General features: G+C 68.0%; 44 protein-coding genes (1 of these 44 running past the window's edge). 25 read left to right on the top strand and 19 right to left on the bottom strand.

All coding sequences use genetic code 11. The features are described 5' to 3' along the window. Positions 1–505: 505 nt before the first annotated feature. The 9 genes from ABS88_RS08665 to tatC all read left to right on the top strand — a co-directional run bounded on the left by ABS88_RS08665 (position 506) and on the right by tatC (position 7,790). Positions 506–1,111 (top strand): hypothetical protein, encoded by a 606-nt coding sequence (locus ABS88_RS08665; RefSeq protein ID WP_237234017.1) that lies wholly within the window; start codon positions 506–508, stop codon positions 1,109–1,111. A 150-nt stretch (positions 1,112–1,261) separates the two neighbouring features. Then, positions 1,262–2,989 carry an arginine--tRNA ligase gene (argS, locus tag ABS88_RS08660; RefSeq protein WP_076074932.1) on the top strand — a complete coding sequence of 576 codons (1,728 nt, stop codon included), beginning with the start codon at positions 1,262–1,264 and terminating at the stop codon, positions 2,987–2,989. Next, positions 2,989–3,765, top strand: a complete 777-nt coding sequence (locus tag ABS88_RS08655) for an SPOR domain-containing protein (protein ID WP_076074935.1) — start codon at positions 2,989–2,991, stop codon at positions 3,763–3,765. Before argS ends, ABS88_RS08655 begins: the two co-directional genes overlap by 1 nt. A gap of 108 nt (positions 3,766–3,873) precedes the next feature. Next, a complete protein-coding gene (gene nagZ, locus ABS88_RS08650) occupies positions 3,874–4,881 on the top strand; it encodes a beta-N-acetylhexosaminidase (protein WP_076074937.1) in 1,008 nt (335 codons plus the stop codon). 7 nt (positions 4,882–4,888) lie between these two features. Further along, positions 4,889–5,662, top strand: a complete 774-nt coding sequence (locus ABS88_RS08645; RefSeq protein ID WP_076077751.1) for a segregation and condensation protein A — start codon at positions 4,889–4,891, stop codon at positions 5,660–5,662. After that, the gene (scpB, locus tag ABS88_RS08640; RefSeq protein ID WP_286749620.1) at positions 5,659–6,252 is read left to right on the top strand and encodes an SMC-Scp complex subunit ScpB; all 594 of its coding nucleotides are present in this window, start codon (positions 5,659–5,661) and stop codon (positions 6,250–6,252) included. The genes ABS88_RS08645 and scpB overlap by 4 nt, the downstream gene beginning before the upstream one ends. Positions 6,253–6,277: 25 nt before the next feature. Then, entirely contained in the window at positions 6,278–6,505 is a 228-nt protein-coding gene (locus ABS88_RS08635; RefSeq protein ID WP_067106498.1) for a twin-arginine translocase TatA/TatE family subunit, read from the top strand. A gap of 38 nt (positions 6,506–6,543) precedes the next feature. After that, the gene (tatB, locus tag ABS88_RS08630) at positions 6,544–6,984 is read left to right on the top strand and encodes a Sec-independent protein translocase protein TatB (protein WP_104959728.1); all 441 of its coding nucleotides are present in this window, start codon (positions 6,544–6,546) and stop codon (positions 6,982–6,984) included. After that, on the top strand, positions 6,981–7,790 hold the full coding sequence (tatC, locus tag ABS88_RS08625) for a twin-arginine translocase subunit TatC (protein ID WP_076074942.1): 810 nt from the start codon (positions 6,981–6,983) through the stop codon (positions 7,788–7,790). Before tatB ends, tatC begins: the two co-directional genes overlap by 4 nt. Before the next feature lie 19 nt (positions 7,791–7,809). On the opposite strand, the gene ABS88_RS08620 is transcribed toward tatC, so the two are convergent. Further along, the gene (locus tag ABS88_RS08620) at positions 7,810–7,941 is read right to left on the bottom strand and encodes an entericidin A/B family lipoprotein (protein WP_076074945.1); all 132 of its coding nucleotides are present in this window, start codon (positions 7,939–7,941) and stop codon (positions 7,810–7,812) included. 229 nt (positions 7,942–8,170) lie between these two features. Continuing rightward, positions 8,171–9,634 (bottom strand): magnesium transporter, encoded by a 1,464-nt coding sequence (mgtE, locus tag ABS88_RS08615; RefSeq protein ID WP_082796976.1) that lies wholly within the window; start codon positions 9,632–9,634, stop codon positions 8,171–8,173. Positions 9,635–9,814: 180 nt separating this feature from the next. Between mgtE and ABS88_RS08610 the strand changes: the two genes are divergently transcribed. The 4 genes from ABS88_RS08610 (at position 9,815) to ABS88_RS08595 (ending at position 12,235) form a co-directional block, all read left to right on the top strand. Continuing rightward, entirely contained in the window at positions 9,815–10,264 is a 450-nt protein-coding gene (locus ABS88_RS08610; protein WP_076074947.1) for a peptidylprolyl isomerase, read from the top strand. Positions 10,265–10,360: 96 nt separating this feature from the next. Next, positions 10,361–11,209, top strand: a complete 849-nt coding sequence (gene nadC, locus ABS88_RS08605; protein ID WP_076074950.1) for a carboxylating nicotinate-nucleotide diphosphorylase — start codon at positions 10,361–10,363, stop codon at positions 11,207–11,209. After that, the gene (locus ABS88_RS08600; RefSeq protein WP_076074952.1) at positions 11,196–11,912 is read left to right on the top strand and encodes a ribonuclease T2 family protein; all 717 of its coding nucleotides are present in this window, start codon (positions 11,196–11,198) and stop codon (positions 11,910–11,912) included. The genes nadC and ABS88_RS08600 overlap by 14 nt, the downstream gene beginning before the upstream one ends. A gap of 86 nt (positions 11,913–11,998) precedes the next feature. After that, complete coding sequence (locus ABS88_RS08595; RefSeq protein ID WP_234002656.1) at positions 11,999–12,235, top strand: hypothetical protein; 237 nt, start codon at positions 11,999–12,001, stop codon at positions 12,233–12,235. Here the strand turns inward: ABS88_RS08595 and ABS88_RS08590 are convergent. Next, entirely contained in the window at positions 12,232–13,503 is a 1,272-nt protein-coding gene (locus ABS88_RS08590) for an MFS transporter (RefSeq protein ID WP_067106488.1), read from the bottom strand. The genes ABS88_RS08595 and ABS88_RS08590 overlap by 4 nt on opposite strands. A 147-nt stretch (positions 13,504–13,650) precedes the next feature. Here ABS88_RS08590 and pgsA point away from each other — a divergent pair, with 147 nt between their 5' ends. Then, on the top strand, positions 13,651–14,226 hold the full coding sequence (pgsA, locus tag ABS88_RS08585; protein WP_104959727.1) for a CDP-diacylglycerol--glycerol-3-phosphate 3-phosphatidyltransferase: 576 nt from the start codon (positions 13,651–13,653) through the stop codon (positions 14,224–14,226). A 17-nt stretch (positions 14,227–14,243) separates the two neighbouring features. Here the strand turns inward: pgsA and ABS88_RS08580 are convergent, their stop codons facing one another. Continuing rightward, positions 14,244–15,149 (bottom strand): hydrogen peroxide-inducible genes activator, encoded by a 906-nt coding sequence (locus tag ABS88_RS08580; RefSeq protein WP_067106484.1) that lies wholly within the window; start codon positions 15,147–15,149, stop codon positions 14,244–14,246. A gap of 222 nt (positions 15,150–15,371) precedes the next feature. Between ABS88_RS08580 and ABS88_RS08575 the strand changes: the two genes are divergently transcribed. Then, positions 15,372–15,833: an EF-hand domain-containing protein gene (locus tag ABS88_RS08575; protein WP_076074957.1), complete on the top strand. Its 462-nt coding sequence runs from the start codon at positions 15,372–15,374 to the stop codon at positions 15,831–15,833. 220 nt (positions 15,834–16,053) lie between these two features. On the opposite strand, the gene trmFO is transcribed toward ABS88_RS08575, so the two are convergent. Further along, positions 16,054–17,418 (bottom strand): methylenetetrahydrofolate--tRNA-(uracil(54)-C(5))-methyltransferase (FADH(2)-oxidizing) TrmFO, encoded by a 1,365-nt coding sequence (trmFO, locus tag ABS88_RS08570; RefSeq protein WP_104959726.1) that lies wholly within the window; start codon positions 17,416–17,418, stop codon positions 16,054–16,056. 109 nt (positions 17,419–17,527) lie between these two features. On the opposite strand from trmFO, the gene ABS88_RS08565 reads away from it, so the two are divergent. Then, on the top strand, positions 17,528–18,202 hold the full coding sequence (locus ABS88_RS08565) for a lysoplasmalogenase family protein (protein WP_286749619.1): 675 nt from the start codon (positions 17,528–17,530) through the stop codon (positions 18,200–18,202). Between the two features lie 48 nt (positions 18,203–18,250). On the opposite strand, the gene ABS88_RS08560 is transcribed toward ABS88_RS08565, so the two are convergent. The 5 genes from ABS88_RS08560 to ABS88_RS08540 form a co-directional block, all read right to left on the bottom strand. After that, positions 18,251–18,712, bottom strand: a complete 462-nt coding sequence (locus tag ABS88_RS08560) for a host attachment family protein (RefSeq protein WP_076074963.1) — start codon at positions 18,710–18,712, stop codon at positions 18,251–18,253. A 50-nt stretch (positions 18,713–18,762) separates the two neighbouring features. Then, the gene (locus tag ABS88_RS08555; protein ID WP_076077760.1) at positions 18,763–19,605 is read right to left on the bottom strand and encodes a TauD/TfdA dioxygenase family protein; all 843 of its coding nucleotides are present in this window, start codon (positions 19,603–19,605) and stop codon (positions 18,763–18,765) included. A 125-nt stretch (positions 19,606–19,730) separates the two neighbouring features. Further along, complete coding sequence (locus tag ABS88_RS08550) at positions 19,731–20,039, bottom strand: DUF952 domain-containing protein (RefSeq protein ID WP_076074966.1); 309 nt, start codon at positions 20,037–20,039, stop codon at positions 19,731–19,733. Then, positions 20,036–22,780, bottom strand: coding sequence for a DNA gyrase subunit A (gene gyrA, locus ABS88_RS08545; protein WP_286749618.1), 2,745 nt, complete (start codon positions 22,778–22,780; stop codon positions 20,036–20,038). The genes ABS88_RS08550 and gyrA overlap by 4 nt, the downstream gene beginning before the upstream one ends. A gap of 39 nt (positions 22,781–22,819) precedes the next feature. Further along, a complete protein-coding gene (locus ABS88_RS08540; protein ID WP_267894975.1) occupies positions 22,820–22,942 on the bottom strand; it encodes a hypothetical protein in 123 nt (40 codons plus the stop codon). Positions 22,943–23,332: 390 nt separating this feature from the next. Between ABS88_RS08540 and ABS88_RS08535 the strand changes: the two genes are divergently transcribed. The 3 genes from ABS88_RS08535 to ABS88_RS08525 are packed head-to-tail and all read left to right on the top strand — an operon-like array spanning position 23,333 to position 26,884. Continuing rightward, positions 23,333–24,547: a hypothetical protein gene (locus tag ABS88_RS08535; RefSeq protein WP_104959724.1), complete on the top strand. Its 1,215-nt coding sequence runs from the start codon at positions 23,333–23,335 to the stop codon at positions 24,545–24,547. Positions 24,548–24,605: 58 nt separating this feature from the next. Beyond that, a complete protein-coding gene (locus tag ABS88_RS08530; RefSeq protein WP_067106473.1) occupies positions 24,606–25,520 on the top strand; it encodes a hypothetical protein in 915 nt (304 codons plus the stop codon). Beyond that, positions 25,517–26,884 carry a sensor histidine kinase gene (locus tag ABS88_RS08525; RefSeq protein ID WP_076074976.1) on the top strand — a complete coding sequence of 456 codons (1,368 nt, stop codon included), beginning with the start codon at positions 25,517–25,519 and terminating at the stop codon, positions 26,882–26,884. Before ABS88_RS08530 ends, ABS88_RS08525 begins: the two co-directional genes overlap by 4 nt. 81 nt (positions 26,885–26,965) lie before the next feature. Here ABS88_RS08525 and ABS88_RS08520 read toward each other — a convergent pair whose 3' ends face one another. Both ABS88_RS08520 and gltX read right to left on the bottom strand, forming a co-directional pair. Continuing rightward, positions 26,966–28,249: a citrate synthase gene (locus tag ABS88_RS08520; RefSeq protein WP_067106471.1), complete on the bottom strand. Its 1,284-nt coding sequence runs from the start codon at positions 28,247–28,249 to the stop codon at positions 26,966–26,968. A 39-nt stretch (positions 28,250–28,288) separates the two neighbouring features. Then, complete coding sequence (gene gltX / locus ABS88_RS08515) at positions 28,289–29,758, bottom strand: glutamate--tRNA ligase (RefSeq protein WP_286749617.1); 1,470 nt, start codon at positions 29,756–29,758, stop codon at positions 28,289–28,291. Between the two features lie 119 nt (positions 29,759–29,877). Between gltX and ABS88_RS08510 the strand changes: the two genes are divergently transcribed. Further along, positions 29,878–31,986, top strand: coding sequence for a ComEC/Rec2 family competence protein (locus tag ABS88_RS08510; RefSeq protein WP_234002654.1), 2,109 nt, complete (start codon positions 29,878–29,880; stop codon positions 31,984–31,986). On the opposite strand, the gene lexA is transcribed toward ABS88_RS08510, so the two are convergent. The 7 genes from lexA to ABS88_RS08475 all read right to left on the bottom strand — a co-directional run bounded on the left by lexA (position 31,940) and on the right by ABS88_RS08475 (position 39,766). Continuing rightward, positions 31,940–32,614, bottom strand: coding sequence for a transcriptional repressor LexA (gene lexA / locus ABS88_RS08505; RefSeq protein ID WP_067106468.1), 675 nt, complete (start codon positions 32,612–32,614; stop codon positions 31,940–31,942). The genes ABS88_RS08510 and lexA overlap by 47 nt on opposite strands. Positions 32,615–32,713: 99 nt before the next feature. After that, positions 32,714–33,499, bottom strand: a complete 786-nt coding sequence (trpC, locus tag ABS88_RS08500) for an indole-3-glycerol phosphate synthase TrpC (protein ID WP_076074984.1) — start codon at positions 33,497–33,499, stop codon at positions 32,714–32,716. Positions 33,500–33,530: 31 nt separating this feature from the next. Next, complete coding sequence (gene trpD, locus ABS88_RS08495) at positions 33,531–34,529, bottom strand: anthranilate phosphoribosyltransferase (protein WP_076074986.1); 999 nt, start codon at positions 34,527–34,529, stop codon at positions 33,531–33,533. After that, positions 34,526–35,116 (bottom strand): anthranilate synthase component II, encoded by a 591-nt coding sequence (locus ABS88_RS08490; protein ID WP_076074989.1) that lies wholly within the window; start codon positions 35,114–35,116, stop codon positions 34,526–34,528. Before ABS88_RS08490 ends, trpD begins: the two co-directional genes overlap by 4 nt. 62 nt (positions 35,117–35,178) lie before the next feature. Beyond that, positions 35,179–36,243, bottom strand: a complete 1,065-nt coding sequence (locus tag ABS88_RS08485) for an alpha/beta fold hydrolase (RefSeq protein ID WP_076074991.1) — start codon at positions 36,241–36,243, stop codon at positions 35,179–35,181. Positions 36,244–36,300: 57 nt separating this feature from the next. Next, on the bottom strand, positions 36,301–37,818 hold the full coding sequence (gene trpE, locus ABS88_RS08480; RefSeq protein WP_076074993.1) for an anthranilate synthase component I: 1,518 nt from the start codon (positions 37,816–37,818) through the stop codon (positions 36,301–36,303). A gap of 4 nt (positions 37,819–37,822) precedes the next feature. Then, the gene (locus ABS88_RS08475) at positions 37,823–39,766 is read right to left on the bottom strand and encodes a peptidylprolyl isomerase (protein WP_076074994.1); all 1,944 of its coding nucleotides are present in this window, start codon (positions 39,764–39,766) and stop codon (positions 37,823–37,825) included. A 202-nt stretch (positions 39,767–39,968) separates the two neighbouring features. Between ABS88_RS08475 and tpiA the strand changes: the two genes are divergently transcribed. The 5 genes from tpiA to ABS88_RS08450 all read left to right on the top strand — a co-directional run. Then, positions 39,969–40,721 (top strand): triose-phosphate isomerase, encoded by a 753-nt coding sequence (tpiA, locus tag ABS88_RS08470; RefSeq protein WP_076074996.1) that lies wholly within the window; start codon positions 39,969–39,971, stop codon positions 40,719–40,721. Positions 40,722–40,841: 120 nt separating this feature from the next. Beyond that, on the top strand, positions 40,842–41,279 hold the full coding sequence (gene secG, locus ABS88_RS08465; protein ID WP_076077762.1) for a preprotein translocase subunit SecG: 438 nt from the start codon (positions 40,842–40,844) through the stop codon (positions 41,277–41,279). 102 nt (positions 41,280–41,381) lie between these two features. After that, a complete protein-coding gene (pyrG, locus tag ABS88_RS08460) occupies positions 41,382–43,016 on the top strand; it encodes a CTP synthase (RefSeq protein ID WP_076074998.1) in 1,635 nt (544 codons plus the stop codon). 37 nt (positions 43,017–43,053) lie between these two features. Then, on the top strand, positions 43,054–43,740 hold the full coding sequence (locus ABS88_RS08455) for a Crp/Fnr family transcriptional regulator (protein WP_067106455.1): 687 nt from the start codon (positions 43,054–43,056) through the stop codon (positions 43,738–43,740). 535 nt (positions 43,741–44,275) lie between these two features. After that, positions 44,276–44,643, top strand: partial view of a lipoprotein-releasing ABC transporter permease subunit gene (locus tag ABS88_RS08450; protein WP_076074999.1) — the beginning only. 883 nt of this gene lie beyond the right edge of the window; 368 of the gene's 1,251 nt are visible here — the first part of the coding sequence; it begins with the start codon at positions 44,276–44,278; its stop codon lies beyond the right edge, outside the window.

Raw genomic sequence — 44,643 nt, 5'->3', positions numbered from 1 at the left:
AATGGCTTCGATCTCAGGCTCGTGCGGCCTTGCGGGTAGCGATGCTACCCGCTGCGTCCGCCCAAGCCCGATATCTTCGCCATTTCGACGCCTCGAACGCGCAATTCATGGGTCCTGACCCTAGTCAGGTGGAATCACCTGACGACTCGGAGAATGCGGAAAACAATGAAGAAACTAAGGCTTGTGGGGATTCAGAGTCTATCGCCGCGATATTGTATGAAGCCGTGTTCCCCCGCGAAGGCGGGGGTCCATCTTCGGCCGGTTCCATCTCGAAACCACCGCAGATGGGTCCCCGCCTTCGCGGGGACACACGATAAAGGACAGTCGCAAGACGAATCCCCACACGCCTTAGAGCACTGAACGATTCAATCTAATCGTTCAGTGCTCTAGGGCGCGAGATTGTCCGTCCCGCCGCACCCGTTTGGAAAGCTCGATCATCATGACCCCCATTTCGCCTTCGCTCCGTAAGACAATGACGATGCTCTGCGGGGCGGCGGCCTTGACGATGGTGGCTGGCTGCGCCGGCGACAACGAGATCGACGTGTCGGCCGGCGTCGGCATCACCGCGACGCGCTCGACATGTCCGGCGGTGGCAGTGCCGCTCCATACCGGCGACATCACCCTGTTCGACCCGGCGACCAGCCGCGACGCCAGCGCGATCGACGTCGTCGCCTCGATCACCAATCTCGCGCCGCAGTGCAACGAGGGCGGCGAGAAGGTGTTCCAGCTCGCGTCGTTCGACGTCGTCGCGACGCGCCGCGACGCGGGGGCGGAACGCACGGTGACGCTCCCCTATTTCGCGACCGTCGTGCAGGGCGGCACCGCGATCGTCGCCAAGCGGCTGGGCCAGGTCAGCGTGACCTTCCCCGCCGGTCAGACGCGCGCGGTCGGCCACGGTCAGGCGTCGGCCTATGTCGACCGGGCCGCCGCGACGCTGCCCGCCGACATTCAGGAACGCATCACCCGCAAGCGCAAGGCGGGCGATCAGGACGCCGCGATCGATCCGCTCAGCCAGCCCGAGGTGCGCGCCGCCGTCCAGCGCTCCAGCTTCGAACTGCTCGTCGGCTTCCAGCTCACGCAGGACCAGCTCGAATACAACGTCCGACGATAGGGCGCGTGCCGCCGCCGCGGCGCCGTTCGCCGGCCTTCCGCGCCCCCGCCCGCGCCAGCGCCCCGGTCCGGGCGACGCGGGGCTTTTCGCGCCCGCCAAGCTGCGGTAGGGCGCGCTCCATTCCGTCCGACCCAAGATAGGCCCGATGCCGTGACCCTGTTCAGCCGTTTTTCCGACCATATCAACGCCGCGCTCGATGCGCTCGTCGCGCAGGGCGCGCTGCCCGCCGGGCTCGACCGCGGTGCGATCAGCGTCGAACCGCCGCGCGATCCGTCGCACGGCGACGTCGCGACCAACGCGGCGATGGTGCTCGCCAAGCCGGCCGGGACCAACCCGCGCGCGCTCGCCGAACAACTCGTGCAGCAACTGGGCGCGCTCGATGAGGTGGTCGAGGCGAGCGTCGCCGGTCCCGGCTTCATCAACCTGCGCCTCGCCGACGAAAGCTGGCGCGCCGAACTGGCGCTGGTCCACGCGCAGCGCGAAGATTACGGGCGGTCGGCGGTCGGCGCGGGGCGCCGCGTCAACGTCGAATATGTCTCGGCGAATCCCACCGGCCCGATGCACGTCGGCCATTGCCGCGGCGCGGTCGTCGGCGACGCGCTCGCCGCGCTGCTCGAATATGTCGGGCATCGGGTCACGCGCGAATATTATGTCAACGACGCCGGCGCGCAGGTCGACGTGCTCGCGCGCTCGGCGCACCTGCGCTACCGCGAAGCGCTTGGCGAGGCGATCGGGGCGATTCCCGAAGGGCTCTATCCGGGCGACTATCTGAAGCCGGTCGGCGAAAGCCTCGCCGCCGAATATGGCGACCGCTTCGTGACGGCGCCCGAAAGCGAATGGCTGGTGCCGTTCCGCAAGGTCGCCGTGGCGGCGATGATGGACATGATCCGCGCCGACCTCGCCAAGCTGGGCATCCATCACGACCTTTTCGCGTCGGAGGCCGAATTGCAGGCCGCGGGCAAGCCCGCCGCGGCCGAGGCGTGGCTGCGCGAGCACGACCTCGTCTACGATGGCCTGCTCGAAGCCCCGAAGGGCGAGACGCCCGAGGATTGGGAAGCGGTCGAACTGCCGCTGTTCCGCTCGACGCGTTTCGGCGACGATCAGGACCGGCCGATCCGGAAATCGGACGGAAGCTGGACCTATTTCGGCGCCGACCTCGCCTATCATTACCAGAAGGCGCAGAATGCCGACGAACTGATCGACATCTGGGGCGCCGACCATGCCGGAACGGTCAAGCGCATCAAGGCCGCGGTCGCGGCGCTGACCGGCGGCAAGACGCGCTTCGACGTCAAGCTCGTCCAGATGGTCCGCCTGCTCAAGAATGGCGAGCCGTTCAAGATGTCGAAGCGCGCGGGCAATTTCGTGACGCTCGCCGACATCGTCGACGAGGTCGGCAAGGACGCGGTGCGCTTCACCATGCTGACGCGCAAGGCCGACGCGCAGATGGATTTCGATTTCGCGAAGGTGGTCGAGGCGTCGCGCGACAATCCGGTCTTCTATGTCCAATATGCGCATGCGCGGATCGCGTCGCTCAAGCGCAAGCTCGCGGAGGCGGGGATCGCCCCCGCGGCGCCGAACCCGGCGCGGCTCGACGATCATGAACTCGGCCTCGTCAAGCTGCTCGCGCAGTTCCCGCGCATCGTCGAATCGGCGGCGGCGGCGCGCGAGCCCCACCGCATCGCCTTTTATCTGGGGGAGGTCGCCGCCGCCTTCCACGCGTGGTGGAACATGGGCAACGACCGGCCCGAGGCGCGTATCATATTGACGCAGGACGCCGAACTGACCGCGACGCGGCTTTATTTGGCCGACGGAATCGGGCAGGTTATCCGCAACGGGCTGCACCTGATGGGGGTCGAGGCGCTCGAGGAGATGCTGTGATGGCCGAAGAGACGGACGCTGGGCTGGGTCTGGAGGGCGAAGATCGCCTGCCCTGGCTGGAGGCTGCGGAGGATTTCGAGGATGACGGCGAGGTGTCGCCGGTGCGCCTGCTCGTCATGGTGCTCGGCGGGCTGCTGCTAATCGGCGCCGTGCTCGGCGGCCTGTGGTGGATCCAGAACGGCGGCGCGCGCGGCAAGGGCGAACTGATCGCTGCGCAGGACGGCGATTACAAGGTCGTGCCGAGCAACGATGCCGCCCGGACCTTCGAGGGCGAAGGCGACGCCAGCTTCGCCGCGAGCGAGGGCGCCGAACCCGCGGGCCGTGTCGATCCCAGCCGCATGCCCGAAGAACCCGCGGTGACCCCAGCCGAGCGCGAAGCGGCGGCCAGGGCGGTCGCCGCAAAGGCCAGCGCCGACAAGGCGACGGCCGCGAAGGCGGAGGCGGCGCGCATCGCGGCCGCCGACAAGGGCAAGCCGAAGCCCGCCGCCATGTCGGTCAAGACCGCCGAAGACACGGCGAAAGAGGCGCCCGCGCCCGGCGGCACGACGATGATCCAGCTCGGCGCCTTCAGCAGCGAGGCGGCGGCGACCAAGGCGTGGACGAACCTGTCGAAGCGTTTCGCCTATCTTGCGGAGCTCAATCGCTCGGTCTCCCCGGCGAAGGTCGGCGACAGCACCGTCTATCGCCTGCGCGTTTCGGCGGGAACGGCGGCCAATGCGGCGGGCCTGTGCGGAAAATTGCGCGTTGCCGGCGAAAATTGCGTCATCGTCCGCTGAATCGACCCGCCCCGCCGCACGCGGCATTGGTTCGGCGGCGCGGCTATGGCATGATGCTCGACTTGGTTGCCGCATGAGGGGGCGCCGACCGATGGAGGTTGACGCACGATGATACCCGCTATTTTCGGCCTGTCGGGCCTGACCCTGACCGAAGACGAGCGCGCCTTCTTCCGCGACAGCCAGCCCGCGGGCTACATCCTGTTCGGACGCAATATCGCGAATCGCGACCAGCTGCGGCGCCTCACCGACGATCTGCGCAGCCTCGACGGCCGCGACCCGCTGCCGATCCTGATCGATCAGGAGGGCGGGCGCGTCGCGCGCATGAAGGCGCCCGAATGGCCCGATTTCCCCAGCGGCGCGGCCTTCGACGCGCTGTACGAGCGCGCGCCGGCGAGCGCGATCGAGGCGGCGCGGCTCAATGCGATGGCGCTCGCGGTGATGCTGGCGGAGGTCGGCATCACGGTCGACTGCCTGCCGCTGCTCGACGTGCGCCAGCCGGGCGCGAGCGACGTCATCGGCGACCGCGCGCTGGGCAGCGAGCCGATGCGCGTCGCCGCGCTCGGCCGCGCGATCCTCGGCGGATTGCAGGCGGGCGGCGTGCTCGGCGTCGTCAAGCATATCCCCGGCCACGGCCGCGCCCGGTTCGATTCGCACGAGGCGCTTTCGGTCGTCACCGCGTCCGATCACGATCTCCAGACCGATCTCGCGCCCTTCGCGGCGCTGCGCGATGCCGCGATGGCGATGACCTGCCACGTCGTCTTCGACGCCTGGGACGCCGATCGGCCCGCGACGCTGTCGCCTTTCGTCATCGACCATGTGATCCGCCAGCGTATCGGTTTCCACGGCCTGCTGATGACCGACGACCTCGACATGAAGGCCTTGTCGGGCGGCGTGCCGCAGCGCGCGGCGGCGGCGATCGCGGCGGGGTGCGACATCGCGCTCAACTGCTGGGCGAAGATGGACGACATGGTCGGCATCGCGCACGCGCTCGATCCGATGGGCCCGGCGTCGCTCGCGCGGCTCGAAGGTGCGATGGACCGGATCGCCGGCGCGCACGACCCGCGCGCGTTCGACCTGCTCGTCGACCAGCGCGACGCGCTGCTCGCGGTGGCCTGAGGCGCCGGTGGACGAACTGCCGCTCGCCTATGACGTCGTGCCGGCGGCAACGGAGCGCGAGGATGCGCTCCAGCTTTCGCTCGACAGCTGGGAAGGGCCGCTCGACCTGTTGCTGACGCTGGCGCGCAGCCAGAAGGTCGATCTGCGGCAGATCTCGATCCTCGCGCTGGTCGAGCAATATCTCGCCTTCATCGCCGAGATGCGCGCGCTGAAGCTGGAGGTCGCGGCCGATTATCTGGTGATGGCGGCGTGGCTCGCCTATCTCAAGTCGGCGCTGCTGCTGCCGAAGGACCCGGCGGAGGACCCGTCGCCCGACGAACTGGCGCTGCGCCTGCAATTGCGGCTCCAGCGGCTCGCGGCGATGCGCGAGGCGGCGGCGCGGCTGCTCGCGCGCGACCGCGTCGGCCGCGACGTCTTTCTGCGCCCGCATCCGGAGGGGCTGCACGACGTCCGCAAGCGGCGCTGGGACGCCAGCCTCTACGACCTGCTCGCGGCCTACGGCCAGGTGAAGCTGCGGACCGAGCCGGTCGTGCACATGGTCGCGCGCCGGCCGGTGGTGACGCTCGACGCGGCGCTCCAGCATCTCGAACGCATGATCGGCGTCCGGCTCGACTGGGCCGAACTGTCCGATTTCCTGCCGGCCGATTATGACGGACCCCTGCGCCGCTCGGCGATCGCGTCGAGCTTCCTCGCCGCGCTCGAACTGGCGCGGCAGGGGCGCATCGACCTGCGGCAGGACGGCGCGTTCGAACCGCTCTATCTGAAGGCAGCAGACGCATGATCGACGACCTCGAACGCGCGATAGAAGCGATGCTGTTCGCCAGCGACGAGGCGCTCGACGCGCGGCAGGTCGCGGCGCGCCTCGGCGGCGAGACGACGCCCGGCGCGGTGCGCGCGATCGTCGCGGCGATCGCGGAGCGCCACGCCGGCAGCGGCATCGAACTGGTCGAGCGCGGCGGCCACTGGCATTTCCAGACCCCGGCCGACCTCGCCCACCTGCTCCGCCGCGAACGCGACGACCCGCGCAAGCTGTCGCGCGCCGCGGCCGAGGTCCTCGCGATCGTCGCCTATCACGAGCCGGTCAGCCGCGCGGAGATCGAGGCGATCCGCGGCGTCCAGACGTCGAAAGGCACGCTCGACGTGCTGATGGAGGCCGAATGGGTCGCCCCCGCGGGGCGGCGCGAAGTGCCCGGCCGGCCGCTGATCTACAGGACCACCGACGCCTTCCTCCAGCATTTCGGGCTGGCGAGCCGGAAGGACCTGCCGGGGATCGAGGATTTGCGCGCCGCGGGCCTGCTCGACCCCGTCGACCTCGCTTTCGAAGCGGCGATGGACGAGCTGGACCTAGTCAAAGACGGCGAAGATGCCTAGATGAGGCACCTCAAGGAGACGATAGATGGGTAGCTTCAGCATCTGGCACTGGCTGGTGGTCGGGATTCTCGTCCTGCTGCTGTTCGGCAAGGGCCGTTTTTCCGACATGATGGGCGATGTTGCCAAGGGCATAAAGAGCTTCAAGAAGGGCATGGCCGACGACGACGAGGCGCGCCCCGCGCCGCGGCAGATCGACGGACAGCGGTCGCCCGACGCGACGCCGACCCCGACAGCCGAAACCGAAAACCGCTGACCCCGGCCGTTACCACCGGCGCGGGATTGGGTTGAGCCATGTTTGACGTTGCACCGACCGAGTTGCTGCTCGTCGTGGTGGTGGCCTTGGTCGTCATCGGCCCGAAGGACCTGCCCAAGGCGATGCGCTTCGTCGGCAAGTGGGTCGGCAAGGCGCGCGGCATGGCGCGCCATTTTCGCGCCGGGCTCGACACGATGATGCGCGAGGCCGAGCTCGAGGAACTCGAAAAGCAGTGGCGCGCGCAGAATGAAGCGATCATGCGCGAATTTCCGAATATCGACGGCGTCGACGCGCCGACGATGCTGCCGGCGACGACGCTGCCTCCGGAGGCGAAGGGCGACGACGCGGGCGCCCGACCCGATAGCCCCGGACCCGATAGCCCCGCTCCCGAAAATCCCGATCACGCCGCGGCAACCACAAAGCCCGAAACGCCGCGCGAAACGCACGAAGTGCCGCCGCCGGGCGGACCGCTGCCATGACCGTCGAGACCCCCGTGACCGCCGATGATGAGGATGGTGCCGGCGGCAAGATGCCGCTGCTCGACCATCTGATCGAATTGCGTTCGCGCCTGCTCAAATCCCTGGTGGCGATTGCGCTCGCTTTCGGGGTGTGCCTCTATTTCGCGCGCCCGATCTTCGGCGTCCTCGTCCATCCGCTCGTCGCGGCGGGGCAGGGCAAGCTGATCTATACCCAGCTTTTCGAGGCCTTCTTCGTCGAGATCAAGGTCGCGCTGTTCGCGGCGATGATGATCGCCTTCCCGGTGATCGCCAACCAGCTCTGGAAATTCGTCGCACCCGGCCTCTACCGCAAGGAAAAGCGCGCGCTGCTGCCCTTTCTGTTCGCGACCCCGGTGCTGTTCGCGGTCGGCGCCTGCTTCGCCTATTTCATCACCGTGCCGATCGCGCTCAAATTCCTGCTCGGCTATCAGGGAGAGATCGGCGGCGTGATGCAGGAGGCGCTGCCATCGGTCGGCAATTACCTCAGCTTCATCATGCAGTTCATCATGGCGTTCGGCATCGCTTTCCTGCTGCCGATCCTGCTGATGCTGCTCGAACGGTCGGGGCTGGTGACGCGCGAGCAACTCGTCTCGGCGCGCCGCTACATGATCGTCGCGGCGTTCGCGGTCGCGGCGGTCTTCACGCCGCCCGACATATTGAGCCAGCTGCTGCTCGCGGTGCCGCTGGTCTTTCTCTACGAACTGTCGCTGTTCGCGATCTGGTTCACCCAGCGCCGACGCAAGACAGGCGCCGAAACGGCGCCTGTCGAACCTCTCGAAGAGGCATAGGGGGTAAGCTTCCCGCCGATCAGTGGATGGCGTCGCTGCCGGCCTGGCCGACCGACTCGATGTCGCGGCCGACCCCTTTCACCGTATTGCAGGCAGCGACCAGAAAGCTGGCAAGCAGGGTAAGAAGGATAGCACGGTTACGCGTCGTCATTTTCCACCTCTACGGGTCTTGATGCAAAATGGCCCGGCACGCTTCGAGGGGGGGAGGGAATGCGGGCCGGGCCAATGTTGCTGAGCAGCGCTGCGGGGGGGCGTTGACCGCTGCTCGAAAGGGAAACCCGTGAATGGGGCGGGAGTTCCCGAAAAAAGTTCCGGGATGAAAATTTTTCCGGAAATCCCGGAATCGCGCCGTTTCGCCGCGTGGATTCGGGATGCCGATGTCAGAGGGTGGTGAGCCCGCTTGCCACCGCGAGCCCCAGGAATGCCAGAAACCCCATCGAATCCGTGGTCATGGTGACGAAGATCGAACTGGCGACCGCCGGGTCCTGATCGAGCCGGTCGAGCAGCAGCGGGATTGCGACCCCGGCGACCCCGGCGACGAAGATGTTGACGATCATCGCCGCGGCGATCACCCCGCCGAGCCCCGGATTGGCGAACCATAATGCCGTGGCGGTCCCGGCGATCAGCGCGATCGTCCCGCCGTTGAGCAGCGCGATCTTGATTTCGCGGAACACCGCGCGCCAGCTGTTCGAATCGGTGAGCTGGTTCATCGCCAGCGCGCGGACGGTGACGGCCAGCGTCTGCGTGCCCGCATTGCCGCCGACCCCGGCGACGATCGGCATCAGCGCTGCGAGCGCGACCATATGTTCGATCGCGCCGCCGAACATCCCGACGATGCTCGATGCGACGAGCGCGGTGCCCAGATTGGCGATCAGCCAGCGCACGCGCGCGCTGTAGGTTTCGCGGATCGGCTCGTTGATGTCGCCGTCGCCGGCGCCCGACAGCCGCAATATGTCCTCGCCCGCTTCTTCCTGGATGATGTGGACGACGTCGTCGACGGTGATCACGCCGACCAGGCGGCCCGCGCGGTCGACGACTGCGGCCGAAATCAGCGCATATTTCTGGAAGCGCAGCGCGACTTCTTCCTGATCCATGTCGACCGGAATCAGCGTCTGCTCGCGCTTCATCACGTCGCCGATCGCGATGTCGCGCGGGGTGCGCATGATCCAGCTGAGCTGACAGGTGCCGACCGGGCGATGCATCGGGTCGACGACGAAGATTTCCCAGAAATCGGTCGGCAGTTCGCGATCCTCGCGCAGCCGGTCGATGACGTCGCCGACGGTGACATGCTCGGCCACCGCGACGAACTCGCGCTGCATCAGGCGCCCGGCGCTCTCCTCGGGATAGGATAGCGCCTCTTCGATCGCGGCCCGGTCCTCGGGCTCCATCGCGTCGAGGACCGCCTGCTGTTCCTCTTCCTCCAGATCCTCGATGATCGCGACCGCGTCGTCGGTGTCGAGTTCGGACGCGATCTCGGCGACCTGTTCGGGCGCGAGCAGGTCGATCAGCCCCTCGCGCACATGCTCGTTCATCTCGGCGAGCACGTCGGGGGACAGCATGTCGCCGAGGACGCGGGCGAGCGACGGCCGATCCTCGTCCGATACTAGCTCGAACAGGTCGGCGATGTCGGCGGGGTGCAGGCGGCCGATGCGCTCGCGCGCCGCCTCGTCCTCGCCCGCCTCGACCAGGTCGATGACGTCGCGAACGAATTCGGGCCTCAGCCGGTCGTCCTCGTCGAGCTCGGTCTCGGCTTCGCGCGGCGCGGGATCGCGATCATGCTCGCGGTCGTCGATGGTCGCGGTCGGGGCGTCATGGGGGGGCAGGGATTCTTCGCGTTTGTCCATCGCGGTCCTCCCTGTTGCTTGCGGGCGCTCGTCGCCGGCGGGCCGAGCCTCCCCCTAGTCCGCGAACCGGGTAATGGCAACGCCGCGCACGCGCTGCGGCGGGTCCGGACCGCAATTAATGCGTGGCATCGCGACCGCTGCCCGCTATGGCGCTGGCAAACCACTCACAGGAGCCTCCCTATGTCCGAACAGACCCTTACCCTGTCGCTGTCGACCGGCGATGTCGTCATCCGCCTGCGCCCCGACCTCGCCCCCCAGCATGTCGAGCGCATCACGACGCTCGCGAAGGACGGCTTCTACGACGGCGTCGTCTTTCACCGCGTGATCCCCGGTTTCATGGCGCAGGGCGGCGATCCGACCGGCACCGGCATGGGTGGCAGCCCGCTTCCCGACCTGCCGGCCGAATTCAACGCCGAACCGCACGTGCGCGGCGTCTGCTCGATGGCGCGCGCGCAGAATCCGAACAGCGCGAACAGCCAGTTCTTCATCTGTTTCGAGGACGCCCGTTTCCTCGACAACCAGTACACCGTCTGGGGCGAGGTGATCGAGGGCATGGAGAATGTCGACGCCCTGCCCAAGGGTGAACCGCCGCGCGAGCCGGGCAAGATCGTCAAGGCGACGGTGGCCTGAATCGGCGTCCGCTCCCTCCCGCCTGCGGGAGGGAGCCGTGTCCGAAAGATGCAACATCGAGTTGATTTGCCCCGCCCAGCCACTATCGCGGGGGCCATGACCGATTTCACGCTTCCCGGCTTCGACCTCGACGCCTTCGTCCGCGCCACGCTTGCCGAGGATCTCGGCAGCGGTGGCGACATAACCTCGCAGGCGGTGATCCCCGCCGACGCGCGTTTCGATGGCGTGATGAACAGCCGCGACGCGATCGCCGTCGCCGGCCTGCCGATCGCCGAACGCTTCTTCCGCGCTCTCGATCCGGCGATGACGATCGAGATACTGGTGGAGGAGGGCGCACAGGTGGCGCCGGGGACGCCGCTCATGCGCCTGTCGGGCAATGCGCGCGCGATGCTCACCGCAGAGCGTTCGGCGCTGAACAGCGTCCAGCATCTGTCGGGAATCGCGACGATGACGCGCCATTATGTCGATGCGCTCGCCGGGACGGGCGCGGTGCTGCTCGATACGCGCAAGACGATTCCCGGCCTGCGCATCCTCGAAAAATATGCGACGCGCATGGGCGGCGCGACCAATCACCGCATGGGATTGTGGGACGCCGCGATGATCAAGGACAATCATGTCGCGGTCGCCGGGTCGGTCGAGGAAGCGGTGCGCCGTGCCGTCGCGGCCGGGATTGCGACCATCATCGTCGAGGTCGACCGCGTCGATCAGGTCGCCCCCGCGCTCGAAGCGGGCGCGACGCATCTGCTGCTCGACAACATGGCCCCCGACCAGCTTCGCGAGGCCGTCGCCATCGTCGCGGGGCGCGTCCCGACCGAAGCGTCGGGCGGCGTGACGCTCGACACCATCGGCGCGATCGGCGCGACCGGCGTCACCTATGTCTCGGTCGGCCGGCTGACCCAGTCGGCGCCCGCCGCCGATATCGGGCTCGACTTTGCGCTGGCCTAGCGTCGTCGCGCTGGCCCTGGCGCTGTTCCCTGCCGTCGCCCAGGCCCGGGCGCCCGCCTGCACGCTTCCCGATCGCATCCCCGTTCCACGCGTGGAAAAGCCGCCGCGCGGCGAGCCGGTGCGCACGCCGAAGATCGGCGGCTATCTGCTCGCCATGAGCTGGTCGCCGCAGCATTGCGCGCGCGTCCGCGATCCGAAGGGCGCGCGCGACCGCTTCCAATGTTCGGGCGAGGGCGGCCGCTTCGGCTGGGTGCTGCACGGCCTGTGGCCCGAAGCCGACGGGCCCGCCTATCCGCAATGGTGCCGTCCGGCGAAGGTCGTGCCCGCGCCGGTGCTGCGCCGCCATCTGTGCATGACGCCGTCGGCGCAGCTCCTCCAGCACGAATGGGCCAAGCACGGCACCTGCATGAGCCCGCACCCCGCCGCCTATTTCCGCGCCGCCGAGATATTGTTCGGCGCGGTGCGCTTTCCCGACATGGCGGCGCTCGCCGCAACGCCACAAACCGCGCAAACCATCCGCCAATCCTTCGCCACCGCCAACAAGGGCATTGCCGCGCCGATGGTCGCGGTGGCGGTCGATCGCGACGGCTGGCTCGACGAGGTGCGCCTGTGCCTTGGGCCGCGCATGCGCCCGCAGCGATGCAAGCCGTTTCAGGCGGGGGCCGACGACCGCCGCCCGGTACGAATCCGCCCGCCGCGTTGAGGCGGCAGCGTCCCGTCGCGGGACAGCGCGCGCGTTAACGCTCTTTTAACCTTACCGGGCCGTTAGGGATTTCCTAGCGTCGCGGCATGGATCGAATCGACTCCGGCCAACGCATCGATATCCGCGGCCGCGTGCGTGCGCACTGCGTGCGTCAGGTGGCGATCGTTCGGCTGGCCGCGCCGAGTGACTGGCAGGGCGAATTGCGCGCCGCGCTGGCCGCGCAGCGCCGGCCGCGCTCGATGTTCGATAGCGGAAGCGATCTGCGGCTGTTTCTTGAGAGCTTTGCGATCTTCTTCACCGCGACGATGATGTTCCTGCTTTAGTCGCAGGCCTTGTGGAGCCGCCAGGCAAGGAAGGCGGAGACGAGGCACATCGCCGCGACCATCAGCAACGTGTCGTCGATGGTGAGGCCGATCCCGATCAGTACGCTTAGCAGCAGCGTCGCGGCGACCATGAAGCCGGAGTTTACGATGTTGTTTGCGGCGATCGTCCTCGCGGTCTGCGACTTGGCGACCGTCGTGGTCAGGAAGGCGTAGAGCGGCACGACGAACATCCCGCCCGCGATCGCGATGCCCAGCAGGTCGAAAATGATGCGGTCGCCTGCCGACAGCGACAGGAACTCGCGCCAGTCCATCAGGCTGCCGTCGCGGTGCGGCCAGCCCTTCACCGACCACCAGAGGTCGAGCACGAACAGCCCCATCACGATCACCGACCCCGGCGAATAGCGGGCCGACACGCGCCCCTTGAGCAGGCGGTTGACGACGATCGAGCCGATCGCGACCCCGACCGAGAAGATGGCGGTGAACATCGTCGCGACGGTCTTGTCGGCCGCGAGCGCATTCTTGACCAGCGGCGGGAACTGCGCGGCGAGAATCGCGCCAATGGCCCAGAAGAAGCTGATCGACACGATGGCGAGAAACAGCCGCGGGATATGCATCGTCGTACTGACGATCTGCCACGACGACCGCAGGACATTGTGATCAATCACCAAATCCCGCGCTTCGGCTTCGGGCGGGGCCGACGGCACGAAGCTGGCGGTGATGCGGCCGATCACCGCAACCGCGACGATACCGGGAATGGCGATGTGCGGCGGCGTCAGCCCGCCGACGATGGTGCCGCCGAGGATCGCGATATAGGTGCCCGCCTCGACCCAGCCGGTCCCCGCCAGCACCTCGTCCGCTTCCAGATGCTGGGGCAGGATCGCATATTTGATCGGGCCGAAGAAGGTCGAGTGCATCCCCATCGAGAAGAGCGCGAGCAGCATCAGCGGGACATTGTGCAGCCAGATGCCGCACGCGCCGATGACCATGATCAGGATTTCGGCGCTCTTGATGATGCGGATCATCCGGGTCTTGTCGGTGCTGTCGGCAAGCTGGCCGGCGAGCGCCGAAAAGAGGAAGAAGGGCAGGATGAACAGCCCGCCCGCCAGCGCGTTGAACCACGCCTCGGTCTCCGGGTCCTTGTAGATGGTGAAGGTGACGAGGATCACCATCGCCATCTTGTAGAAATTGTCGTTGAAGGCGTTCAGGAACTGGGTGGCGAACAGGGGCAGGAACCGGCGTTGCTTCATCAGCGCAAGGGAACCGGTCATGCGAAGCCCACTCTTGTTATTCGAACGCGCGACGAACGCTGCCGCCGCGGGCAATTCGGTTGTCGCTCGGGGGACTTATCGGCTAGGGCAGATGGGGTCAAAGCCCATTTTGGAACAGTCGCGCTTTGCGGGCGGGAATCAGGAACCATGCTCAGCCTTCCGAACCTTCTGACATTGTCGCGGATCCTGGCGGTGCCGATCCTCTTGTTCCTGCTGTGGCCCGGCGCGCACGAGGCCGCGCGCCACCAGCCGCTGCCGATCGACTATGCCTTCGCCTTCGGCCTCTATTGCCTGATGGGCATCACCGATTATTTTGACGGTTATGTGGCGCGGGCGCGCGGCACCGTGTCGCGGCTCGGCATCTTCCTCGATCCGATCGCCGACAAGATCATGATCGCGGCGGTGATCCTGCTGCTCGTCTTCACCCGCGACATACAAGGGTGGCACGTCATCGCGGCGCTGGTCATCCTGCTGCGCGAGATCATCGTGTCGGGGCTGCGCGAATTCCTCGCGACCCTGCAGGTGTCGATGCCGGTGACGCGGCTCGCCAAATGGAAGACGGCCTTTCAGCTAATCGCTTTCGGTGCGCTGATCCTCGCGGGCGCGCTGCCCGCGATGGCGTGGATCAAGACGGTCGGTCTCGCCTCGCTATGGGGCGCCGCGGTGCTGACGCTGGTCACCGGCTGGGATTATCTGCGCGTCGGCCTCAAGCACATGGATTGACCAAAGCTGCGCGGCGATCAGTTCGCGCGGTGCTTGCGAAAAATGTCGGCGAGCATGCGGAATTCGTCCGCGCGCGGGCTGCCCTTGCGCCAGACCAGCGCGATCGTGCGCCAATCGTGATCCGACGCGAGCGGTCGGGTGTCGATCCCGGTATGGTCTAGGATACCCGCCTCGATCGCCATCTGCGGCAGCATGGTGATGCCGAGGCCGTTGTCGACCATCTGCACCAGCGTGTGGAGCGAGGTGCCCATCATCCGCGCGCCGGCGCGCAGTTCGGGCCGGTTGCACGCGGCAAGCGCGTGATCCTTCAGGCAATGCCCGTCCTCGAGCATCAGCATCTGCGCGGGGTCGAGTTGATCGGCGGTGACGACCGCAGGCAGGTCCTCGGCCTGGTCGCCAGGGAAGGCGACGAACAGCGCGTCGTCGAACAGTGCCTCGCTCTCGACGTCGCCGCAGGCGTATGGCAGCGCCAGCAGCACGCAATCGACCTGTCCGTGATGCAGCGACTCGCAGGCCTGCGCGCTCGGCTCCTCGCGCAGAAAGAGTTTGAGGGCCGGGCGTTCCTTGCGCAACCGGGGCAGCAGCCCCGGCAGCAGGAAGGGCGCGATCGTCGGGATGACGCTCATGCGAAGCTCGCCGACCAGCGGCGCGGCCGCCGCCGCCGCCATGTCGGCCAGTTCCTCGGCCTCGCGCAGCACGCGGTGCGCCTTGTCGACGATGCGGTCGCCGAGCGAGGTGAAGCGGACAACGCGGCGCGTCCGTTCGACGAGCGTCTGGCCGAGCAGTGTCTCCAACTCGCGAACGCCCGCCGACAGCGTCGACTGGGTGACGTTGCAGGCGTCGGCGGCGCGGCCGAAATGCCCATGCTGGTGGAGTGCGACCAGATATTGCATCTGCTTCAGGGACGGGAGGTAGTTCTGCATTGATCGGATATAGCAATGATGTCGTCGATTTTGAACAATCCGCCCGATTGATATTTAAAGCCGGGGTCCAACCGGCATGGCGCTGCCCCGCGTGGACCCCGGCTTTCGCCGGGGAACGGGTCCTGCCATGTTTCAAGGATATATAGGCCGATAGGACCGCGTTTGTTGCCGCTGCTTGCCGCGCCATGTTAGCACGCGACGGTGAGGAGGGAGGCCATGGCGATGTCCAGATTTCTGATCGGCGGCGTGGCGAGCGCGCTGCTGCTGACCGGCGGATTGTTCGTGTGGAAGGGGTATAGCCAGATCGCCGAGGAAGAGGTGCTGCCGGCGCCCCCGCCGGCCTTGCCGGCCATTCCCGTTGCGGGCGCGGGAGCACCCAAGCGCGGCCCGGCGCCGCCGGCATTGCCCGCCGCGAAGGCGAAGTCGCGCGAGGAGCGGCGCTTCAATCGCTACGATCGCGACCGCAACGAACGGATCAGCCGGATCGAGATGATGGCGACGCGCACCGCCGCTTTCCGCAAGCTCGACAAGAATGGCGATAATCTGCTGACCTTCGAGGAATGGGCGGCGGCGACGAGCGACCGTTTCGCCAAGGCCGACGCCGACAAATCGGGCGACCTGACCCGCGCCGAGTTCGCCACGACGGCGCCGAAACCGGCGGCCAAGCCCAAGTGCAGTTGCTGAGCGGCGGGATGAGGTTGAGTGTCTGGTTGCGACCGGAAGCTGCCGTCCATCTCCCCTCCCGCAAGCGGGAGGGGTCGGGGGTGGGCAGCAACGGCGCAAAGGCCCACCCCGCTGTGACTAACGAACAAGTTCGTAAGTCTCGCTGCCCCTCCGCAAGCGGGAGGGGAAACCAGGGCATGTCTAACGACCGCTTCCCACCCCGAAACTGCCGCAACGATCCCTAGGCGACCACGCCGTCTGCCAGCTTCATCCATCCGGCCAGCGCCTGCCCCGCGCGCTGCGTATAGCCGAGTTTGCGGTCCTTCTTGCGCACCTCGTTGGCGAGCGGCGGGAAAAGGCCGAAATTGACGTTCATCGGCTGATAGCTCGCGGCGTCGGCGCCGCCGGTGATATGGCCGAGCAGCGCGCCGAGCGCGGTTTCGGGCGGTGGTGGGGGCAAGTGGCGGCCCGCCAGTTCGGCGGCGGCGAAACGTGCGGCGATCAGGCCGATCGCCGCGCTTTCGACATAGCCTTCGCAGCCGGTGATCTGTCCCGCGAACCGGATATGCGGCGCCGACTTGAGGCGGAGCTGCGGGTCGAGCAGTTCGGGCGAGCGGATGAAGCTGTTGCGGTGCAGCCCGCCGAGCCGCGCGAACTCGGCCTTTTCGAGCCCGGGAATAGTGCGGAACAGTTCGACCTGCGCGCCATGCTTGAGCTTGGTCTGAAAGCCGACCATGTTCCACAGCGTTCCGAGCGCATTGTCCTGGCGAAGCTGGACGACCGCATAGGGCCAGCGCCCGGTGCGCGGATTATCGAGTCCGACCCCCTTCATCGGGCCGAAGCGCAGCGTGTCGGGGCCGCGTTCCGCCATCACCTCGATCGGCATGCAGCCTTCGAAATAGGGGGTGTCGGTCTCCCAATCCTTGAACTCGGTCTTTTCGCCGTCGATCAGGCCCTGGACGAAGGCATAATATTGGTCCCGGTCCATCGGGCAGTTGATATAGTCCTTGCCGTCGCCGATCGGCCCGACCTTGTCCCAGCGGCTCGCCATCCACGCGACATCCATGTCGACGCTGTCGCGATAGACGATCGGCGCGATCGCGTCGAAGAAGGCGAGCGAATCCCTGCCCGTCGCGGCCCCGATGCTTTCTGCGAGACCCGCGGCGGTGAGCGGGCCGGTGGCGACGATCGTCAGACCCTCGGCGGGCAGCGCGTCGATGCGTTCGCGCACGACGGTTATGTTGGGATGTTCGGCGAGCGCGCGGGTGACGCCGCCCGAAAACAGGTCGCGGTCGACCGCGAGCGCCGAACCCGCGGGAACTTTCGTCGCGTCGGCCTCGCGCATGATGAGCGAGCCGAGCGCGCGCATCTCGCGGTGCAGCAGGCCGACGGCGTTGCTGTCGCCATCGTCGCTGCGGAAACTGTTCGAACAGACCATCTCGGCGAGTGCGTCGCCTTGATGCGCGGGCGTCGTGTCGCCCCCGTCGGGCAGACCGGCGCCGCGCATTTCGGACAGGCGGACGCGGAACCCCGCTTCGGCGAGCTGCCAGGCGGCTTCGGAGCCTGCAAGACCGCCGCCGATGATGTGAATGTCGTGGGTCGCCATATTCTATCCGTTGACTTGAGCGGGGTCTGCCGCGCAGGAGATCGGGGATGGAGCCGATCAATGACGCGATGCTCTAGGCGGTAGACAACGAGATGCAAAGGGGCGGACGATGGGCGGAGAACAGAGCTGGGATCGCGCGCGCTGGCTGTGGATCCTCGCGCTGATCGGCGGGATCAGCTTTTTCATCGCGGTGTATCAGCGCTGGGACGGTCCGGCGATCTGGGCGTGGAAGGCGACGGGGGTCGGTTTCCTCGCGCTGTGGGCGGCCGCCAATGCGCGCGGTACGAACGGCTGGCTGATCGCGGCCGCGCTCGGTTTCGGGGCGCTTGGCGACTGGATGCTCGATGTGATCGGCATGCTCGTCGGTGCGGCGGCCTTTGCGGCGGGGCACGGAATAGCGATCGTGCTTTATCTTCGCAATCGGCGGCAGGGCCCGTCGCGGTCGCAGACGCTGCTGGCCGCGCTGGTAGCGCCGCTGGCGCTGCTCATCGCCTGGGGCCTGACGCGCGCCGCGCCCGCGGACCTGATGGGGGCGGCGCTTGCCTATACCGCGATCGTCGCGGCGATGGCGGCCTGCGCATGGATCAGCCGCTTCCCGCGCTATCGCACCGGGATCGGCGCGATGCTGTTCCTGGTGAGCGATCTCTTCATCTTCGCGGGCGAGGGCGGCGCGCTGCCGAAGGGGGTCACGCTGTGGCTCGTCTGGCCGTTCTATTTCGCCGGACAGGCGTTGATCGCGTGGGGCATCGTGAAGACGCTGTCGAGCGAAGCACGGGCGGGATGACGGCCAACGGATAAGGCTCGCAATCCGTCCTTGCGGCCCCTTTGACCGTCAGGCGGGCGGGGCGGCCTCGTTCATTAGCAGCGCCTCGATATCGGGAGTCGGGCGGTCGGTCATCTCCTTGACATGCTCGCCAACGATGCGCGCGGCGACCTCCTTGTGCCAGAGCGGCCGCAGTACCCCCATGGTGCGCGCCGGGGCCACGACGACGAGCGCGTCCAATTCGCCCGCCAGCGCCATCGCGTTGATCCTTTCGGTAAGATCGCGCGCGAAGCGGTCCTCTTCCTGCTGGTGGAAATCGGGTTCGCCCATCGTGCCGCCGGGCAGGCCGGTTCCGGCCGGGGCGGGCGACTGGCCGGCAGGCGCGGTCTTGATGTCGCTGTCCTTGCGATCCTCGCGCTCGCGGTGCGTTTCGGTGCGCAGGTCGATCCGCTGCTCGTCGCCATGGTTGCGCAGGATCAGCGCCTTGCGGCCGTCGGCGACGAGAACGAGGGTGTTATGGGCAATCGTCATGATGGCTTCCTTCCTGCCGGACCAACGCCTCGCCTGTCGATCTGGTTTCCCTATCCGTCCCACGCCGCGATCGTCGTGCGGTGAAGCAGCCGGTCGTGACCGTCGTAACCGCCGGTCGCGCGGTGCAGGACCGAGCGGTTGTCCCACATCAGCAGCATGTCGGGTTCCCAGGCGTGGCTGTAGCGGAACTCCTCGCGCCCCTGCCATTGCAGCAATTCGTAGAGCAGGGGCTGCGCCTCGGCATCGTCCATCCCCTCGACGCCGATGATATAGCCTGCGCAGCCGAACAGGCCCTCGCGGCCGGTTTCGGGGTGCGCGCGGATGAAGGGGTGACGCTGCGTTGCCATCGCTTCCTCGCCCGAGCGGATGTCCATGCTGCGCCCGGCGTCGCGCGCGCCATACATGCCCGAGGGGGCATAGCCGCCGCGCGCGCTGTGGATCGCATTGCGGCCCTTGATGCGCCGGCGCAGGCCGTCGGGCATGGCGTCGAGCGCGGCATGCTGGTTGGAAAATTCGGTGTTGCCGCCGACCGGTGGGATGGCGATGCCGAACAGGCAGGTGCCCGCGGGCGGCCGCGCCTGGAAACTCCAGTCGCTGTGCCAGTTTTCGGCGAACAGCGGCGCGGTCTCGTCGGCGCGCCGTTTCACCGCGATGATGTGCGCACGGCCGGGGATCGGCTTGATGAAGGGATCGTCGCCGAAGCCGCCGAAGGAAGCGGTGAATCGTTCGAGATCGTCATCGCTCATCTTCTGGTCGGGGAAGGCGAGGACATGATGATCGAGCCATGCGGCGCGGATTTCGGCGACGGTAGCGGGCGCGAGCGGCTGCGTCAGGTCCACGCCCGTCACGCGCGCGCCGCACGCCTGACCGCTGGGGGTGATGATGAGCGTCATGGCGGGATGCTGCGCCAATCGGGGCGTGGGGTCAATTGAGTGCATCCGGCCCAAGACGGATATTCCAGCCGTCGTCACCCTGAAGCTGTTTCAGGGTCCATTCTCCATCCCGAAGGGATCGCCCGTCAATCGCGCGTCCGTACTCCCACCACCGCGTGCATCGGCAGTTCGGCGTAGAGGTGCGGAAAGAGCGCGCCGCCGCGTGATTCCTCCCATCGCACCGCATTGCCGAACCGGGTCAGGTCGATTTCGGCGATGCGCAGGTCGGTCTGGCCGGCGAAATGCTTCGCCAGCGTTTCGTCGAGCTGTTCGGCGGTAGACAGGTGGATATAGCCGTCGGCGATATCGACCGGCGCGCCCCGGAACACATGCTCGCGCTCGAAATCGGCCCATTGCTGTGCGGTCAGCACCTTGAAGGCCGTCGCGGCGCTCATTCCGAGGGCGCCTCCGTCGCGGTTTCGGCCTCGGCGGTTTCGATCGCCTCTTCCTCGTCGCTGTCCTCGATCAGCGCGGCCGAGACGACCTGCTCGCCCTCGGCGACGTCGAACAGGCGCACACCGGCCGAGCCGCGGCCGATGACGCGCAGGCTGTCGAGGCCCATGCGGATCAGCTTCGCCTGATCGGTGACGAGCATCAGTTGATGCGCCTGCGTCGCGGGGAAGCTCGCGACGACCAGCCCGTTGCGGCGGATGTTGTCGATGTTGGTGATGCCCTGGCCGCCGCGGCCGGTGCGGCGATATTCATAGGCCGACGACAGCTTGCCATAGCCGCCCGCGCACACGGTCAGGATGAACTGCTCGCGTCCCGCCAGTTCGGCGAAGCGCTCCTCGCTCATCTGGGGCGACCCTTCCTTTTCGGCCTTCCACGGGGCGAAGCGCAGATAATCCTCGCGCTCGTCCTGATCGCGCATTCCGCCGCGATGGAGGATCGACAGCGAGATGACTTCGTCGTCCTGACCCAGCTTCATGCCGCGCACGCCGGTCGAATTGCGGCTCTGGAAGGCGCGCACCTCGTCGCCGGCGAAGCGGATCGCCTTGCCCTGCCGCGTCGCGAGCAGCACGTCGTCGTTATCGCCCAGCAGCGCGACGCCGATCAGCCGGTCGTCCTCGTCCTCGCCCTCGAACTTCATCGCGATCTTGCCGTTCGACGGCACGTTGGTGAAGGCGTCCATGCTGTTGCGGCGCACGCTGCCCTTCGCGGTCGCGAACATGACGTGTAGCGCGCCCCATTCGGCCTCGTCCTCGGGCAGCGGCAGGACGGTCGAGATCGTCTCGCCCTGCGCCAGCGGCAGCAGGTTGATCATCGGCCGGCCGCGCGTCGCGGGCCCGCCCTCGGGCAGGCGCCACACCTTGAGCCGGTAGACCTTGCCGAGTGTCGAGAAGAAGAGCACCGGCGTGTGCGTCGAGGTGACGAACAATTCGGTGACGACATCCTCGTCCTTCGTCGCCATGCCGGCGCGGCCCTTGCCGCCGCGGCGCTGGGCGCGGAAGGTGTCGAGCGGGGTGCGCTTGATATAGCCGTCGAGGGTGACGGTGACGACCATCTCCTCGCGTTCGATCAGATCCTCGTCGTCGATACCGTCGGCGGCGGGCGCCATCAGCGTCCGGCGCGGCGTTGCGAACTCCGCGCGCACCTGCACCAGCTCCTCGCGCATCACGCCATAGAGCTTGACGCGGTCGGCGAGGATCGAAAGCAGTTCCTCAATCTCGCTCGCCAGCTCCTTGAGTTCGTTGCCGATCTCGTCGCGGCCGAGCGCGGTCAGCCGGTGCAGGCGCAGGTCGAGGATCGCCTTCACCTGGATTTCCGACAGGCGATAGGTGGCGGTGGCCTCCATCTCGCCCTCGATCGCTTCGACAAGGCGGATATAGGGCGCGATCTCGCCGATCGGCCATTCGCGCAGCAGCAGCGCCTCGCGCGCCGCGGCGGGCGACGGCGAGCCGCGGATGATGCGGACGACCTCGTCGAGATTCGACACCGCGACGACGAGCCCGAGCAAGATGTGCGCCCGGTCGCGCGCCTTGGCGAGTTCGAACTTGCAGCGGCGGGTGATGACCTCTTCGCGGAAGGCGATGAAGGAGGTCAATATGTCCTTCAGCCCCAGCATCTCCGGGCGACCGCCGCGGATCGCGAGCATGTTGGCGGGGAAGCTCGATTGTGCCGGGGTATGCCGCCAGAGCTGATTGAGCACCACGTCGGGCGTCGCGTCGCGTTTCAGGTCGATGACGACACGTACGCCGTCGCGGTTCGATTCGTCGCGGATGTCGGCGACGCCCTCGATCCGCTTGTCGCGCGCCGCCTCGGCGATCTTCTCGACCAGCCCTGACTTGCCGACCTGAAAGGGGATCGAGGTCAGGACGATCGACCGGCGCCCTTCGCCGCGCCCGCGGCTTTCCTCGATCTCGTGCGTCGCGCGCATCATGATCGAGCCGCGCCCGGTCGCATAGGCGTTGCGCGCGCCGCCCTGGCCCAGGATCATCGCGCCGGTCGGGAAATCGGGACCGGGGACGATCTGCATCAGTTCCTCGGTCGACAGCGGCGTCCCGCCCTCGAGCTGGCGGTCGATTATCGCCAGGCAGGCATCGACCACCTCGCCCAGATTGTGCGGCGGGATGTTGGTCGCCATGCCGACCGCGATGCCGCCCGCGCCGTTGACGAGCAGGTTGGGGAAACGCGCCGGCAGAACCTGCGGCTCCTCGCGGCTCGCGTCATAGTTTGGCTGGAAGTCGACCGTGTCCTTGTCGAGGTCGCCCAGCAGCGACATCGCCGCCTTGGCAAGGCGCGCCTCGGTATACCGCATCGACGCCGGCGGATCGGGGTCCATCGACCCGAAATTGCCCTGACCGTCGATGAGCGGCACGCGCATCGACCAGTCCTGCGTCATCCGCGCGAGTGCGTCATAGATCGCGCTGTCGCCGTGCGGGTGGTAATTGCCCATCACGTCGCCGACGATCTTCGCCGATTTCTTGTACGGGCGGCCGGGAATGAAGCCGCCTTCCTGTGCCGCATAAAGGATGCGGCGATGCACCGGCTTCAACCCGTCGCGCACGTCGGGCAGCGCGCGGCTGACGATCACGCTCATCGCGTAATCGAGATAGCTGGTCTTCATTTCGTCGACGATATTGATCGGCGAAATGCCGTCCTCGGACGGCGGAACAGGCGTATTTTCTTCGGTCAAGACCCGGCCTTTTTTCTTCTTTCGGGAGGTGGTTCCAGCCTAGCCCATGGCGGCGGAAAAGGCCAGTGATTCGGGGCGATTCTGGCTGATTTTTTGGCGAGTATCCGGTTTGCGATCATGCGGGCGATTTCGGGCAAAACGCCACTTCTCCAGCTTCGTCATGCTGAACTCATTCCAGCATCCATGGCGGAGCCGCTCCTTTCCGCATTGCGCCTGTTTCGAGAGCAGGCCGTGGCCCCTGAACGAAGTTGGCAATTATCCCTTTCGGACAAGTAACCGTTCTCCCCGGCGAAAGCCGGGGGCCACGCGGGGCAGCGCCATCTGGACCCCGGCTTTCGCCGGGGAACACGCCTTACGTGCCTGAAGGGCGCATATGCCAATCAAGTTCAGGGTGACGAGGCGGAGAGGATCGAACTCGCCCGAAGCCGGCGCCCTTCCGCGCCCTTCCGCGCCTTTTCGTGGCGTCATGGCGGCGGACAAGCTGCTTGCCAATCGCCTGTCGGCCCCTAAAGGTTCGCGAACGATGGTCTTTTGCCAGCCTGGGGGGTGCCGGTGGCCCTGATCGCGCTCGTCGGCGCCAGCGAAACGCTGCCCGACGGGGGGCTGCGCGCGCTCGTCGCGATCGCGGGTGAGACGCTGATCGAGCGGCAGGCGGCGCGGCTCGCCGATGCCGGGGTCACCCATATCGCGGTGGCGGTGGGCGCGGTGCCCGCCGAACTGCTCGCGACCTGCGACCGCATCCGCCGCCGCGGACTCAAGGTCACACCGGTCCGCGCGGCCGGCGACCTGATGGCGCTCGTCCAGCCCGACGACCGCATCATCCTGGTCGCCGACGGATTGCGCGCGGGCGGGACCCATTATGCCGCGATCGCGCGTCCGGGCGCGCCCGCGATTCTCGTCACCGGCGACACGATGCTGACGCAGGGATTCGAGCGGATCGATGCGACCCGGCGCTGGGGCGGGCTCGCTTGCATCTCGGACGCGATGGTCGCCGATCTCGCCTCAATGCCGGGCGAGTGGGACATGATGCTGACGCTGCTGCGCCTCGCGGTGCAGTCGGGTGCGCGCCGCCTCTATTGCGAACCCGCGCTGTTCGAACAGGGGGAGATCGCGATCGTCGCCGACCGGCCCACCGCGGCGCTGATCGAGCAATCGAGCCTGCAACAGGTCGAATATGGCGGCATGGGGCTCGGGCGCTCGGCGATCATGATGCCGCTGGTGCGGCTGGCCGGGCCGCTGCTGGTGCGTTCGCCTCGCACCGCGCGCTATCTGCCCTATGCAACCGCGCTGCTGTGGGTCGCCGTCGCGCTGCTTGCCGCCGGCGGGCTGGCGGCGGCGGGGGCGCTGGTGGCGATTCTCGGCGGGCTCGGCCTGGCGGCGATGCGTTTCCTTGCCGCCTTTCGCGCCGAAAGCGCGGCGCAGAACCGGGTGCGCGGCGTGATTCGCACCTTCGGCTGGCTGCTGCTGGGCGCCTATCCGTGGCTGGTGTCGCTCGGCGGACCCGATCGTCTGATGCCGCGCTTCGCGGAGGCGGCGCTTGCGCCCTGTCTCGCCGCGACGATCCTGCTCGCGCGCTGGCTCTATGAAGATTCGGGAAAGACGCGCCGCTTCCACTGGCTGCTTCCCGACACCGACGAGGCGTGGATATTGCTGGCGCCCGCGCTGATCCTTGGCATCGCGCCGCTGATGTTCGCGATCCTGCCGTTGCTGGCGCTGTTCCAGATCCTGTTGTGGCTGCGCCTCGCGCGCCGGCCGGAACCCCGCTAAACCAAAGCGCTGGAAGGTTTAGGGCGCATTAACGCCATGCTGCTATGGCGACAGGCGCATGAGTGACTCTTCCGCCTTTTCCGGCATCGCCCTGCCGTCGCCGACGCTGTCGGCGCGTCTCGGCGATGTTGCCGCGCATCTGGCGGCGCCGCTGACCGACCGGCTGACCGAGGAACAGCGCGCGCTGACCCTCGGAATCGCGCGCCGGCTCGTCGGTGAGGCGGCCGCAGCGCTCGGTGTGCGAATCGATCCGGCAGCGCTGTGGCATGACTGGCTGGTACAAGGGCTGCCCGGCGCCGAACGGCTCGCCGCGCCCTGTTTCGCGCGCGCGGAAGAGCATCGCTGGCGTGCGCTGCCGGCGCTGCATCGCGACACATCCTCACCGGCCGACGGCGTGAGCGACACGGACGCGGCGGATGCGCCCCCGGCCGCTCCGCAGGCACCGCTTGCGCCGGTTGACAAGGCCTATCTCGACCTGACGATCGCCGACCGGCGCCGCTTCGATGCCTTGGGCAATCCCTGCATCGCGGTTGCGGACCTCGACCCCGAAATCTATCGCGCGCTGTTGGACGACGTCGTGGAGTGGCAGGCACACGCCGGAGTGGATACGAACGCAGTCGCCGAACTCGATGACGCGGCCTGCGCCGCCGCGGCGCGTCAGGCATCCGAAAGCGGGATCGACGCCGCCGCCGCCGCCTATCACACGGCGCTTGTCGCGGAGGGGGCGCTGTCCGATGCCGCCGCCGCCGCGGCGATGCGCCATGACTGGCCCGCGCTGATCGGCCTTGCCGCCGCTGCGCATCGCCGTCCCTATGGAGAGATGGCGCTGGCGCTGGTGAGCGCGGAAGCCGCCGCCCTGCCACCACTGCTCGCGCCGCTGCGTATCGACCGCGGGGCGATCGCCCCGATCGAGGCATCGCTGGCGCGCGTGCCCGCCCGGGCGCTTGCCGGGGCGCCGGAGGGGGAAGGATGAGCGAGCGGATCGTCCGGGGCCGGGTCGACCGGTCGGGCGCGCTGGTCGGCGGCGACGCGCCGCTGCTGCGCCTTCAGCAGCGCGCGGGCGGCGGACTGAACCGGCCGCTGGCGCTGCCGCATCTGGCGCGGCTGGTCGCGCTCGCGCAACGGCTGCAGCGCGACGTCAGCCGCCCGCTCCACGCCGCCGACGATCACAGCGACATTTTTGCGCTCGTCCGCATCCTGCCCGATGCCGACGGTGCGAGCCTCGAAATCAGCGACTGGCGAGCGCGTCCGACCGCCGAACCGCAGGGGCCGGCGATCGCCGATGCGGTCGAGCCGCAAGGGTGGGCGTGGGAGTGCGATCAGCATCTGCGCATGGTCGCCCTGCGTGCAGGTGTCGAAGCCCCGGCGATCCCCGGCGGCTGGGCCGGTCATTCGCTGTCCGAACTGTTCGAGTTGCAGCCCGACGGCGATGGTCGCTTTCCGGTGCTGCGCGCGCTGGCACGGCAGGCGCCGTTCGCCGACCAGCGGGTGCGCGTCGAGGGGGAGGACGGTCCGCTGGCGATGCACTTGTCGGGCGAAGCGCTGTTCGATGCGACCGGGCGTTTCACCGGCTTTCGCGGTATCGCGACGCCTGATAAAGGGGCGGCGGCGGATGCAGCCGCGCCGGCGCGCGTCGATCCTGCCTTCGGATCGCTGCCGCTGTCCGACCCGCAGTTCGGCCGCCGCATCGACGGCGCGCTGCGCGGGCCGCTGAGCCGGATCATCGCGACGGCCGAGACCATTTCGGGGCAGTTCGACGGTCCGATCCGCGCCGATTATGCCCGCTATGCCGGCGATATCGCGCATGCGGGGCGCCACCTGCTCGGACTCGTCGACGACCTTGCCGACCTCCAGAATATCGAGCGGCCGGGCTTTCGCGCGGCGCGCGACGAGATCGACCTCGGCGATCTCGCGCGCCGTGCGGTCGGGCTGCTCGGCATGAAGGCGGAAGAGAAGAGGATTCGCATCGACGCGCCGCGCCTCGACGACAAGGCGCCCGCGTGGGGCGAGTTCCGCCGCGTGCTGCAGGTGCTCCTCAACCTGCTCGGCAACGCCATCCGCTATTCGCCTGAAAATTCGCAGATATGGATTCGCGTCGATCGCGAGGGCGACCGCGCGACCGTGACCGTTGCCGATCAGGGGCAGGGGATTGCGACGGATCAACAGGATATGGTGTTTGAGAAGTTCGAGCGGCTCGGCCGCACCGACAGCGGCGGATCGGGGCTCGGCCTCTACATCGCGCGCCGTCTCGCGCGCGCGATGGGCGGCGACCTGACCATCGACAGCGCGCCGGGGCAGGGTGCGCGCTTCACGCTGAGCCTGCCGGCGCGGGATTAGGACCAGAGCGGGGGCCGATGGCTTGCGCCCCCGCCTTCGCGGGGACGCGGAACCCAGCGGTAGCTTGAGCGCCGAATGGGCTCAGCGCTGCTCCACCGACACATAGGGACGCTGCGTCGCGCCGGTGTAGAGCTGGCGCGGGCGGCCGATCTTCTGCGCGGGGTCGGAGATCATCTCGTTCCACTGCGCGACCCAGCCGACGGTGCGGGCGAGCGCGAACAGCACGGTGAACATCGTCGTCGGGAAACCGATCGCCGACAGGATCACGCCCGAATAGAAATCGACGTTGGGGAACAGCTTCTTCTCGACGAAATAATCGTCGCTAAGCGCCATTTCCTCGAGCTGCAACGCGACGTCGAACACCGGATCGCTGACGTTCAGTGCCGCGAACACCTCGCGCACCGTCTTTTGCATCACGGTCGCGCGCGGGTCGTAGTTCTTGTAGACGCGGTGGCCGAAGCCCATCAGGCGGAACGGATCGTCCTTGTCCTTCGCACGCGCAATATATTCGGGGATACGCTCGGGGCGGCCGATCTCGCGCAGCATGTTGAGCGCGGCCTCGTTGGCGCCGCCATGCGCCGGGCCCCATAGGCAGGCGATGCCCGCCGCGATGCAGGCAAAGGGATTTGCGCCCGACGAGCCGGCGAGGCGCACGGTCGAGGTCGAGGCATTCTGTTCGTGGTCGGCGTGGAGGATGAAGATGCGGTCGAGCGCGCGCACCACCGCCGGATCGACCTCATAATCCTCGGCCGGGACGCCGAAGGTCATGCGCAGGAAATTGTGGGTGTAGCCGAGGTCGTTGCGCGGATAGACGAAGGGCTGGCCGACCGCATATTTATAGGCCATCGCCGCGATCGTCGGCATCTTCGCGATCAGCCGGTGGCTGGCGACCATGCGCTGGTGCGGATCGTGGATCTCGGTCGAATCGTGATAGAAGGCCGACAGCGCGCCGACGACGCCGCACATGATCGCCATCGGGTGGGCGTCGCGCCGGAAACCGCGATAGAAGGTCGCGAGCTGTTCGTGCAGCATCGTGTGGCGGGTGATGGTGTTGTCGAACTTTTCCAGTTCGCCGGCGGTCGGCAGCTCGCCGTTGAGCAGCAGGTAGGCGACCTCCATGAAGCTCGAATGCTCGGCGAGCTCGCCGATCGCATAGCCGCGGTGGAGCAGCACGCCCTCGTCGCCGTCGATATAGGTGATCTTCGATTCGCAGCTCGCGGTCGAAGTGAAGCCCGGATCGTAGGTGAAGGCGCCGGTCTGGGCATAGAATTTGCGGATGTCGACGACATCGGGACCCACCGTGCCCTTCAGCACCGGATCTTCGACGGTCTTGTCGCCCAGGGTGATTTTTGCGATGTCGGTCATTGTTCTTCCCCTGATCTGTAAGGGCGGGAGCCGTTGCGGCTACGCCCCTGCCGGAAAATTGTGCGCTGCGTCAAGTCGTGCCAGGCTCGCATCGCGTCCCAGCAGCAGCAGGACGTCGAAAATTCCCGGCGATACCGACCGTCCGGTCAGCGCGGCACGCAGCGGCTGGGCCAGCTTGCCGAGCCCGACTCCGGCCGACTCGCTCGTCTCGCGGACCGCCGCCTCGATATCTTCGGCGTTCCAGCCGGTCAGGGCGCGCAGCCTTTCGGTGGCATCGGCGAGCAGGCCTTCGGGCGCATCTCTTAGCAGCCCCGCGGCCTTCTCGTCCACTTGCAGCGGCAGCGTCTCGAACAGGAAGAGCGCGCCTTCGGCGATCTCGTCCAGCGTTTTGGCGCGCGGCTTGAGCGCATCCATCGCCCGCACCAGCACCGCGTGCTCGGCATCGTCCAGCGGTCGCCCGATGCGCCGCTCGACGCGCGGCGCGACAAGGCCGGCGAGCCGCGCGTCGTCGGCCTCGCGGATATAATGGCCGTTCAGATTCTCGAGCTTCTTGAAATCGAAGCGCGACGGCGAGCGGCCGACATGCGCGAGATTGAACCACTCGATCGCCTGTTCGCGGCTGATGATCTCCGCATCGCCGTGTCCCCAGCCGAGACGGAGCAGATAATTGTTCACCGCTTCGGGCAGGTAGCCGAGTTCGTCGCGATAGGCATCGACGCCCAGCGCGCCGTGCCGTTTCGACAGCTTGGCGCCGTCGGCGCCGTGGATCAGCGGCACATGCGCATAGACCGGCTCGCGCCAATTCTCGTGAGATTCGGCCATCGCGTGGATCAGCGCCCGCTGGCGGAAGGCGTTGTTGAGATGGTCGTCGCCGCGGATGACGTGGGTGACGCCCATGTCGTTATCGTCGACGACGACGCTCAGCATATAGGTCGGCGTGCCGTCGCTGCGCAGCAGGATGAAATCGTCGAGTTCGGCATTCTGGACGGTGACCTCGCCCTGGACGCGGTCGCGGATCGTCGCCGCGCCGTCCTGCGGCGCGCGCAGGCGGATGACGTGCGGCGCGGCGGGATCGCCGTCGTCGCGGTCGCGCCATGGGCTGCGGACGCGGAAGGGGACGCGCTTCTCCTGCGCCTCGGCGCGCATCGCGGCCAGCTCGTCCTGCGTCAGATAGCAGCGATAGGCCGCGCCCTTCGCGAGCAGTTCCTGCGCGACCTCTGCATGGCGGCCGGCGCGCGCGAACTGGAAGACGGCGTCGCCGTCCCAGTCGAGGTCGAGCCAGCGCATCCCGTCGAGGATCGCGTCGATCGCGGCCTCGGTCGACCGCGCGCGGTCGGTGTCTTCGATGCGGAGCAGGAACTTGCCGCCATGGTGCCGCGCGAACAGCCAGTTGAACAGCGCGGTGCGCGCGCCGCCGATATGGAGGAAGCCGGTCGGGGAGGGCGCGAAGCGCGTCACCACGTCGGTGCCGGTCGCTTCGGCGGGATCGGTCTTGTTTTCGGTTGCCACTCTGGCCTCTTTCACTCACCTTGCGGCCCCGGGCGGGGACCGGGGACGATGTCGGGGCAGCCCCTAGCATGGCGACAAGGAGGCTTCAAACGCCCATTGGGGAAAGCGCGGCCGCCGCGTTGCGGCGCGCCTTCGCGTGGCTGGAGGACCGGCTCGACCGCGAGCGCGAGCGGTTGGGACTGTGGCTGCCGGTCGCGCTGTCGGCGGGGATCGGCTTGTGGTTCGCGGCGCCGGCGCGCGCGCAGTGGATCGGAACGCTGTTCCTTCTCGGCGGGGGCGTCTGCGGCGGCTTGCTGATCGGCTGGCAGCGGCGGACCGGGCGCAGCCTTGCGATCGCCTGCGCCACGATGGCTGCGGGGCTGCTGCTGATCTGGGCGCGCGCCGCGTGGGTCGCGGCGCCGGTGCTCGCCTATCCGGCTACGACCGAATTTTCGGCGGTGGTCGAAAGCGTCGAACCGCTGCCGGCGCGCGGCACGGTGCGGATGATCGTGCGGCCGCACGGGCGCGCCGACCTGCCGCCGCGGGTCCGGCTGACGCTGAGCGGCGAGCGCGCGGCGGGGATCGCGCCCGGCGAGTCGATCGGCCTGCGCGCGCGGCTGATGCCGCCGCCGGCGGCCAACCTGCCCGGCGGCTACGACTTCGCCCAGCGCGCCTGGTTCGACGGCATCGGTGCGGTCGGGACGGTGCTGGGAGAGGTCGCGCGCGCGCCCGGAGCGGGCGAGCGACGCCAGCCGCTGCGCGCGCGGCTCAGCGCACATATCCACACCGCGGTGCCGGGATCGCCCGGCGGTGTCGCCGCGGCGCTCGTCACCGGCGACCGTGGCGCGATCGCCGAGACGGATGACGAGGCGATGCGCCGCAGCGGGCTTGCGCACCTGCTGTCGATCAGCGGCCTGCACGTGACCGCGGTGATCGGTTTCGTGATGCTGCTCGCGATGCGGCTGCTCGGGCTGAGCCGGCGCCTCGCGCTGGCGGGGCATGTGTTGCCGCTGGCCGCCGCCGCGGCGGCGCTGGCCGGGGCGGGCTATACCTGGCTTGCCGGAGCGGAAGTGCCGACGCTGCGTTCGTTGATCGCGGCGCTGCTCGTGCTCGCCGCCTTCCTGATGGGGCGCGAGGCGATCACGCTGCGCCTCGTCGCGGCGGGTGCGCTGCTCGTGCTGCTGTGGCGCCCCGAAGCACTCGCCGGACCCAGCTTCCAGCTCAGCTTCGCCGCGGTGACGGCGATCATCGCATTGCACGAAAGCCGCTGGATGCGCACGTTCCTGGCGCGGCGCGACGAAGGCACGGCGCTTCGTCTGCTGCGCGCCGCGGCGGGATTGCTACTGACGGGGCTGGTCGTCGAGGTCGCGCTGGCGCCGATCGCGCTGTTCCATTTCCACAAGGCGGGGCTTTACGGCGCGCTCGCCAATATCGTCGCGATCCCGCTGACGACCTTCGTCATCATGCCGATGGAGGCGCTGGCGCTGCTGTTCGACGGCGTCGGGCTCGGCGCGCCCTTCTGGTGGGTCGCCGAACAGGCGCTGCGGTTGCTGATCGCGCTCGCCCACCGGGTCGCTTCGGCGCCGGGAGCCGTCGCGACGCTGCCCAGCTTTCCGCCGGGCGGTTTCGCGCTTGCGCTGTTCGGCGGCCTGTGGCTGCTGCTGTGGCAGACGCGCTGGCGGCTCGCCGGGGTGGCGCCGCTGCTGGCGGGGGCCGCCATCCTGCTCGCGCAGCCGCGTCCCGACCTGCTGATCTCCGGCGACGGACGCCACATCGCCGCGGCCGTTCCCGGCGGCGGCTATGCGCTGCTACGCGCGCGGGCGGGGGACTATATCCGCGATTCGATGGCCGAAGCGGCAGGGATCGACGTCCCCTTCACCGCGCTCGCCGATCTCGACCATGTCGAATGCAACGCCGATTTCTGCCGCTGGCGGCAGGGGCAGGGCGCGACACGGCGCATCATCCTCGCCGCGCGTGGCCGCGACCGCATCGATGGCCGCGCCATGGCCGCCGCCTGCGCCGCGGCCGACGTGGTGATCAGCGACCGCTGGCTGCCACGCGAATGCATCGGGCGCTGGCTGACGATCGACCGCGACAGTCTGGAAGCGAGCGGCGGTCTTGCGCTCTATCTGGGCGAGCGACCGCATGTCGCCACCGCGCTGCGCGCCGGCGACGCGCATCCGTGGCGGCGACCGCAACAGGTCAGTGGTAACGACGAAGCAATCCCGACAGGCGGCCCTGCACGATGACGCGCTCGGCCTCGTAGCGCTGCGGTTCATAGGCGCTGTTCGCGGGATCGAGCCGGATCATCGGCCCTTCGCGGCGGAAATATTTGAGCGTCGCATCCTGTCCGTCGACGAGCGCGACGACGATATCGCCTTCGCGCGCGGTGTTCGCCTTCTGGATCAGCGCATAGTCGCCGTCGAGAATCCCCGCTTCGACCATCGAATCGCCCGACACTTCGAGCGCATAATGCTCGCCCGCGCCAAGCAGCGCGGCGGGAACCGAAAGCTGGTTGTGATCCTCGAACGCCTCAATCGGCACGCCGGCGGCGATGCGGCCGTGCAGCGGGACCTCGATGATGTCGTTGGCGGCGATCGGCTTCAACGCCGGCGCCGGCTTGCGCAGCGGCACGACGGTGTCGCGCGCCGGCGCCTTCGCCGCCTCGGGCAGCTTGAGCACTTCCAGCGCGCGGGCGCGATTGGGCAGGCGGCGCAGGAAGCCCCGCTCCTCGAGTGCGCTGATCAGCCGGTGGATGCCCGATTTCGACTTGAGCCCGAGCGCATCCTTCATCTCCTCGAACGAAGGCGAAATTCCGCTCGCGTCGAGGCGCTGCTGGATGAAGTGGAGCAGTTCGTGCTGCTTCGCGGTCAACATCTCTCGGTCTCCATGCTGTCAATGGACATATAGAGAACGATAGTGGAACAGAGCGGAACTTGTCAAGCGATGACGGAGCGGCTTGAGCCGTGGACGCCGTCAGCCCTCCAGCAACGTCCGCGTCGCTACGGTTACGTCCGCCTGCCGCATCAGGCTTTCGCCGACCAGAAAGGCATGGACGCCGCTCCTGGCGAGGCGCTGGCAGTCGGCATGGGCGGCGATGCCGCTTTCGCCGACGAGCAACGTGCCCGGTGGAACGCGCTTCGCAAGCCGTTCGGTGACGGCAAGGTCGGTCTCGAAGGTACGAAGATCGCGGTTGTTGACGCCGATCAGGCGCGATCGGAGGTGGGTGAGTGCGCGGTCGAGCTCGGCCTCGTCGTGCACTTCGACCAGCACGTCCATGCCGCGTTCGAGGGCGGCCGCCTCGATCTCGCGCATCGGCCCGTCGTCGAGGGCGGCGACGATGATCAGGATCGCGTCGGCGCCGATCGAGCGCGCTTCGGCGACCTGCCACGGGTCGATCATGAAATCCTTGCGCAGCACCGGCAGGTTGCAGGCGGTGCGCGCGGCGATCAGAAATTCCTCATGCCCCTGGAACCACGGCGCGTCGGTGAGCACCGACAGGCACGCCGCGCCGCCGGCTTCATAAGCGCGCGCATGGTCCGCCGGATTGAAATCCTTGCGGATCAGGCCCTTGGAAGGCGAAGCTTTTTTGATTTCGGCGATCAGGCCGAAGCCGCCCGCCGCGATCTTCGCCTCGAGAGCCGCCGCGAAGCCACGCACCGCGCCCGCGTCGATCGCATCAAGCTGCGTCACCGATCGGCTCTTGCGGCGCTCGGCGACCTCTTCGGCCTTGGTGGCGAGGATTTCGGTCAATTTGTTCATATGGAATGCTTTTCCGGGCGCTGGGCGTCATTCATCGGTAGGCGATCCAGCAATCGAGCAGCGCGTTGGCAAGCCCCTTGTCGATCGCCTCGGCGGCTTCCTCGACCCCGTCGACGAGGCTGTCGACCGCGCCCGCGACGACAAGCGCCTCGGCGGCGTTGTAGAGCACCGCGTCGCGATAGGCGCCGTGCTCGCCCCGCAGCAGGTCGCGCAAGGCCCTGGCATTATAGCTGGCGTCGCCGCCGCGGATCGCAGCGATCGGATGCGAGGGCAGACCGGCGTCGGCCGCGGTGCTGCGCTGCATCTGCACGCCGTCGGGCGTCACCACCGCCACCTCGTTACCGCCCGCGAGCGACAGCTCGTCGAGCCCTTCGTCGCCCGAAATGACGCGCGAATGGTCGGTGCCGAGCCGGTGCAGCGCTTCGGCATAGACCGGAACATAGGCGGGGCGCGCGATGCCGATGAGCTGGCGCGTCACGCGCGCCGGATTGGCGAGCGGCCCCATCAGGTTGAAGATGGTGCGGCGCGCCAGCGCCTGACGGATCGGCTGGATGCGCTTCATCGCCGGATGATGGTTGGCGGCAAAGAGGAAACAGATGCCGAGGTCGGCGAGCTGCGCCTCCGCCATCCGCCCGGCGCGCTCCATGTCGAGCCCGAGCGCCTCGAGCGTGTCGGCCGCGCCGGATTTCGAGGAAGCGGCGCGATTCCCGTGCTTTGCGACGGGAACCTCGCACGCCGCGACGACGATCGACACCGCGGTCGAGACGTTGAGCGTGTGGTGGCCGTCACCGCCGGTGCCGCAGACGTCGATCGCGCCCGCGGGCGCCTGGATCGGGATCAGCCGCTCGCGCATCGCCTGCGCCGCGGCGGCGATCTCGATCATCGTCTCGCCGCGATCCGAAAGCGCGGAGAGGAAGCCGGCCACCTCCTCGTCGCGGCCGCCGCCGTCGAGCATCGTTGCGAAGGCATGCGCCGCCTCGTCGGGTTCGAGGAAGCGGGCGGGGTCGGGAAAGGGGCCGAAGCGGCTCATGCCGCCTGCCGCTCGGCGACCGGCAGCCCCGCCAGCCGCATGAAATTGGCGAGCATCGCGTGGCCGTGCTCGGTGGCGATGCTCTCGGGGTGGAACTGCACGCCGTGGATCGGCAGTTCGACATGGCGAAAGCCCATCACCGCGCCATCGTCGCTCGTCGCATTGATCGCGAGCGCGGCGGGAATGTCGACCACTTCGAGGCTGTGATAGCGCGTCGCGGTGAGCGGCGAGGGCAGGCCGGCGAACAGCCCGGTGCCGTCGTGGCACACCGGCGAGGTCTTGCCGTGCATCAGGTGACCGCGCTGCACCGTGCCGCCGAAATGCTGGCCGATCGCCTGATGACCGAGGCATACGCCGAGCAGCGGCCGTGCCGCATCGGCGCAGGCGGCGACGAGATCGAGGCTGATCCCGGCTTCGTTCGGGGTACAGGGGCCGGGGGAAATGAGGATCGCCTCGGCGCCGCTCGCCAGCGCCTCGGCTGCGGTGAGCGCATCGTTGCGTTCGACGCGCACCTCTGCCCCCAGTTCGATCAGATAATGAACGAGGTTGAAGGTGAAGCTGTCGTAATTGTCGATGACCAGGATCATGGCGGCGGGCCGTATCGCTTTTGAGAGGCGAGGGGAAGGGATAGAAGCTTTCCGGCGGCCGATCACTCCGCCATCAGCTTCACGAGGTCGTCTTTCCAGAATTTCGCCCAGCTGTGCGTGCTGTGACCCTTCGTTTCGGGGCTGGCCGGGATCAGGACGAATGTCGCGCCGGGCATGCGTGCCGCCGCCTTTCCGGTGATCCCGTAGCCGGGCTGGTTGATGAAATCGTCGGCGGAGTTGATCCACAGCATAGGCACCGTGATCTTTTCGAGGTTCGACCACGGATTGTAATTGCGCGACGAATCAAGCTGGTAGATCGTGTCATTTGCATCGCCGCGAGCGAATGTGCGCGCGAACGCCTCATCCTTGTAAGCCTCCGCCGCGGCGCGCGTCGGATATTGAGCCTGCAAGGCATAGGGATTGGAGCCCGCGATCAGCATGAGCGAGGCCACGGTGCGCAGGCCCGCGAGCGGCGGATCGGTGTAGTTGCCGTCCTTCCACAGCGGATCGGCCTTGATCGCGTCGATCGACAGCGCGCGCCACATCCGGTTCACGCCGGCAATTTCGACAGGCAGGCACGCGAAGGGCGCCAGCCTTTCGGCGAAACCCGGATGCATCTCGCCCCAGACGAAGGCGTGCATGCAGCCCATCGAGGTGCCGAGGATCAGCTTCAGCTTCGTCACGCCGAGCTTTTCGGTGAGCATGCGGTGCTGCGCGGCGACCATGTCGTCATAGTCGTAGCGGGGAAATTTCATCCGCAGGCCGTCGCTGGGCTTCGACGAGCCGCCATGGCCGATATTGTCGGGCAGGATGATATAATATCTGCTCGTATCGAGCGGCTGGCCGGGGCCGAAAAGCTCGTCGGCGAACTGGGGCTGAAAGAACTGCTTCCCGGTCCCGCCGGTGCCGTGGAGGATCATCACGGCGTTGGTGACATGGCCCTGTTCGTCGCGCTGCGGCTTGCCGAGCGTCGTATAGTGAAGCCTTAGCTCGGGCAGCTTTTCGCCCGTGCCGAAGGTGAAATCCTTGAGGATCGCATCGCCTTCGACGGCACCTTCGACCGTCTGGGCGTGGGTCGGGGCGATGCCGCCGAGCAGCAGGGCGAGCGGAGCGAGATATTTCAGCATGGCGGCGACGCTAGCGCGTTTGCGCGCCGGATTTAAGCCCTCTTCGAGAAGCGGCGATCATTGCCCGTAACCCGGCGTTCCCGCGATCCGCACCGCCTCGCGCGCCGCGGCGAACAGCGCGCCCGCCTTGGCCTCGCACTCGCGCTGTTCGTAGGCGGGGTCGCTGTCGGCGACGATGCCCGCGCCGGCCTGCGCATGCATGACGCCGTCCTTGACGATCGCGGTGCGCAGCACGATGCAGCTGTCCATATTGCCGTCGGGCGCGAAATAGCCGACGCCGCCCGCATAGGGCCCGCGCGCCTGGGTTTCGAGTTCGGCGATGATCTGGCAGGCGCGGACCTTCGGCGCGCCGCTGACCGTGCCCGCCGGAAAGCCTGCGAACAGCGCGTCGATCGCGTCCTTGCCGGGCGCCAGGCGGCCGATGACGTTCGACACGATGTGCATGACGTGGCTGTAATATTCGACCGTATAGCTGTCGGTGACGGTCACGCTGCCCCCGGTCGCGGCGCGGCCGACGTCGTTGCGGCCGAGGTCGAGCAGCATCAGATGCTCGGCGCGCTCCTTGGGATCGGCGAGCAGCGATTCGCGATTCTCGGCATCCTCGGCGCTGGTGCGGCCGCGCGGGCGGGTGCCGGCGATCGGCCGGATCGTGATCTCGCCATCGCGCACACGGACGAGAATCTCGGGCGACGAACCGATCAGCGCGAAACCCGGCAGGTCGAGGAAATAGAGGAAGGGGGAGGGGTTCACCCGCCGCAGCGCGCGATAGAGGTCGAAGGGCGGCAGGTCGAACGGCGCCGAAAAGCTTTGCGACAGCACGACCTGAAAGATGTCGCCGGCGCCGATATACGTCTTTGCGGCGCGCACCATGCGCGCATAATCGTCGGGCGCGGTTGCGGGGGTGGCGACGATCGCGGCCGGGTCGATGCGGGTTTCGGCGCGCGCGCCGTGCGCGCTGGCACTGGCGAGGCGCGCGGCGATCGTCTCGATCCGCTCCTGCGCGTCGTCGATCATCCGGTCGATCGCGCCGTCCGCATCGGGCCAGATCGGCGCGATCAGAAACAGTTCGTCGGCGAGCCGGTCGAAGACGAGAATCGTCGTCGGGCGCACGAAGATCATGTCGGGCAGGCCGAGCCCCGGTCCGGCCGCGCGCGGAATCCGCTCGACGAGGCCGATCGTCTCATAGGCGAAGAAGCCGACGAGCGTCGCCAGCGCCTTGGGCAGTCCCTCCGGCACCGCGAAGCGGCATTCGGCGACGAGGTCGCGCAGTGCCTGGAGCGCCCCGCCCGCGACCGGGCGAAAGGCGGCGCGGTCGCGGCGCCATTCGCGGTTGATCCGCGCGGCGTCGCCCGTCACCTCGAACATCAGGTCGGGATCGAGGCCGATTAGGCTGTAGCGGCCGCGCGTCTCGCCGCTTTCGACCGATTCGAGAACCCAGTCGCCGCGGCCCGGCTCGATCAGCTTGAGGGCCGCCGAAACCGGCGTTTCGACGTCGGCGATCTGGCGCTGCCAGACCACCGCGCCGCGTCCCTGCGCCAGCGCTTCGAGCGCTGCGGATCGGCCTTCGAGCGTCATGGCGCTATTCGACGGCGGCTGCCGTGCCGCTCAACTCCTGGCGAAGCTGTTCGAGCAGGTCCTTGTCGATCTTCACCCGGACGCGACGCTTGGCCTCGGCGGCAAGCTGCTCGACCAGTTCGCTGCCGAAGGCCGGGCCGAGCGGCTGGGCGATGGCGGCGACGCGCGCGGGGTCGATCTGCTTGGGATCGGGGCGGTCGACATGGCCGAGCGAAATCACCATCCAGCCGCGGTTGCCTGGAATTTCGAGCGTCTTCACGCTGCCCTGCGCCATCGAAAAGAGCAGCGCGAGTTCGGGCGGGACGCCCTGACCGTCGCGGCCCAGTTCGGCGCGGCGGCCGCCGATCGTCTGGACGTTGCCGATATTGGGGCCGGCGGCGCGTACCGCTTCGGCCAGGCTCTTGCCGCCTTCGACCGCCTTGGCGATCGCGCGTGCCTTGTCGCGCGCGACCTTCTGCCCCTCGGCAAAGCGCCAGTCGGTCAGCAGGTCGCCGCGAATCTGCGCAAAGGGCGGCGGTGCGGCGGCGACGACCGACTTGACGGCGAACACCGCGAACTTCTCGTTCTCGACGAGCGTCGCGATCTGGCCCTCGCCCTCGTTCCCCTGAAAGGCCTGCGCGACCATCGGCGCCAGTTCGGGCGGCAGAGTGAAATCGGACGGTCCGGCCGGACGCCCGCTCGGCAGCAGCGGCGGGGTCTCGACGAGCTTGAGCTTGCGGTCGCTGGCGACCTCCTCGATCGCGGCGCCGCCGTTCACGGCGTCCTGGATGGCGTTGTAATAATCGACGATCGACTCGTTCGCCTTGTTCTTTTCGAGCTCGGTGCGAATTTCCGGCGTCGCTTCGGCCAGCGTGCGTGCCGGCTGGGCGATGATGTCCTCGACGCGCGTGACGGCCCAGCCGAGGCCGGTCTGCGTCGGGCCGAGCAGGTCGCCGCGCTTGGCGGCGAAGGCGGCCTTGGCCATCGTATCGCTCGTCATGGCGGTATAGGCCGAACGGGTGAGCGCGCCGGTGGTCGAGGCCGAAAGCCCGGCGGCCTGCGCCGCGGCCTGGATGGTCGCGCCGCCGCGCACCTTCGTGGCGATGCCGTTCGCCGTCGCCTGGTCGGGCGCGATCACCTGCGCGAAGCGACGGGTCTCGCTCGCGGAGAAGCGCGCCGCATTCGCCTTGTAATAGGCGGCGACTTCGTCGGCCGCGACCTCCGGAACCGGCGCGGACGCGCGATCGAACAGCGCATATTGCAGCACGCGGCGTTCGGGCACCGTGAATTTGGTCTTGTTCTGCGCCAGATATTTGCGCAGCGCGTCGTCGCCCGGATCGGTCTTTGGCGCAAAGGCGCTCGACGGGATGAAGGTCGCGTCGCCGCGGCGCGCCTCTAGCAACAGCGCCGCATAGGGCTGCGCCATGCCCGGCGCGAGACGGGCGACGGTGCCGATCGGCGCGGCGAGCTGTTCGACGAAGAGCTGCTGGCGCAGGTCGCGGCGAAGCTGTGCCTCGCTGATGCCGTTTTCGCGCAGGAAGGCCTGGAAACGCGTCTGGTCGAACTTGCCCGACACGCCCGCGAAGACGGGCAGGTCGGCGATGCGTCCGTCGACCAGCCGCTTGCTGGTGCCGAACCCCAGCTTGGCCGCGAACTGTTCGAAGGCGGCGCCCTCGATCAGCTGGTTCAGCACCTGATCGAGTCCGCCCGATTCGACGAAGGACGCCATCGTCATCCCCGGCTGATCCTGCCGCGCCTGATTATAGGCGAGGCGGACGCGGTCGCGTAGCTCGCCGACGCCGATCTCGGTGTCGCCGACCTGCGCGACGTTGGCGCCGCCGATGCCGCCGAAGGTGCCGCTGCCGGTCACGTCGCTGAGCGCGAAGGCGAGACCGACGACGACGACGAAGGCGAGCGCGAGGAACTTGCCGATGGCGGAGCTGAAGAGATTGCGGATGGCGGTGATCATGAAGCGGGCATTCTTTCGGCGAAGCGCGGCATCGCGCGGCTTGGCGCTGCTTTAGGCGGGAGGCGGGGCGGCATCAAGGCGGGAAAGGGCCTTTTCGTCTGCCGGTTCATCCGCCGACGTCCTTCGCATGCGCACGGCTTCCTTTCCCCGGCGCGCACCGCTAGGGCAGGCCCATTCACAGGTTCAACAAGGGAAAGAGGCAATGGCGCGGCGCAAATATGTGGTCGGCAACTGGAAGATGAACGGGCTGAAGGCGGCGCTGGACGAGGCGCGGGCGATCTTTGCCGGCGCGGCGGATCATGCCGCGGTCGACGTCGCGCTGTGTCCGCCCTTCACCCTGATCGGCGCGATGGCGGACGCGGCGCCGGGGGCGGCGGTCGGCGGGCAGGACTGCCATGCCGCCGCAGCGGGCGCCTATACGGGGTCGGTCGCGGCGCCGATGCTGGCCGATGCCGGTGCCCGGCTCGTCATCGTCGGGCACAGCGAGCGGCGCGAAGGGTTCGGCGAAAGCGACGCCGATGTGAAGGCGAAGGCCGAAGCGGCGCTCGCCGCCGGCCTGTCGGTTATCCTGTGCGTCGGCGAACCGCGCGACGTGCGCGAATCGGGGGGCGCCATCGCCTATGTGCTGGCGCAGGTCGCGGGCTCGCTGCCCGCCGCCTTCGATCCCGCGCGCCTCGCCATCGCCTATGAGCCGATCTGGGCGATCGGCACCGGGCTGGTGCCGACCGTCGCCGATGTTGCGGCGATGCACGGCGCGATTCGCGCCAGGCTGGGCGAACTGTCCGGTCCGGCGGCGGCGGAGGCGATGCGTCTTCTCTATGGCGGGTCGGTGAACGGCGACAACGCCGCCGAACTGCTGGATGCGGGCGACGTCGACGGCGCGCTGGTCGGCGGGGCGAGCCTGACCGCCACCAAGTTCCTGCCGATCGTCGCGGCGGCGGCGCAGTTGGGGTGATCGCGATCGCCGCTGCGGCCCCGCGGCGGCGACGTATGGCTTGAAGCGACGCGGCTTCGTCTCTATGTGCGCCGCGGGCGCGGTCCGTTTGGGGGCCGCGCGAGCTTTCGGGAATCGTCGATGTCGAGCCTCTTTACCTTCCTGCTGGTCGTCCAGGCCGTGATCGCGGCCACGATGATCGGCGTCATCCTGATGCAGAAGTCGGAAGGTGGCGGATTGGGCGTCGGCGGCAGTCCGGCGGGTCTGCTCTCGGCGCGCGGCGCGGCGGATTTCCTGACCCGACTGACGACGATCCTCGCGACGCTGTTCGTCGGTCTGTCGATCCTGCTTGCGGCGATGGCCTCGGTCGGTCGCGACGGCTCGACGATCGATACCTCGCTGTCGAAGACCGCGCAGCCATCGAGCGGCACGGCGGCGCCGTCGATGACCGGCCCGGCACCCGAAGCCCCCGCCCAGGCGGCTCCGGCCGCCCCGGCGAGCGACGATCCGCTGGCGGCGGCCGCTGCCGCGGCAAGCCAGGACGCCGCCCCGGCGCAGACGCCGCCCGCCAAGAAATAAGCGGCTTCGGCCCTGTCCACCCCGCGTCGCGGAAAATATTTCCGCGGCGACCGATTCGGCGGCTTGCGCCGTCCCCCTCCTGTTGAGTAAGTCTTTCCTCCCATGGCGCGGTTCATTTTCATCACCGGCGGCGTGGTCTCCTCCCTTGGCAAAGGTTTGATGGCGGCTAGTCTCGCGGCTTTGTTGCAGGCGCGGGGCTATCGCGTCCGCATTCGCAAGTTCGACCCCTATCTGAACGTCGATCCGGGCACGATGTCGCCCTATCAGCACGGCGAGGTCTATGTGACCGACGACGGGGCGGAGACCGACCTCGACCTCGGCCATTACGAGCGCTTCACCGGCGTCGCGGCGCGGCAGAGCGACAATGTCACCTCCGGCCGCATCTATCAGGACATCATCGCCAAGGAACGGCGCGGCGACTATCTGGGCGCCACGGTGCAAGTGATCCCGCACGTCACCGACGCGATCAAGGCCTTTGCCCGCGCCGAGACCGACGACCTCGATTTCGTGCTGTGCGAGATCGGCGGCACCGTCGGCGACATCGAATCGCTGCCCTTCATCGAGGCGATCCGCCAGCTTCGCAACGACGTCGGGCGCGAGAATACGGTTTCGGTCCACGTCACGCTGGTCCCCTATATCGCCGCGGCGGGGGAGCTGAAGACCAAGCCGACGCAGCACAGCGTGCGCGAACTCGCCTCGCTGGGGGTGCAGCCCGACATCCTGCTGTGCCGCTGCGAAAAGCCGCTGCCCGACAGCGAGCGCGCCAAGATCGCGCAATTCTGCAACGTGCGGAAGGAAGCGGTGATCCCGGCGCTCGACGCCGACTCCATCTATTCGGTGCCGGTGCAATATCATGGCGAGGGGCTCGACAGCGAGGTGCTGCGCGCCTTCGGCATCGCCGATGCGCCCGACCCCGACCTGACCCGCTGGTACGACATCATGGACCGCAAGCGGAGCCCCGAGGGCGAGGTGACGATCGGCGTCGTCGGCAAATATGTCTCGCTGCCCGACGCCTACAAGTCGCTCAACGAGGCGCTGACCCACGGCGGCCTCGCCAACCGGGTCAAGGTCAATATCCGCTGGCTCGACGCCGAGATGTTCGAGGACGGCGAGGCCGACCTCGCCGCCAAGCTGGAGCCGATGCACGGCATCCTCGTTCCCGGCGGTTTCGGCGAGCGCGGGTCGGAAGGCAAGATCGCGAGCGTGCGTTTCGCGCGCGAACGCGGCGTGCCCTTCTTCGGCATCTGCCTCGGCATGCAGATGGCGTGCATCGAGGGGGCGCGGAACACCAGCGGCATCGCCAGGGCTTCGAGCACCGAGTTCGGCCCGACCGACGAACCCGTCGTCGGGCTGATCACCGAATGGATGGGCGCCGAGGGGCTTCAGAAGCGCGGTGCCGATACCGACATGGGCGGGACGATGCGCCTCGGCGCCTATGAGGCGAAGCTGTCGCCGAACAGCCATGTCGCCAGCATCTATGGCGCCGACACGATCAGCGAACGGCACCGCCACCGCTACGAGGTGAACGGCGCCTATCGCGAGCCGCTCGAAAAGGGCGGGCTGGTCTTTTCAGGGCTGTCGCCCGATGGCATGCTGCCCGAAATCGTCGAGCGGCCGGACCATCCGTGGTTCATCGGGGTGCAGTTCCATCCGGAGCTCAAGTCGAAGCCCTTCGATCCGCATCCGCTGTTCAAAGGCTTCATCGAAGCGGCGGTGAAGCAGAGCCGACTGGTCTGACGCGCCGGAGTGGGGCAACTGGAAGGACGTACAGGCCATGGATCACGCGAAACTTGCCGAACTCCAAGGCCCCGACTCCATTTTTTCCGGCCTGACGCTTCAGGATTGGGCCGACATCGCCGGCCGCGCGGTCCACATGCACTTCGCCAAGGGCAAGGAATTGCTGGCGCAGGGCGAGGCGGGCGACAGCCTGTTGATCCTGACCGAGGGCAGCGCGCGCGTATCGATGCTGACCCCGAACGGGCGCGAGATCGTGCTGGCCTATGCCGAACCGGGCGCGGTGCTGGGCGAGATCGCGCTGCTCGACGGCGGCGAACGGACCGCGTCGGTGACGGCGACGAGCGCCGGCAGCGCGCTCCAGCTCGGGCGCAACGCGATGCGCGATTTCGTGACCAGCCACCCCGATTTCGCATGGTCGCTGATGCACCAGCTGGCGCGGCGGCTACGCACTGCCGACCAGACGATCGAAAGCGACCGTGCCTATGCCTCGGGACCGCGGCTCGCGCGCTACCTGAAGCGCCTGATCCGCAAGGACGCGGGCGACGCCGCGCAGCGCCTCGAGCTGTCGCAGACCGAACTCGGCAATTTCGCGGGGATGAGCCGCGAACATATCAACCGCCAGCTGAGAAGCTGGGAGGAATCGGGGATCATTTCGCTTGAGCAGGGCCGCGTGCGCGTGCTCGACCCCGACATGCTGGAGGATATCAGCGAGAGCGAGGGGTAGGAGCGGCGCGCGGCAGCGGAACCTATCTCCCCTCCCGCAGGCGGGAGGGGCAGCGAGACTTGCGAACTTGTTCGTCAGTCGCAGCGGGGTGGGCCGTTGCGGCGTGGCTGCCCACCCCCAGCCCCTCCCGCAAGCGGCAGGGGAGGTGCCGGCTTGCCCCGGCTTCCATTCGTGTCCGGACTTCGCTTGTCCGCGACCCGAATCACAACGCCCGGGCCTCTATCGAGACCCGGGCGCCAGTGACGAACGTCGCCATCCCCCTTGTGCGCAGACCGGCGAAGGATCTGCACTCCCTGGAGCCGGGCCTTTGGCCGCGTTGAACCAGAAGTCATCGGGCTAGGGCGACGATGGCGCTTTGTCACCCTCTGGCACGCGCGGATCGCCGCTTTTGCCCGCGGCTGTGGCGGATGGGCAACAGATTATGCGAATGATTCGCAAATGAACGGCGGTCACCGCCCATTGCCAGCGGGCGGAGGCGCCCGTAAAGCAGCGGCATGCATGACCTTCCCTTGCGCTCCAGAAGGCCGGTTTTCCGATGATCCTGCGTCCTTACGAGCGTGCCATCTTCAAGCGCTACATGCTCCCGCAACGCGGCGAAGGCTTCATTTTCGTCGCCGCGGCGTTCAGTTTCGTCGCGGTGACGCTGGGCGTCGCGGCGCTCGTCATCGTGATGAGCGTGATGAACGGCGTGCGCGCCGACCTGTTCGACAAGATCGTCGGGCTCAACGGCCATGCGGTAGTGCAGGGATTCGGTGGGCGGCTCGACGACTGGCAGGGCGTGCTCAAGCAGGCGAAAGCCACGCCCGGCGTCGTTTCCGCGACGCCGCTGATCGAGCAGCCCTTGCTCACCACCTTCGGCGGCCGCGTCGAAGGCGTGCTGGTGCGCGGGATGACCGTCCCCGA

The sequence above is a fragment of the Sphingopyxis sp. SCN 67-31 genome (genome assembly GCF_001725095.1).
This window is presented reverse-complemented; position numbering and strand designations above follow the sequence as displayed.

What these genes read in the sequence shown, in the direction of transcription:
- ABS88_RS08665 (WP_237234017.1), top strand. Translation starts at nt 506, where the DNA reads ATGGTGGCTGGCTGCGCCGGCGACAACGAGATCGACGTGTCGGCCGGC.
- ABS88_RS08655 (WP_076074935.1), top strand. Translation starts at nt 2,989, where the DNA reads ATGGCCGAAGAGACGGACGCTGGGCTGGGTCTGGAGGGCGAAGATCGC.
- nagZ (WP_076074937.1), top strand. Translation starts at nt 3,874, where the DNA reads ATGATACCCGCTATTTTCGGCCTGTCGGGCCTGACCCTGACCGAAGAC.
- scpB (WP_286749620.1), top strand. Translation starts at nt 5,659, where the DNA reads ATGATCGACGACCTCGAACGCGCGATAGAAGCGATGCTGTTCGCCAGC.
- ABS88_RS08635 (WP_067106498.1), top strand. Translation starts at nt 6,278, where the DNA reads ATGGGTAGCTTCAGCATCTGGCACTGGCTGGTGGTCGGGATTCTCGTC.
- tatB (WP_104959728.1), top strand. Translation starts at nt 6,544, where the DNA reads ATGTTTGACGTTGCACCGACCGAGTTGCTGCTCGTCGTGGTGGTGGCC.
- tatC (WP_076074942.1), top strand. Translation starts at nt 6,981, where the DNA reads ATGACCGTCGAGACCCCCGTGACCGCCGATGATGAGGATGGTGCCGGC.
- ABS88_RS08620 (WP_076074945.1), bottom strand. Translation starts at nt 7,941, where the DNA reads ATGACGACGCGTAACCGTGCTATCCTTCTTACCCTGCTTGCCAGCTTT.
- mgtE (WP_082796976.1), bottom strand. Translation starts at nt 9,634, where the DNA reads ATGGACAAACGCGAAGAATCCCTGCCCCCCCATGACGCCCCGACCGCG.
- ABS88_RS08610 (WP_076074947.1), top strand. Translation starts at nt 9,815, where the DNA reads ATGTCCGAACAGACCCTTACCCTGTCGCTGTCGACCGGCGATGTCGTC.
- nadC (WP_076074950.1), top strand. Translation starts at nt 10,361, where the DNA reads ATGACCGATTTCACGCTTCCCGGCTTCGACCTCGACGCCTTCGTCCGC.
- ABS88_RS08595 (WP_234002656.1), top strand. Translation starts at nt 11,999, where the DNA reads ATGGATCGAATCGACTCCGGCCAACGCATCGATATCCGCGGCCGCGTG.
- ABS88_RS08590 (WP_067106488.1), bottom strand. Translation starts at nt 13,503, where the DNA reads ATGACCGGTTCCCTTGCGCTGATGAAGCAACGCCGGTTCCTGCCCCTG.
- pgsA (WP_104959727.1), top strand. Translation starts at nt 13,651, where the DNA reads ATGCTCAGCCTTCCGAACCTTCTGACATTGTCGCGGATCCTGGCGGTG.
- ABS88_RS08580 (WP_067106484.1), bottom strand. Translation starts at nt 15,149, where the DNA reads ATGCAGAACTACCTCCCGTCCCTGAAGCAGATGCAATATCTGGTCGCA.
- ABS88_RS08575 (WP_076074957.1), top strand. Translation starts at nt 15,372, where the DNA reads ATGTCCAGATTTCTGATCGGCGGCGTGGCGAGCGCGCTGCTGCTGACC.
- trmFO (WP_104959726.1), bottom strand. Translation starts at nt 17,418, where the DNA reads ATGGCGACCCACGACATTCACATCATCGGCGGCGGTCTTGCAGGCTCC.
- ABS88_RS08565 (WP_286749619.1), top strand. Translation starts at nt 17,528, where the DNA reads ATGGGCGGAGAACAGAGCTGGGATCGCGCGCGCTGGCTGTGGATCCTC.
- ABS88_RS08560 (WP_076074963.1), bottom strand. Translation starts at nt 18,712, where the DNA reads ATGACGATTGCCCATAACACCCTCGTTCTCGTCGCCGACGGCCGCAAG.
- ABS88_RS08555 (WP_076077760.1), bottom strand. Translation starts at nt 19,605, where the DNA reads ATGACGCTCATCATCACCCCCAGCGGTCAGGCGTGCGGCGCGCGCGTG.
- ABS88_RS08550 (WP_076074966.1), bottom strand. Translation starts at nt 20,039, where the DNA reads ATGAGCGCCGCGACGGCCTTCAAGGTGCTGACCGCACAGCAATGGGCC.
- ABS88_RS08540 (WP_267894975.1), bottom strand. Translation starts at nt 22,942, where the DNA reads ATGACGAAGCTGGAGAAGTGGCGTTTTGCCCGAAATCGCCCGCATGAT.
- ABS88_RS08530 (WP_067106473.1), top strand. Translation starts at nt 24,606, where the DNA reads ATGAGTGACTCTTCCGCCTTTTCCGGCATCGCCCTGCCGTCGCCGACG.
- ABS88_RS08525 (WP_076074976.1), top strand. Translation starts at nt 25,517, where the DNA reads ATGAGCGAGCGGATCGTCCGGGGCCGGGTCGACCGGTCGGGCGCGCTG.
- ABS88_RS08520 (WP_067106471.1), bottom strand. Translation starts at nt 28,249, where the DNA reads ATGACCGACATCGCAAAAATCACCCTGGGCGACAAGACCGTCGAAGAT.
- lexA (WP_067106468.1), bottom strand. Translation starts at nt 32,614, where the DNA reads ATGTTGACCGCGAAGCAGCACGAACTGCTCCACTTCATCCAGCAGCGC.
- trpC (WP_076074984.1), bottom strand. Translation starts at nt 33,499, where the DNA reads ATGAACAAATTGACCGAAATCCTCGCCACCAAGGCCGAAGAGGTCGCC.
- trpD (WP_076074986.1), bottom strand. Translation starts at nt 34,529, where the DNA reads ATGAGCCGCTTCGGCCCCTTTCCCGACCCCGCCCGCTTCCTCGAACCC.
- ABS88_RS08490 (WP_076074989.1), bottom strand. Translation starts at nt 35,116, where the DNA reads ATGATCCTGGTCATCGACAATTACGACAGCTTCACCTTCAACCTCGTT.
- ABS88_RS08485 (WP_076074991.1), bottom strand. Translation starts at nt 36,243, where the DNA reads ATGCTGAAATATCTCGCTCCGCTCGCCCTGCTGCTCGGCGGCATCGCC.
- trpE (WP_076074993.1), bottom strand. Translation starts at nt 37,818, where the DNA reads ATGACGCTCGAAGGCCGATCCGCAGCGCTCGAAGCGCTGGCGCAGGGA.
- ABS88_RS08475 (WP_076074994.1), bottom strand. Translation starts at nt 39,766, where the DNA reads ATGATCACCGCCATCCGCAATCTCTTCAGCTCCGCCATCGGCAAGTTC.
- tpiA (WP_076074996.1), top strand. Translation starts at nt 39,969, where the DNA reads ATGGCGCGGCGCAAATATGTGGTCGGCAACTGGAAGATGAACGGGCTG.
- secG (WP_076077762.1), top strand. Translation starts at nt 40,842, where the DNA reads ATGTCGAGCCTCTTTACCTTCCTGCTGGTCGTCCAGGCCGTGATCGCG.
- pyrG (WP_076074998.1), top strand. Translation starts at nt 41,382, where the DNA reads ATGGCGCGGTTCATTTTCATCACCGGCGGCGTGGTCTCCTCCCTTGGC.
- ABS88_RS08455 (WP_067106455.1), top strand. Translation starts at nt 43,054, where the DNA reads ATGGATCACGCGAAACTTGCCGAACTCCAAGGCCCCGACTCCATTTTT.